At 65.2% G+C, this 57,671-nt stretch carries 48 protein-coding genes, 1 tRNA gene and 1 pseudogene (2 of these 50 running past the window's edge); 34 read left to right on the top strand and 16 right to left on the bottom strand.

Features of this window, described 5'->3' with window-relative positions; translation table 11 throughout:
- From urtB to G572_RS0116060, 4 genes are all read right to left on the bottom strand, one after another.
- Window positions 1-1,513: the 5' portion of an urea ABC transporter permease subunit UrtB gene (gene urtB, locus G572_RS0116075; protein ID WP_037546979.1), read on the bottom strand. 140 nt of this gene lie to the left of the window's left edge; only the first 1,513 of its 1,653 coding nucleotides appear in the window; the start codon lies at window positions 1,511-1,513; the stop codon falls past the left edge of the window.
- Between the two features lie 127 nt (window positions 1,514-1,640).
- Window positions 1,641-2,939 carry an urea ABC transporter substrate-binding protein gene (gene urtA / locus G572_RS0116070; protein WP_029059350.1) on the bottom strand — a complete coding sequence of 433 codons (1,299 nt, stop codon included), beginning with the start codon at window positions 2,937-2,939 and terminating at the stop codon, window positions 1,641-1,643.
- A gap of 224 nt (window positions 2,940-3,163) precedes the next feature.
- The gene (locus G572_RS0116065; protein WP_037546977.1) at window positions 3,164-4,393 is read right to left on the bottom strand and encodes a CaiB/BaiF CoA transferase family protein; all 1,230 of its coding nucleotides are present in this window, start codon (window positions 4,391-4,393) and stop codon (window positions 3,164-3,166) included.
- A 121-nt stretch (window positions 4,394-4,514) separates the two neighbouring features.
- Window positions 4,515-5,237, bottom strand: coding sequence for a FadR/GntR family transcriptional regulator (locus G572_RS0116060; protein WP_051242649.1), 723 nt, complete (start codon window positions 5,235-5,237; stop codon window positions 4,515-4,517).
- Between the two features lie 263 nt (window positions 5,238-5,500).
- Between G572_RS0116060 and G572_RS0116055 the strand changes: the two genes are divergently transcribed.
- From G572_RS0116055 to G572_RS25595, 12 genes are all read left to right on the top strand, one after another.
- On the top strand, window positions 5,501-6,325 hold the full coding sequence (locus G572_RS0116055; protein WP_029059347.1) for a DUF2182 domain-containing protein: 825 nt from the start codon (window positions 5,501-5,503) through the stop codon (window positions 6,323-6,325).
- 22 nt (window positions 6,326-6,347) lie between these two features.
- Window positions 6,348-6,926 carry a DUF1326 domain-containing protein gene (locus G572_RS0116050; RefSeq protein ID WP_029059346.1) on the top strand — a complete coding sequence of 193 codons (579 nt, stop codon included), beginning with the start codon at window positions 6,348-6,350 and terminating at the stop codon, window positions 6,924-6,926.
- Between the two features lie 70 nt (window positions 6,927-6,996).
- A complete protein-coding gene (gene acuI / locus G572_RS0116045) occupies window positions 6,997-7,989 on the top strand; it encodes an acryloyl-CoA reductase (protein WP_029059345.1) in 993 nt (330 codons plus the stop codon).
- 251 nt (window positions 7,990-8,240) lie between these two features.
- Entirely contained in the window at window positions 8,241-9,047 is an 807-nt protein-coding gene (locus tag G572_RS0116040; protein ID WP_156884663.1) for a phytanoyl-CoA dioxygenase family protein, read from the top strand.
- 89 nt (window positions 9,048-9,136) lie between these two features.
- Complete coding sequence (aepX, locus tag G572_RS24305) at window positions 9,137-10,780, top strand: phosphoenolpyruvate mutase (RefSeq protein ID WP_037546976.1); 1,644 nt, start codon at window positions 9,137-9,139, stop codon at window positions 10,778-10,780.
- A 7-nt stretch (window positions 10,781-10,787) separates the two neighbouring features.
- The gene (gene aepY, locus G572_RS0116030; RefSeq protein ID WP_029059343.1) at window positions 10,788-11,933 is read left to right on the top strand and encodes a phosphonopyruvate decarboxylase; all 1,146 of its coding nucleotides are present in this window, start codon (window positions 10,788-10,790) and stop codon (window positions 11,931-11,933) included.
- Entirely contained in the window at window positions 11,930-13,090 is a 1,161-nt protein-coding gene (locus tag G572_RS0116025) for a 2-aminoethylphosphonate--pyruvate transaminase (protein WP_051242522.1), read from the top strand. The genes aepY and G572_RS0116025 overlap by 4 nt, the downstream gene beginning before the upstream one ends.
- Window positions 13,091-13,664: 574 nt before the next feature.
- Complete coding sequence (locus tag G572_RS24300; protein WP_051242520.1) at window positions 13,665-14,903, top strand: aminotransferase class I/II-fold pyridoxal phosphate-dependent enzyme; 1,239 nt, start codon at window positions 13,665-13,667, stop codon at window positions 14,901-14,903.
- A 26-nt stretch (window positions 14,904-14,929) separates the two neighbouring features.
- Entirely contained in the window at window positions 14,930-15,613 is a 684-nt protein-coding gene (locus tag G572_RS0116015) for a DUF4833 domain-containing protein (RefSeq protein ID WP_084650203.1), read from the top strand.
- Window positions 15,614-15,750: 137 nt separating this feature from the next.
- Window positions 15,751-16,863 carry an inositol-3-phosphate synthase gene (locus G572_RS0116010; RefSeq protein ID WP_037546973.1) on the top strand — a complete coding sequence of 371 codons (1,113 nt, stop codon included), beginning with the start codon at window positions 15,751-15,753 and terminating at the stop codon, window positions 16,861-16,863.
- 4 nt (window positions 16,864-16,867) lie between these two features.
- Window positions 16,868-17,695: an SDR family oxidoreductase gene (locus G572_RS0116005; RefSeq protein ID WP_037546971.1), complete on the top strand. Its 828-nt coding sequence runs from the start codon at window positions 16,868-16,870 to the stop codon at window positions 17,693-17,695.
- Between the two features lies 1 nt (window position 17,696).
- Complete coding sequence (locus G572_RS25595) at window positions 17,697-18,647, top strand: phosphatidate cytidylyltransferase (protein WP_051242518.1); 951 nt, start codon at window positions 17,697-17,699, stop codon at window positions 18,645-18,647.
- Between the two features lie 2 nt (window positions 18,648-18,649).
- On the opposite strand, the gene G572_RS0115995 is transcribed toward G572_RS25595, so the two are convergent.
- Complete coding sequence (locus G572_RS0115995) at window positions 18,650-19,108, bottom strand: phosphatidylglycerophosphatase A family protein (protein WP_029059338.1); 459 nt, start codon at window positions 19,106-19,108, stop codon at window positions 18,650-18,652.
- Between the two features lie 200 nt (window positions 19,109-19,308).
- On the opposite strand from G572_RS0115995, the gene G572_RS0115990 reads away from it, so the two are divergent.
- On the top strand, window positions 19,309-20,532 hold the full coding sequence (locus tag G572_RS0115990; protein ID WP_029059337.1) for an LptF/LptG family permease: 1,224 nt from the start codon (window positions 19,309-19,311) through the stop codon (window positions 20,530-20,532).
- 38 nt (window positions 20,533-20,570) lie between these two features.
- A complete protein-coding gene (locus G572_RS0115985; RefSeq protein ID WP_169391330.1) occupies window positions 20,571-21,758 on the top strand; it encodes an LptF/LptG family permease in 1,188 nt (395 codons plus the stop codon).
- Here the strand turns inward: G572_RS0115985 and G572_RS24290 are convergent.
- Window positions 21,744-22,514 carry a phosphocholine cytidylyltransferase family protein gene (locus tag G572_RS24290; RefSeq protein WP_051242516.1) on the bottom strand — a complete coding sequence of 257 codons (771 nt, stop codon included), beginning with the start codon at window positions 22,512-22,514 and terminating at the stop codon, window positions 21,744-21,746. The two genes, G572_RS0115985 and G572_RS24290, sit on opposite strands and share 15 nt — an antisense overlap.
- Window positions 22,515-22,583: 69 nt before the next feature.
- Between G572_RS24290 and G572_RS25590 the strand changes: the two genes are divergently transcribed.
- Window positions 22,584-23,309 carry a CDP-alcohol phosphatidyltransferase family protein gene (locus tag G572_RS25590; RefSeq protein ID WP_029059335.1) on the top strand — a complete coding sequence of 242 codons (726 nt, stop codon included), beginning with the start codon at window positions 22,584-22,586 and terminating at the stop codon, window positions 23,307-23,309.
- A gap of 10 nt (window positions 23,310-23,319) precedes the next feature.
- A complete protein-coding gene (locus G572_RS25585) occupies window positions 23,320-24,447 on the top strand; it encodes a glycosyltransferase family 4 protein (protein ID WP_029059334.1) in 1,128 nt (375 codons plus the stop codon).
- On the opposite strand, the gene G572_RS26315 is transcribed toward G572_RS25585, so the two are convergent.
- On the bottom strand, window positions 24,448-25,536 hold the full coding sequence (locus G572_RS26315; protein WP_156884661.1) for a stealth conserved region 3 domain-containing protein: 1,089 nt from the start codon (window positions 25,534-25,536) through the stop codon (window positions 24,448-24,450).
- A 76-nt stretch (window positions 25,537-25,612) separates the two neighbouring features.
- Here G572_RS26315 and G572_RS0115960 point away from each other — a divergent pair, with 76 nt between their 5' ends.
- Window positions 25,613-27,172 carry a xylulokinase gene (locus G572_RS0115960; RefSeq protein ID WP_169391329.1) on the top strand — a complete coding sequence of 520 codons (1,560 nt, stop codon included), beginning with the start codon at window positions 25,613-25,615 and terminating at the stop codon, window positions 27,170-27,172.
- 66 nt (window positions 27,173-27,238) lie between these two features.
- The gene (locus G572_RS0115955) at window positions 27,239-27,889 is read left to right on the top strand and encodes a CDP-alcohol phosphatidyltransferase family protein (protein ID WP_029059331.1); all 651 of its coding nucleotides are present in this window, start codon (window positions 27,239-27,241) and stop codon (window positions 27,887-27,889) included.
- A 64-nt stretch (window positions 27,890-27,953) separates the two neighbouring features.
- Here G572_RS0115955 and G572_RS0115950 read toward each other — a convergent pair whose 3' ends face one another.
- On the bottom strand, window positions 27,954-28,340 hold the full coding sequence (locus G572_RS0115950) for an FKBP-type peptidyl-prolyl cis-trans isomerase (RefSeq protein WP_051242514.1): 387 nt from the start codon (window positions 28,338-28,340) through the stop codon (window positions 27,954-27,956).
- A 248-nt stretch (window positions 28,341-28,588) separates the two neighbouring features.
- On the opposite strand from G572_RS0115950, the gene G572_RS24270 reads away from it, so the two are divergent.
- The 4 genes from G572_RS24270 (at window position 28,589) to G572_RS0115930 (ending at window position 34,164) form a co-directional block, all read left to right on the top strand.
- Window positions 28,589-29,419, top strand: a complete 831-nt coding sequence (locus G572_RS24270; RefSeq protein ID WP_084650196.1) for a 2-keto-4-pentenoate hydratase — start codon at window positions 28,589-28,591, stop codon at window positions 29,417-29,419.
- A 114-nt stretch (window positions 29,420-29,533) separates the two neighbouring features.
- Window positions 29,534-31,633, top strand: coding sequence for a 3-hydroxyacyl-CoA dehydrogenase NAD-binding domain-containing protein (locus tag G572_RS0115940; protein WP_029059329.1), 2,100 nt, complete (start codon window positions 29,534-29,536; stop codon window positions 31,631-31,633).
- Between the two features lie 136 nt (window positions 31,634-31,769).
- Window positions 31,770-32,837: a metal-dependent hydrolase gene (locus G572_RS0115935; RefSeq protein WP_029059328.1), complete on the top strand. Its 1,068-nt coding sequence runs from the start codon at window positions 31,770-31,772 to the stop codon at window positions 32,835-32,837.
- 88 nt (window positions 32,838-32,925) lie between these two features.
- Window positions 32,926-34,164: an MFS transporter gene (locus tag G572_RS0115930; RefSeq protein WP_029059327.1), complete on the top strand. Its 1,239-nt coding sequence runs from the start codon at window positions 32,926-32,928 to the stop codon at window positions 34,162-34,164.
- Between the two features lie 24 nt (window positions 34,165-34,188).
- On the opposite strand, the gene G572_RS0115925 is transcribed toward G572_RS0115930, so the two are convergent.
- From G572_RS0115925 to G572_RS25575, 3 genes are read right to left on the bottom strand one after another with little or no spacing between them, the layout of a single operon-like run.
- On the bottom strand, window positions 34,189-34,968 hold the full coding sequence (locus G572_RS0115925; RefSeq protein WP_156884659.1) for a hypothetical protein: 780 nt from the start codon (window positions 34,966-34,968) through the stop codon (window positions 34,189-34,191).
- A 33-nt stretch (window positions 34,969-35,001) separates the two neighbouring features.
- Entirely contained in the window at window positions 35,002-36,924 is a 1,923-nt protein-coding gene (locus tag G572_RS25580) for an adenylate/guanylate cyclase domain-containing protein (RefSeq protein WP_051242511.1), read from the bottom strand.
- Between the two features lie 15 nt (window positions 36,925-36,939).
- Window positions 36,940-39,156, bottom strand: coding sequence for a caspase family protein (locus tag G572_RS25575; protein ID WP_084650193.1), 2,217 nt, complete (start codon window positions 39,154-39,156; stop codon window positions 36,940-36,942).
- Window positions 39,157-39,363: 207 nt separating this feature from the next.
- Between G572_RS25575 and G572_RS0115910 the strand changes: the two genes are divergently transcribed.
- A complete protein-coding gene (locus G572_RS0115910) occupies window positions 39,364-40,131 on the top strand; it encodes a glycerophosphodiester phosphodiesterase family protein (RefSeq protein ID WP_029059325.1) in 768 nt (255 codons plus the stop codon).
- A 115-nt stretch (window positions 40,132-40,246) separates the two neighbouring features.
- A complete protein-coding gene (gene htpG, locus G572_RS0115905) occupies window positions 40,247-42,247 on the top strand; it encodes a molecular chaperone HtpG (protein WP_029059324.1) in 2,001 nt (666 codons plus the stop codon).
- Between the two features lie 40 nt (window positions 42,248-42,287).
- Here htpG and G572_RS0115900 read toward each other — a convergent pair whose 3' ends face one another.
- A complete protein-coding gene (locus tag G572_RS0115900) occupies window positions 42,288-42,899 on the bottom strand; it encodes a LysE family translocator (protein ID WP_029059323.1) in 612 nt (203 codons plus the stop codon).
- A gap of 308 nt (window positions 42,900-43,207) precedes the next feature.
- On the opposite strand from G572_RS0115900, the gene G572_RS0115890 reads away from it, so the two are divergent.
- From G572_RS0115890 to G572_RS24255, 7 genes are all read left to right on the top strand, one after another.
- Window positions 43,208-44,113: a LysR family transcriptional regulator gene (locus tag G572_RS0115890; RefSeq protein WP_029059322.1), complete on the top strand. Its 906-nt coding sequence runs from the start codon at window positions 43,208-43,210 to the stop codon at window positions 44,111-44,113.
- Window positions 44,114-44,189: 76 nt separating this feature from the next.
- Window positions 44,190-45,047 (top strand): putative hydro-lyase, encoded by an 858-nt coding sequence (locus tag G572_RS0115885; protein WP_425423444.1) that lies wholly within the window; start codon window positions 44,190-44,192, stop codon window positions 45,045-45,047.
- Window positions 45,048-45,066: 19 nt separating this feature from the next.
- Window positions 45,067-46,116: a TRAP transporter substrate-binding protein gene (locus G572_RS0115880; RefSeq protein WP_029059320.1), complete on the top strand. Its 1,050-nt coding sequence runs from the start codon at window positions 45,067-45,069 to the stop codon at window positions 46,114-46,116.
- Window positions 46,117-46,144: 28 nt separating this feature from the next.
- Window positions 46,145-46,693, top strand: coding sequence for a TRAP transporter small permease subunit (locus G572_RS0115875; protein WP_029059319.1), 549 nt, complete (start codon window positions 46,145-46,147; stop codon window positions 46,691-46,693).
- A complete protein-coding gene (locus G572_RS0115870) occupies window positions 46,690-47,970 on the top strand; it encodes a TRAP transporter large permease (RefSeq protein WP_029059318.1) in 1,281 nt (426 codons plus the stop codon). Before G572_RS0115875 ends, G572_RS0115870 begins: the two co-directional genes overlap by 4 nt.
- A 40-nt stretch (window positions 47,971-48,010) precedes the next feature.
- Window positions 48,011-48,655, top strand: coding sequence for a DUF2848 domain-containing protein (locus G572_RS0115865; protein WP_156884657.1), 645 nt, complete (start codon window positions 48,011-48,013; stop codon window positions 48,653-48,655).
- A 48-nt stretch (window positions 48,656-48,703) separates the two neighbouring features.
- On the top strand, window positions 48,704-49,984 hold the full coding sequence (locus G572_RS24255) for an amidase family protein (RefSeq protein WP_037546968.1): 1,281 nt from the start codon (window positions 48,704-48,706) through the stop codon (window positions 49,982-49,984).
- 24 nt (window positions 49,985-50,008) lie between these two features.
- Here the strand turns inward: G572_RS24255 and G572_RS24250 are convergent, their stop codons facing one another.
- From G572_RS24250 to G572_RS25570, 3 genes are all read right to left on the bottom strand, one after another.
- A complete protein-coding gene (locus G572_RS24250; RefSeq protein ID WP_037546966.1) occupies window positions 50,009-51,235 on the bottom strand; it encodes a mandelate racemase/muconate lactonizing enzyme family protein in 1,227 nt (408 codons plus the stop codon).
- 48 nt (window positions 51,236-51,283) lie between these two features.
- Entirely contained in the window at window positions 51,284-52,570 is a 1,287-nt protein-coding gene (locus G572_RS0115850) for a UDP-N-acetylglucosamine 1-carboxyvinyltransferase (RefSeq protein WP_029059316.1), read from the bottom strand.
- 179 nt (window positions 52,571-52,749) lie between these two features.
- Window positions 52,750-54,447: a cyclic peptide export ABC transporter gene (locus tag G572_RS25570; protein ID WP_156884655.1), complete on the bottom strand. Its 1,698-nt coding sequence runs from the start codon at window positions 54,445-54,447 to the stop codon at window positions 52,750-52,752.
- Between the two features lie 585 nt (window positions 54,448-55,032).
- Between G572_RS25570 and G572_RS0115840 the strand changes: the two genes are divergently transcribed.
- From G572_RS0115840 to G572_RS26840, 3 genes and pseudogenes are all read left to right on the top strand, one after another.
- Window positions 55,033-55,109, top strand: a tRNA-Met gene (locus G572_RS0115840).
- Window positions 55,110-55,525: 416 nt separating this feature from the next.
- Window positions 55,526-56,224, top strand: coding sequence for a hypothetical protein (locus tag G572_RS26310; protein WP_156884653.1), 699 nt, complete (start codon window positions 55,526-55,528; stop codon window positions 56,222-56,224).
- Between the two features lie 616 nt (window positions 56,225-56,840).
- Window positions 56,841-56,954 (top strand): annotated as a pseudogene (locus G572_RS26840) (IS481 family transposase); the annotation flags it as partial.
- 78 nt (window positions 56,955-57,032) lie between these two features.
- Here G572_RS26840 and G572_RS26770 read toward each other — a convergent pair.
- On the bottom strand, window positions 57,033-57,671 hold the final stretch of the coding sequence (locus G572_RS26770) for an autotransporter domain-containing protein (protein ID WP_084650281.1). Its footprint extends 3,729 nt past the window's final position; the window shows 639 of its 4,368 coding nt (coding positions 3,730-4,368); the start codon falls outside the window, past its right edge; the stop codon is at window positions 57,033-57,035.

Here is a 57,671-nt window from a genome sequence, read left to right as displayed (position 1 = left end):
GCGTGAAGGCGCCGAGCAGCGTGCCCCAGAGGTTTCCGACGCCGCCGAACACGACGACCATGAAACTGTCGATGATGTAGGACTGCCCAAGGTTCGGCGAGACATTGTCGATCTGGGAAAGCGCGACGCCGGCAATGCCGGCGATCCCCGAGCCGAGGCCGAAGGTGAGCGCGTCGACCAGCGGCGTGCGAATGCCCATGGAGGCGGACATGCGCCGGTTCTGCGTCACGGCGCGGACATAAAGACCGAAACGGGTTGCCTTCATTGCCACGAGCAGGGCGGTGAAGACGACAAGCGCGAAGACGACGATCCACAGCCGGTTGTAGGTGATGGTGAGCTGTCCGATCTCCATGGCGCCGGACATGAAGGACGGGTTTCCGACCTCCCGGTTGGTCGGTCCGAAGATCGTGCGTACTGTCTGCTGAAGGATCAGCGATACGCCCCACGTCGCAAGCAGCGTTTCCAGCGGGCGGTCGTGCAGGAAACGGATGATGCCGCGCTCGATGGCGATGCCCACAAGTCCCGCGACGAGGAACGCCGCCGGGAGCGCGACGATCAGCGAATAGTCGAAATACTCGGGCGCGGCGGTGCGAAACAGGCTCTGGACGACGAAGGTCGTATAGGCGCCGAGCATGACCATTTCGCCGTGCGCCATGTTGATCACGCCCATCACGCCGAAGGTGATCGCCAGGCCGATGGCGGCAAGCAGCAGCACGGAACCGAGCGACAGGCCGAACCAGATGTTGCGCGCCGTGTCCCACAGGCCCTGCACCCGCTCCACCTTGGCAATCGCCGCATTGGCCGCCTCATGCAGCGCAGTGTCGGGACCGTTGGATATGCCGGTGAGCAGCGAGCGGGCATCCCGGTCGCCGCGCGCGGCAACGGTGGCGATTGCCTCAAGCTTGTCCGGTGTCGGAAGATCGGAGGCAAGCACCGCCGCAGCACGCGCCTCGCGCATGTGGCGGGCTACATCCGTGTTGGTCTCTGCGGCCAATGCGGCCTCGAGCGGCTCGATGCTGTCGACATCCTGCGCCTTGAAGATCGCGTCGGCGGCCTCGATGCGTGCGGCCGGGTCGGGCGCGCGCAGTGTCAGCGTGCCGAGGGCTGTACGGATAACCCGGCGCAAGCGGTTGTTGACGCGGATCTTCTTGACCTCGCGGCGCCCGGCGGTGCCGGCGTCTTCCAGCGTTAGCGGATCGCGCAACGCATAGTCGGAGCCGTCCTTGCGCGTGATGAAGACGGCGTTGTCCGCGCGGCGGAAGTAAAGATCGCCGTCGGCGAGAGCTTCGAGCGCCGGGGCGGCGCGCGGATCGCCGGCCTCCGCGATCGCATTTATCTGCCGCTGGGTGTCGTCGAAATCGCCCGCGGCCAGCGCATTCAGCTGCGTGCGCAGCGCCGCGTCGTCGGACTGGGCCGCGGCGGTGCCGGCAAAGGTGACGGTCGCAACCGCGAGCACCAGGAAAACGGCAAGCGCTCCGAGAGCGGAAGAACGGCGTCGCGTGCGGGTGAGCATGGTCGACAAGGCCCCGGTCGGATGATCAAGGGACGGGCGGGCTGGGCGCGCCCGCCTGGACGGCGAAGGGATGGGGGAGGCGGATACATTGCCCGCCTCCCTCCCCTCTGGATGCGAGGGCCGGGGCTTAGCTGCCCGAACCGCCGCATTTTCCGGTGGCGGTGTTGAAGTTTCCGCAGGACATCGGTGCGCGCCAGTCGGCGATCAGGTCCTTGGAGCCTTCGAGGTAATCGGACCAGGCATCGCCGACGACGAGGCCGGAGGTTTCCCACACGGTCTCGAACTGGCCGTCGTCCTGGATCTCGCCGATCAGCACGGGCTTGGTGATGTGGTGGTTCGGCATCATCGCGGAATATCCGCCGGTGAGATTTGGCACCGTCACGCCGACGATGGAATCGATCACGGCATCGGGATCGGTGGTGCCGGCCTTCTCGACCGCCTCGACCCACATGTTGAAGCCGATGAAATGCGCTTCCATCGGGTCGTTGGTCACGCGCGTGTCGTCGCCGGTGTAGGCGTGCCAGGCGTCGATGAAGTCGAAGTTCACCTCGGTGTCGACGGACTGGAAGTAGTTCCAGGCGGCGAGGTGGCCGACCAGCGGACCGGTATCGAGACCGGCAAGCTCCTCTTCGCCGACCGAGAAGGCAACGACGGGAATGTCTTCCGCCTTGATGCCGGCGTTTCCGAGCTCCTTGTAGAAGGGCACGTTGGCGTCGCCGTTGATCGTCGAGACAACGGCCGTCTTCTTGCCGGCGGAGCCGAAGGTCTTGATGTCGGACACGATCGTCTGCCAGTCGGAATGTCCGAACGGCGTGTAGTTGATCATGATGTCTTCGGCTGCAACGCCCTTGGCCTTGAGGTAGGCCTCGAGGATCTTGTTGGTCGTGCGCGGATAGACGTAGTCGGTGCCGGCGAGCACCCAGCGCTCGACGCCTTCCTCGTTCATCAGATAGTCGACGGCGGGAATGGCCTGCTGGTTCGGGGCCGCACCGGTGTAGAAGACGTTGCGCTGGCTTTCCTCGCCCTCGTATTGGACCGGGTAGAACAGCAGGCTGTTCAGCTCCTCGAAGACCGGGAGAACGGACTTGCGCGACACGGACGTCCAGCAGCCGAAGACGGCCGAGACGCCGTTGACCTCGATCAGCTCGCGCGCCTTTTCGGCGAAGAGCGGCCAGTCGGAGGCCGGGTCGACGACGACGGCCTCGAGCTTCTTGCCGAGAAGGCCGCCCTTCTTGTTCTGCTCCTCGATGAGCATCAGCATGGCGTCCTTGAGCGTCGTCTCGGAGATCGCCATTGTGCCGGACAGCGAATGCAGGATGCCGACCTTGATGGTCTCTTCCTGCGCCTGCACGCCCGTGAAGGCGGTGGATGCGAGCATCGCGGCGAGCGCGTAGCCGGCCAAGGACTTCGTATGTTTGACGGTCATTGTTTTTCCCCTCTGTCGCGTCTCCCTGGGAGGAAGAGACGATCCGGAGAGGATCAAGAACCATGCCACTCGCTCGACGCAGCGTGGTTCCGAACTCAATTCATTGTTTTTATGGCGAAAAATATGGCAGGGCGCCGCGCGCGAATGAATCGCGGCGGCGTTGCAAAATTAAGCGGCATCGCCTGGAGTTGCATAAATTTTTTGCAATGCAACATGGCGTCCTGTCAGAGTCCGTCGACGGCACCGCTTGTCAGGAGAGCCGCGATCTCGTCTTCGTCGAGGCCCAGGACGTCGGCGAGGACCTCGCGGGTGTGTTGACCGAGCACGGGCGGCGCGACGGTGTCGTTGACCGGGGTCTTGGAGAACCGCAAGGGGCTTGCAACGCCCGGCACCGTGCCGCCGCTGGCGTGGGGCAGGGCGGGGTTCAGCAATCCACGGGCCTTGGCTTGCGGCTCCTCGAAGACCTCCGCGATGGTGTTGATGGGGCCGCAGGGCACGGCGGCCGCCTCCAGAACCTCGATCCACGCGCGGGTGGTGCGGGCCTTGATGATGTCGGCGATGACCGGGACAAGGATCTCCCGGTTCCTCACCCGGTCGCGGTTGAGCGTGAACCGCGGGTCGGCGGGAAGGTCGGACCGGCCCGCCACCTCGCAGAAACGCACGAACTGGCCGTCGTTGCCCACGGCGAGGATGATGTGACCGTCCGCGGTTTCGAAAGCCTGATAGGGCACGATGGCCGTGTGGGCGTTGCCCATGCGCGCGGGCGCGGTGCCGGACACGAGATAGCTGAGCGCCTGGTTTGCGAGCGAGGCGACCTGAACGTCGAAAAGCGCGATGTCGAGGTGCTGGCCTTCGCCGCTGCGTTCGCGGTGCGCCACCGCGCCGAGAATGGCGATGGTGGCGTTGAGGCCGGTGAGGACGTCGGCAAGCGCAACGCCTGCCTTTTGCGGGCCGCCGCCCGGCAGCGCGTCGCGCTCGCCGGTGACCGACATGAGGCCGCCCATGCCCTGGATCATGAAGTCGTAGCCGGCGCGCTGGGCGTAGGGGCCGGTCTGGCCGAAGCCGGTGATCGAACAGTAGATAAGCGACGGGTTGATCTCGGCGAGGCTCGCATAGTCGAGGCCATATTTCTTCAGCCCCCCGACCTTGTAGTTCTCGACGAGAATGTCGGACTTCCTGGCCAGTTCGATCACGAGCGCCCGCCCGCCGTCGCTGGCGATGTCGACGGCGACCGACTTCTTGCCCCGGTTGGCCGCCATGAAATAGGCGCTCTCGCCGGTGGCGGGTCCGTCCTCAACGAAGGGCGGTCCCCAGCCGCGCGTGTCGTCGCCCGTTCCGGGCCGCTCGATCTTGATCACCTCCGCGCCCATGTCGGCGAGCGTCTGCGTCGACCAGGGGCCGGCGAGAACGCGGGACAGATCGAGGACGCGCAGGTGCGACAGAGGGCCGGTCATGAAGTCTCTCACCATTTGGAATGAACGAGTGTGCCCGTGGTCTTAGACCGGGGAGCCGACCGCGTCCAATGACTTGCGGTGGCGACGTCATTCCTCGGCGTCCTGCAGTTTGCGCCGGGCGTTATCCTTCGCGCCGGGCGCGGGCGAGGTCCAGAGTGTAGTCGCCAAGCTCCTTGAGGGCGGCGAGCGCGGATTGCGTGACGCGCGCCTGAAGCGCATCGGCGAGGCTGGCGTGCAGACGGGCGATCCTCGTGCGGTCGCGCATGCGGTAGGTCAGCATGTTCATCAAGGGCTGCATGGCCTCGATCACGCCGGCCATCTGGAAGGACAGCACCGGGTTGTCGGCCGCATCCACCAGCACCCGGTGAAAGCGCAGGTCGGAGGCGCAAAACCCCTCGTCCGTCATGCTGCCGCGCTGTTGCTGTTCGATCTCCCGGCGCAGGGTCTCCAGCTGGGCCTCCGTGCGCCGTTCGACGGCAAAGGGCAGACAGGCGGCTTCCAGCGCGAAGCGCGCCTCGATCGCCTCCTCGAAGGGAATGTCGTTCATGCCGATCAAAAGCGTGGCGGTGGTGACCAGCGCGTCATGCGCCTCCGACCAGGTCAGCCGGTTGACGAAGGCGCCGCCGGTCGGGCCGCGCTGCGTGCGAATGAGGTTCTGTGCGGCCAGGCGCTTCAAGGCCTCGCGAACGGTCGGGCGCGACACGCCGAAGCGTTCGGCAAGCTCTGTTTCGCTCGGAAGCCGTTCGTCGACCATCAGCCGACCGTCGATGATGGCGGTTCGGATTGCGTCGGCGATCTGCTTCGACAGGCCCTCGCGCGTGATTCCCGTGTACTCGATCGACATGAACATCCTCTTTGACGCCGCGACCATAAGGGGGGGCCGGACGACGGTCAAATGTCTATCCAATAAATGTCAGACAAAATAATGTTTGACAATTGAAGGCGTGTTTTCGAAGTTGGCTGCAACACGCTGCCATCCACGGTCGGGGCGGTCTTCGAAGCGTCGGGTCGCGGAGAGGAGCCCTGTCTGAGAGCGGGACAGGCGGTGGGAAAACGGACGGATCGCCGGCTTCTGCCGAAGCGCATCCGCCTCGGGAGGCAATGCCAATGACTGCTTACCCCTTGTCCGGGCAACGCTCCGTCGCGCATCGCTCGCGGTTCGCAGGCGGTGGCCGGGCGGCGCTCTGGCTTGCGTTTTTCGCCCTGGTGCTCGGTTCCTGGGCCATCCTGATGTGGATAGCGGCAGCCGCGCAGGTGCCGCCGGGCAGCGAGGCCTTTGGGGCCGACTACTGGCGGTCGATCTGTGCCGTGTCGCCCGGCATCGCCGGCTTTCCGGCCGTCTTCGGGATGTGGGCGATCATGAGCGCCGCGATGATGGCGCCGACCGCCATGCCGGCCTTCAACACCTACCTCGATCTCGGTCATGCCGGTGCGGGCAATGCCGCCGGCTTCTGGGCGCTGGTCGGCGGGTACCTCGCGGCCTGGCTGGCGTTTTCGCTTGGCGCCGCCGGCCTCCAGCTCGGCCTTGCCTCGGCCGGCTGGCTGCGCCCCGACGGCGTAGTCCTGGTTCCGGGAGCGCCCGCGGCGCTGCTGCTCGTCGCCGGGCTTTATCAGCTCTCGCCCGCCAAGGCCGCGTGTCTGAGCAAATGCCGCGCGCCGCTCTCCTTCTTTCTTGCGAACTGGCGCGAGGGGCCCTCGGGCGCTGCTGCGATGGGCCTGCGCCTCGGGCTTGTATGCGTCGGCTGTTGCTGGGCGCTGATGTTGCTCGCCTTTGTCGGCGGCACGATGAACCTCGCGTTCATGGGGCTGGCGACGCTGGTCATGGTCTTCGAGAAATTGCCGGAGGTGGGGCGTTGGCTCACCCGGCCGCTGGCGGCGGTTCTTGTCGTCGCCGGACTGGTGGACGCGCTGCGTCTTGTGAACGTCATCTGATCGGGGGACTGAAAATGGCGGATTGGGCCATCAAGGGGAGCTGATCCTCAACTGCAACTGCACGGTGTTTTGTCCGTGCGTCGTATCGCTCGGCAAGCATCCGCCAACGGAAGGCTATTGCCAGGCCTGGGCGGGCGTTCGCATCGACAGCGGTCACCATGAAGGCGAGGATCTCTCGGGGCTGAACGTTGGCCTGTTGCTTGACATTCCAGGCAACATGGCGCGCGGCAACTGGAAATGCGCCGCCTATATCGACGAACGGGCCTCGGAGGCCGCCTATGACGCACTGATCGAGATCTTCTCGGGCCGGGCGCGGGGAACCACCGGGCTGTTCAAGATGCTGGTCTCGGAGTTCTTGGGCGCGGAGCGCGCGCCCGTGGACTTCCAGACCGAGGGCAAGACCCGTCGGTTGACGGTCGGAAAGGCGATCCAGGGCGAAGTGACGCCGATTGCCGGCCCCGACCCTGACCCGGACGTGATGGTCACCAACACCGGCTACTGGATGGGGCTCGACATCACCATTGCAACTCCCAGCAAGGGACGGGTCAGGGCACACGGTCGGGTCTGGGACTTCGACGGTCGCAGTGCCGAGATTTGCTAAATCGAGTGGGGCGGGCAAGGCTGAGCGCCGGCACGCACTCCAACGCGAACAGACAGGGAAGGACGAAGGCATGAGCTTCAACGCTGTGATCGTTGAAAAGGCCGAGGACGGATCGACGTCCGCCGGCATTCAGTCCATCGATGAAAGTCGCCTGCCGGAGGGAGATGTCACGGTCGCGGTGGATTACTCGACCGTGAACTACAAGGACGGCCTGTGCCTCGGGTCCGGCGGCGGACTGGTGCGCACCTACCCGCATGTGCCGGGGATCGATTTCGCCGGCACGGTCGAGGCCTCCGACGACGCGCGCTACAAGCCGGGCGACAAGGTCGTTTTGACCGGCTGGCGTGTCGGCGAGGCCTGGTGGGGCGGTTATGCGCAGAAAGCCCGCGTCAAGGCCGACTGGCTCGTGCCGCTGCCAGAGGGCCTGTCGACCCGCGATGCGATGGCCGTGGGCACGGCGGGTTTTACAGCGATGCTGGCGGTGATGGCGCTTGAGGATCACGGCCTGACGCCAGGCCGCGGCCCGGTTCTCGTCACGGGTGCTGCCGGCGGTGTCGGCTCGGTGGCGACCGCCATTCTGGCAAAGCTCGGCCACGAGGTCGCCGCTGTTACCGGACGTCCGGAAACAGCCGACTACCTCAAGGGCCTCGGTGCGACGAGCATCGTCGCCCGGGCCGATCTCAATGAGACGGTGAAGCGCCCGCTGGAAGCGGAAACCTGGGCGGGCTGTGTCGATGCCGTCGGCGGGGCAATGCTCGCGCGCGTGCTTGGCCAGATGAAATACGGCGCAAGCGTTGCCGCCGTCGGTCTCGCCGGCGGGGCGGGTCTTCCCGCGACCGTCATTCCGTTCCTGTTGCGCGGGGTCAATCTTCTCGGGATCGATTCCGTCATGCGCCCCTATGAGGACCGGGTGCGGGCCTGGTCGCGCATTGCGCAGGATCTGCCGATGAACAAGCTCGGCGACATGATCCAGCCGGCGACGCTTGCCGACCTGCCGGACCTGGGCCGCGCCATTCTCAAGGGCGAAGTGCGCGGCCGCGTCGTCGTCGACGTCAACGCCTGACGCAGATCGTCCGCTCGCCCGTCCCCGCATGTGTCGGCAGCGATGGGCGAGCGACCTGCCGGTTTGCGTTCGCGACGGCCCGGCATGGCCGGATTTGCAACAATCGTCTCGCTTTCTTCCCTTCGGCATGAGAGTTCGCTAGGAATAGCGCTCAGTCGGATTAGGTTGGAAAACGGGCGCGCTCCGTCGGTGGCGAAGGGGCTTGTGGTTGCATTCGGCACTGCCGTTTGAAGGCTGGAGGAGGCGTGAACATGACTCACTCAGGCATTGATGCGAAGGCGGCTCCACAAGCCGGGCCCGAATTCGCCCTTCGGGCCATGACCGTCGATGACGGCCGCCGCTATGGCGAGGACGGTTTTCTCCTTCTCAAACAGGTTCTTTCGCTGCCGGCGCTCCAGTTGATCGAACAGGAAGTGCAACGGCTGGAATCGATGCCGGAACAGCCCGGCCAGCACTGGGTCTACGGCGAGACGGTCTGCGACCCCGAAGAGCGGCGGGTCATCAGCCGGATGGAGTATCTCGAACGTCATTCTCCCGTGTTTTCAGCCCTCGGCCGCGCGCTGGGGGAGTATGCGGCGGTGGCGCTCGGGGAGCCCGCCGTGCTCTTCAAGGAAAAGCTTAATTTCAAGCGCCCCGGGGGCGCCGGCTTCACACCGCATCAGGACCAGCAGGCCGGCTGGTGGAACTACGCCAGCCGGTTCGTGTCGATCATGGTGTCGATCGACGCCGCGACGGAAGAAAACGGGTGCGTCGAATTCGCAGCCGGCCACCATCGACATGGCATGTTCCGCGCGTGGGAGCCGCTGAGCGACGATGACATGAAGAGCATGACGTTCGTGCCGGTGGAAACCGAGCCGGGCGATGTCGTTCTCATCGACAGCTATTGTCCGCACCGCTCTTGCGTCAATCGCTCTCGCGAGCAGCGCCGGCTCTATTTCGCGACCTACAATCGCGCGTCCGAAGGCGATCACTTGGCAGCCTATTACGCCGACAAGCACGCGGCCTACCCGCCCGATGTGGAGCGCGACCCCTCCGGCGACTATACATTCCGCGTCTGACGTTTCATCTCTTGGCGCCGGAACCGGCGGTCCTTTCACCGGGCCCGCGTTTTCGCCGATGACCGTGCCAATCCAGAAAGGGCAGTCTCTTGCATTTCGATGGTTCCCCCGACCGACAGCCGGCCCAGGCGTCGAAGTTCACCCGCCTGCGGCAGATGCTGACCCGCCCCGACCTCGCCTTCCTGATGGAAGCGCACAACGGGCTTTCGGCGCGCATCGTCGAGGAGGCGGGGTTCGAGGGGATCTGGGCATCCGGACTGTCGATGTCGGCGACGCTGGGCGTCAGGGACAACAACGAACTGTCGTGGACCCAGGTTCTCGACATGCTGGAGTACATGTCCGACGCTTCGTCCCTGCCGATCCTGGTCGACGGCGATACCGGCTACGGAAATTTCAACAATTTCCGGCGTTTCGTGCAAAAGCTCTGCGAGCGCGGCATCGCCGGCGTGTGCATCGAGGACAAGATCTTTCCCAAGACGAATTCCTTCCTGGGCGAGAACCAGCCGCTGGCCGACGTCGACGAGTTCTGCGGAAAGATCAAGGCCGGCAAGGACACGCAGACCCACCCGGATTTTTCCGTGGTTGCACGGGTCGAGGCGCTGATCGCGGGCCGGGGCGTGGATGAGGCGCTGACCCGGGCCCATGCCTATGTGGATGCGGGCGCGGATGCGATCGTCATCCACTCAAAGAAGAGCACCGCAGACGAGATCTTCGATTTCTGCCGGCAATGGGAGAACCGCGCGCCGGTGGTGCTCATTCCGACCAAATACTACCGCACGCCGACCGACCGGTTCCGCGACGCCAATGCGGCGATGGTGATCTGGGCCAATCACAATCTCAGAAGCTCGATCCAGGCGATGCGCGACACTTGCGCCAGGCTGAAGGCGCAGGAAACGCTGCTGGAGGTCGAGGATACGGTCGCTCCGCTCGGCGATGTCTTTGCGCTCGCCGGCGCGCAGGAGCTGGAACAGGCGGAAAAGCGGTATCTGTCGACACGCGATCCCGCGCGTGCCGTCATTCTTGCGGCGACACGGGGCAAGGGGCTGGGCGATCTGACAGCGGAGCGTCCCAAGTGCATGGTGCCCGTTCGCGGACAGTCGCTTCTCGGCCGCCAGGTCGAGGCACTGGGCCGGCACGGCGTCTCCGACATTTCCGTCGTAGTGGGCTACCGGGAGGATGCGGTGGCCGTGCCGGGCATTCGCAAGGTGGAAAACCCGGCCCATGACAGCACCGGCGAGGCCCGGTCGCTGGCGCTTGCGCTGACACAGGGCGAAGGCGACACGATCGTTTCCTACGGCGATATCCTGTACCGGCCGTTTTTCCTGTCGCTTCTGGAGGAGGCGCAGGCCGATATCGTCGTTCTCGTCGATCCCAGGGCGGAAACGCGGGCCGACGGTCAGCCTCTTCGGGATGCGGTCGCCTGTTCGCAGCCCCATGATGCCGATCTCGAGGCGACCGGCGAAGCGGTTTCCCTGACGCGGTTCGTTGCCGACGGAGCCGAAGCCAACGGCGCGTTCATCGGATTGATGCGCGCCAATGCCGATGGGGTAAGCAGGATCCGCGAGACACTGGCTGCGATGGAGGGAGAGGGGACCCTCGATACCGCCGATCTCGGTGCGGTCCTGACCCGGTTGGCCGGCGAGGGCGAGCGGATCGGGGTCGTGTACGTGCGCGGTTACTGGGGCAATGTGAACGACCTCATGGACCTGGCCCAGGCTCGGGACGCGGTGTGATGGCAAGATGATCGAAGCCGGACAGTTTCTCGATGCCGCCAAGCGGCAGGGCATCGATTTTTTCACGGGGGTTCCCTGCAGTTTCCTGACGCCCTTGATGAATGCGGCGATCTCGGATGCGCAGACCCGCTATGTCGGTGCGACCAGCGAGGGCGAGGCCGTCGCGATTGCCGCCGGTGCATGGCTTGCCGGGCGCGAGACCGCGGTCATGTGCCAGAATTCGGGCCTTGGCAACGCGGTCAATCCGATCACCTCGCTCAATCATCCCTTCGCCATCCCGACGCTGATGATCGTGACCTGGCGCGGCGCGCCGGGGCTGACGGACGAGCCGCAGCATGAATTGATGGGGCGGATCACCCAACCGCTGCTCGACCTGATCGGCGCGCGGCGGGTCGATTTTCCGGAAAACGAGGCCGATGTGGAGAGCAGCCTTGCGCGGGCCGCGCGCCTGATGCGGGAAACCGGTCTGCCTGTGGCGCTGGTTCAGCCCAAGGGCGCGGTGGCTGCGGGGCCGCTCGATGAAACGGACCTTCAGAAGCGCGCGCCGTCGCAGGTTGCCGATTTCGATGCGGCAGCGGCCGCAAGGCGGCGGATCGACACGCTCGAGGCACTGTTGCCGTGCCTTCCGGCGGGCGCGGGCGTGATCGCCACCACCGGGCACACGGGCCGTGAGCTCTTTACGCTCGGCGATGAGGCGCGCAATCTTTATTGCGTCGGTTCGATGGGCGGCGCCAGCGCGATCGGTCTGGGCACTGCCTTGAATTCAAGCCGCGAGATCGTCGTTTTGGATGGCGACGGCGCGGCTCTCATGAAACTCGGCAACATGGCCACCATCGGCGCGCAGGCGCCGGAAAACCTGACCCATATTGTCCTGGACAACGGCTGTCACCTGTCGACCGGCGGGCAGGCGACGGTCTCGCCGAACGTCGATTTCGCGCAGGTCGCGGCTTCCTGCGGTTATCGCTTCGCGGCACGGGCCGCGGGTCTCGACGGCGCGGTCGCGGCGTTTCAGGCCGCCCTTGCGATGCCGGGTCCCCGGTTGCTTCATGTCAGGGTCTCGACGGATCCGGTGGACGGACTTGGCCGGCCGACGGTCGCGCCGCGCGATGTGGCGCGCCGCTTTCGGGCCTATCTTGCGGAGCTGGGATCATGAGCAGTGCGCCACAAGCGAAGACCCCCGCCACCCGTTCGATTGAGGGCAAGGAGACGCCGGTGCTCCTGACGCCCGGACCGCTGACAACCAGCGCCCGTGTGAAAGAAGCCATGCTCCGCGACTGGGGATCGCGGGATCCTGCCTTCGTCGCCCTGTCGCAAGGCGTGTTCGACCGCATTCGCGCACTGTCGGGCGGAACGGCAGAGGATCATGTCTGCGTGCCCCTGCAGGGCAGCGGCACCTTTGCCGTCGAGGCCATGCTGACGACGTTCGTCGGGGCGGGAGAGCGGGTTCTGCTTCTGGTCAACGGTGCCTATGGTCATCGCATGGCCGATATCTGTCGCAAGAGCGGTCGCGCGGTGGAGATCTACGAGGTCGCGGAAACCGAGGTGCATGACCCTGCCGAAGTCTCGCGGCGGCTGCGGCTCGATCCGGCCATTGCTTTCGTTGCGATGGTCCATTGCGAGACGACCTCGGGCTTGCTCAACCCCCTGGAGGACATCGCAAGCTGTGTGCGCGCCGAAGGGCGCTGGCTTCTGGTCGACAGCATGAGCGGTTTCGGCGCCCTGTCCGTCGACATGAGCGGCCTGGAGCTTGCTGCGATGGCCGCATCGTCCAACAAGTGCCTGCAGGGCGTTCCGGGACTTGGCTTCGTGGTGTGCCGCAAGGAGCTGCTTGAGGCTGCGCGGGGACGCGCGCCGTCCGTCGTTCTCGATCTCCAGGCCCAGGCGGCAGCGCTTGCCAATGGCGGGCAGTGGCGGTTTACCCCGCCGACGCATGTGATTGCGGCGCTGGATGCGGCGCTTGCCGAACTGGAGGAGGAGGGCGGCCCGCCCGCGCGGCTCGAGCGCTATTCGCAGAACCTCGCCACCCTTCTTTCGGGCATGGACCGTCTCGGGTTCCAGCCGGCCCTCGATCCGGCGCGACAAGCGCCCGTGATAGCCTCCTTCGTCGAGCCGGCGGACGACTGGTTTTCCTTCGAGACGTTTTATGAGGCGCTTCGGGCACGCGGTTTTGCGATCTATGCCGGAAAGATGACCGGGCGCGGCACCTTCCGGGTGGGGGTGATCGGCGCAATCGATTCCCTCACCATCGAGGCGTTCCTGACGGCGACGAAGGCGGTTGTGTCAGAGATGAAACAGAAAGTGATCTCTTGACCTTTGTGTGCGCAGCGTCATTCCGCTGCCGTGCAGCCGGAGCGGGCATGTGCTCACGTGACATGCGTCGCCTTTCGGGCAGGAATGCCGTTGCGGCAGCGAGCCGACCGGCGTTCGGAGGCCGTCGACCAAGGAAAACCCTCGTGATTACTCCCTATGTCCCGCAGGTTAAGACGCGGGACACTCCTCCGGTGCCTTGCGGCGCGTGGCATATGTGCCGGACCGTCTCGTTGTGCGGAACGGAAGAGCGCAGACGTGCACGGGGGAGGGCGACCGCCGGCAAGGCGCGGTGTGCCACCGACCCTTGGTCGGCTTACTCGACACATCGGGTCCTTTCGGTTATTTAGCGAAATCCGCATTATCAAGACCAACAAGAAGGCTCGGCGGTCGGCCTCAAATTCGAACCCTGGCGTTCCGGCAGGTGCCGAACAAGCGTTTGCTGAGCGGGACCGTCATGCCATCGGGCGGTTTCGGCCGACAGGATTGCGCATCCCGCTGCGGTGATTTGCGGGACAGAAATTTGACAAGGCCCGGCTTTTTTCGGCAGTTGATCGGGTGTTGGGGGTAGACGAGAATGAAGCCTGATCGGCCAAGCTTTTCCGTGGTTGCCGAGCGCCGTTTCCGCTTGGCCGGAAAGGCGATCATCGAGCGCCACAATCCATATTTCCTGCCCGTCGACCGGCAGCGGGAAATCTGCGAACGCAACGGCATCCCCTTCATCAGCTTCGCGCATTACGACTACCTCGGTCTGAGTCAGCACCCCGATGTCGTCGAGACATCGAGCGCCGAGTTGCACCGGCTCGGAAGCGGCGTCGGCGCCTCGCGGCTCGTTGGCGGCGAGCGCAGCGGACATCGCGCCTTTGAATCGGAACTGGCGGAGTTTCTGGGCGTCGGCGATGTCATGACGCTGGTCAGCGGTTATCTGGTCAATGTCTCGCTCATCAATTTCCTGATGGGACCGCGTGACCTGGTGCTCATCGACGAGCTCGCCCACAACTCGATTTTCGTCGGCGCGAAAAACGGCCGCTACGAATATCGTACCTTCGATCACAACAATCTGGACGACCTCGAAAGCCAGCTCGCGGAATGTCGCGGCGACTACCGCAACGTGCTCGTCGTCGTCGAAGGGCTTTACTCGATGGACGGGGACATCCCCGACCTGCCCCGGCTGGTCGAGATGAAGGAAAGGCACGACGCCTGGCTTCTGGTCGACGAAGCCCACTCCTATGGCGTGCTGGGCAAGACCGGCCGCGGATTGTGCGAGCATTTCGACATCGACCCCCGGTGCATAGAACTCGGCGTCGGAACGCTGTCGAAGTCCTTCGTGTCGTCGGGAGGTTTCGTCTGTGCGGAAAAGAGCGTTATCGACTGGCTTCGCTTCTGTCTTCCGGGGTTTGTCTACAGTGTCGGTCTCTCGCCGGCGACGCTTGGCGCGGCCCAGGGCGCGCTGACGCATCTCAAGGCCCATCCGGAGCGGGTGGAGCGGCTTCACGAAAATTCGGTGTTCTTCCGTGACCACGCGCGCGACTGCGGGCTGAACACCGGAGATGCGATCGGCTGTGGCGTCGTACCGATTCTCTTTGCCACGCCCGAGCAGACGATGATCGTCTCGCAAACCCTTCTGGACGCCGGGATTTATGCCCCTCCGATCGTTCAGGTCGGCGTTCCCAAGGACTTGCCCCGTATCCGCTTCTTCATTTCCGCCGAACACACCCGGGCCGAAATGGAAAAGACCATTGGCCTCATCGCGGAAATCGTCGCGGGTTTCGGCGACACCGACGCGGAGCCGCGCCCAGCAATAGCGGGCGCGTAAGCGCCGGTTCAGCGGTGCAAGTGAAGATGCCGACAGATACCGACGGGAAAACGCAAGCGATGCCGGCGGCCTGGGGGCGCGGACGGCGCATGGGTGCAAGGCTCGGCGGTCTTGCGCTTGCGATCAGCCTCGTTGTCGCCGGATCGCCCGCCTCGGCCCAGGAAGGCACCCGAGTTCGCCCGGGCAGTGAACAAAGCGTGCGGGGGTCAAGCGTTGAACTTCTCGACGAACTGCCGGTCGTGCGCCCCGAGTTCCCGGTGCCCGACGAGCCCGGCATGCTGTTTTACCTGCAGCGTTCGACCAATTCCAACACCGTTGTCTATGCCGCGAACTTCCGCGACGACGGGACGCTGGATCCGGATGAGCCGGTGATCGCTTACTGGCGGCGGTTCAACACCACGGGCGAGCGCAAGGCGCTGAAGATGGTGGAGGATAATTTCGCTTTCGGCATTCGCGCCCAGGCAACCGGCGATCCGAATGTCTTCAAGCTCTATGTGGTGTCCTATCCCGAGCGGATGGCGACGCTGAAGCTGGTGGAGCCGGGGCGGGTGAACGTCACCGCGACCGCGGGCGAGCGGGTGTTCCGGCCGCTCTACGCCTATGTCGATGTCAATGAAGACGGGTTCATGCCGAGCGTGCGCGAGGTGCGCGTGATCGGGCGCGATATCGCCACCGGCAAGGCGCTGGTCGAACGCATCCAGATAGAGTAACGCTGCACCGGCCGAGGGAGCTCGGTTCAAAACAATTCGGCTGGTCGCGCGAGGGAACGGCGCGCCAGAACACAAGACCTGCCGGTGCCGGCGCCCGTCGCCGCACCGGACGACGCGCAGGGGCAAAGAAAAAGATCATGACAGGTACTACCGCCAAGCAGATCCGCACGGCGATCGTTGGAGCCGGCAATTGCGCCAGTTCGCTCGTTCAGGGCGTTGCCTATTGCCGCGCCCTGGGCGACGAGGCCATCGGTGTGCCGTTTCCAAGCCTTGGCGGCTACCGTCCCGAGGACGTGGAGATCGTCGCGGCTTTCGATGTCGATGCGCGCAAGGTCGGACGGACTGTCGGCGAGGCAGCCGTTGCCTTGCCCAATTGCACAGAGATTTTCCACAAGGACCTGGCGCAGATGCGTGCGCCGGTGATGCGCGGGCCGGATCTCGATGGCGTCTCCGCCTTCATGCGCAACCAGGCTCCGGACCGCAGTTTCGTGGTGTCGCAGGAGCCCGCGCTCGACAAGGCCGGCGTGGTTGCGGCCCTGCGCCAGGCACGCGCCGAGGTAATGATCAATTTCCTCCCGGTCGGGTCCATCGAGGCGACCGAATTTTATGCGGAATGTGCGCTGGAGGCCGGCTGCGCCTTCGTCAACGGCATTCCGGTCTTTATCGCCTCCGATCCCGCGTGGGCGGCACGCTTTCGCAAGGCGGGCCTTCCGATCGTCGGCGACGACTTCAAGGCCCAGTTCGGCGCCACGATCACCCACCGCGCACTGGCGCGGCTTGCCGACATGCGCGGCGTGAAGGTCGACAAGACCTACCAGCTGAACGTCGGCGGCAACACCGACTTCCTGAACATGATGGACATGGACCGCCTCACCATGAAGCGGGAATCCAAGACCGAGGCGGTACAGACGGCGATGAATTCGCGGCTGTCGGACAATGAGATCCGCATTGGCCCGTCGGATTACGTGCCGTGGCTTGATGACCGCAAGGTCGCCTATGTCCGGCTGGAAGGGCGACTGTTCGGCGGCGTGCGCACCCATGTGGAGATGCGCCTTGAGGTCGAGGATTCGCCGAATGCCGCGGCCATGGCGCTGATCGCCATCCGTTGCGCGGCAATCGCCCGCGACAAGGGGCTTTCCGGTCCGGTGGACGACGCCAGCGCCTTCCTGTTCAAGCATCCGCCGGTGCAGCTCGAAGATGCGGAAGGCTATGCCCGTCTTCTTGCGTTCGCGGGTGAAACGGAGGCTTGAACCCATGCGCGCCGGGCGGACGGACCAATCGCCGCAAAGGCCCGTCGCGCTGATCACCGGCGGAAGCAGCGGAATCGGGCGGGCCCTCGCGGTCAGGCTTGCGCGTGACGGTTTCGACCTGGCGCTGATGGCCCGTGGCATTGGCCGTCTGGAGGAGACCCGGCGGATCGTTCTGGAGAGGGCGCCGGATGCTCGGGTGAACGTCTATCCCGCCGACGTCGGCGACCGGGCATCGGCGACCAGCGCGGTGGAGGCGCTGGTCCGGGAGATGGGCCCGCCGCGCTGGGCTGTCTTGAATGCCGGCATCGCGCGGCCGGGACGGTTTCTGGAACAGCCGCTCGACGACCATCTCGATCAGATGCAAACCAATTATCTCGGGGCCCTGCATGTCGCGCATGCGGTCGCACCCGCTATGGCCGAAACCGGAAACGGTCACCTGGTCTTCATTTCCTCGGGAGCTGCGTTTTTCGGCATCTACGGTTATGGCGCCTATGCACCGTCGAAGTTCGCCATGCGCGGACTGGCGGAAGTGCTCAGGGTGGAGCTTGCGCCGAAAGGCATCCATGTGACGCTCGCCTATCCACCCGATACCGATACGCCGCAACTCGTGGAGGAGCGCCGCTCCAAACCGGAGGCAACAAAGGCGATTACCGCCGGTGGCGGCCTGTGGTCGGCGGACAGGATCGCGGGACAGATTGTCACCGCTGCGCGCCGTCGCCGGTTCCTGGTCGCACCGGGGGCACAGATGCGCGTTCTCGCTCACGGCCACAGCGTCCTGTCGCCGCTGCTTCGCTTCTATCAGGCGCGAATCGCGAGAAAGCACGACCGCTAGAATGTCCGCGCCGCTGATCGTTCTTCCGTCCGTTTCGCTGATGCCGGTCGCACTGACGGTGGCCGCAGGCCTTGCGCTGGGCGGTATCGCCCTGGCACTTGCAAGCGCGTTGCCCGCGACCTCGCACAAGGCGCGGCCGATCTGGCCGGTGTTTGCGACCGAAGTCGTGATCGTCGCGGTGGCGGTTCTGCCGTTCGTCGCGGGCGGGATCTTGCTCGACCTGGCGCTTGCCGCCCTTTCGGTCAGGATCGGTTTCGAGGCGGTGCGCGTCGCGTTGCTGCGCCTTGAGGCGCCCGATGCGGGAAAACGCGATCTCTTCCGGAAATGGGTGTTTCCCGTCGTCAGCGGCGTGGCGCTAGCGCTGTCGGGGTTCGTTGCGGCGGCGGTGCCCTTTACAGGCCTTGCCGCAGGCGGCGCTCTTCTGGCGGGGATGGCCGTGATGCTGAGACGCAGGCTTGGCGCTGCCGACCGACCCTTGGCAATTTTTCTGGAGGTGCTGGTCTTTCCGGCGGTTCCGCTTGTGCTTTTCGTGGCCCTGGCGCAAGAGGGCGGCAACGCCGGCTTGTTGTTGCTCGCCTTCCTGCTGGTGGAGACCTACGACAGCTATGCGCTTTTCGGCGGCAAGCTGATCGGCCGGCATCCGGCTTTTCCGGTGCTGAGTCCGAAGAAAACCGTCGAGGGGCTGGCCGTGGGTGGCGCGATGCTGGCAGCGACGGCCGGTCTCGTCGGCCCTCTGATCTTCGGTTGGAGCCTCGTCGCTTCCTTGCTCGCGGCGGGGGGTATTGCAGTGGCGGCCGTTGGCGGCGATCTCGCCGGATCACGGTTGAAGCGGGCATCCGGGGTGAAGGACTATCCCTGCGTGCTGCCCGGCCAGGGTGGGGTGCTCGATATTGCCGATGCCTGGCTGATTGCCGGACCCGCGCTGGTGATCCTGGCGCGCCTCGCCGGTTGACGTCACAGCGGTGGGACGAGAAAGACGACCGGCAGAAGCACGATCAGCGCGAAGAGCGCCGCAGCCGCATCGTCGAGCATGATGCCGGTGCCGCCCGGTACGGTGTCCTGGACCCAGTTTACCGGCCAGGGCTTCAAAATGTCGAAGGCTCGAAAGGCAATGAAGCCCACGATCCACCACAGCACGTCCGCGGGAAGCGCGAGCACCACGGCGGCGGCGCCGAACGTCTCGTCGATCACGACGATCTGCGGATCGTCCTCGCCGGTGTCGGCAGCCACGATCGCCGAAGCCCAGATGCCGACGACGAGAAGGGCGGCAAGCAGGACAACCTGGAGGGTGGGGGCAAGGGGAAGCAGCGCGGCGGCGAAAACGAGGCCGACGGCCGCCCCCGCCGTACCCGGCCAGACCGGCGAGAGACCGGCGCCGAACGAAAGTGCGAGGATATGGGCAAGACGTCGCATGGGCTGCGGCCTATGATGGCGCGAGGGAATCACGGTCTGCGCGCTGTTGGAACAGATCCGGAAGGGACCGGTTTTCGGCCGGGGCCGGTTCGGTCGGTGATCTAGCACGAAACGGAATTGGGAGCGATGGCGCGACGCATTCACGATCAACGCCCTCGCGGTCGCGGTCTTGCGGCGCGCCCGTCATCCGGTGTTGCGAGATGATCGGCTGGTCGCTGTCCAATCGCTCGCTGACGATGCGGGTGGTGGTCAAGGTCGTCATCGTTCTGGCGACCATCGAGGTTGTCTTTCTGGCGGAGAAACTTACCGGGATCCTCGAACAGGTACTCGGCAGCGGCGGAGACGTCGTCGCGGCCCTGTCGATCCTTGTGTTGACCGCGCCGGAGATCTTTGATTTCGCGCTTGCGCTTGCCTGCGTCATCGGCGGATATTTCGCCTTCGTCGCAGCGCGCGAGGAGCGCGAGATGGTCGCCCTGTCAGCCGCGGGCGTTTCGCCGGCGCTGCCGCTCAGGGTCGCTCTCGTCCTTGGAGTTTGCGCCTTCGGCGCAAGCCTCGGCGTGTCCGGGTTCATCGATCCGCTTGCAAAGAACCTGACCCGCTCCGTGGTCTTCACCTTGAAGAGCGACCTTCTTTTTCGCCGCATCACCGAACCCAGTGAAGGGACGCTGATCGAGACCATCCGCGGCAAGACCTTCGCCGCGCTCAGCGACACCTCGATGTCTCCGCCGCATGAGAGCCTGTTCGTGCACCAGCCGGGCGAGGACGGCTCCTGGCGTGTGACGCAGGCGGGCAAGTGGCGGCTCGACGGGCCGGATGCCGAGGGCAATTACAGTCTCGGTCTCGGGCGGGTGATCGCTTATGACTTTGTCCGGGTTTCGCCTGAAGATCGCGTCGGCGGGATCCTGCGTGGCGGGCGGGGCGCCAATCTGTTCTCGCTTGGCGATCCGCAGTTGAAGGACGTGCCGGTGCTTCCGCGCGTGAAGGTGGAAAACGTCTCGGTTCCGGTCAGCCTGACAAACATCCTGCATCATGCGGCACGCACGACGGTGGCGCGGGAATGGACGTTCCTGGAGGCGCTGGATCCCGCATCCGCCCGGACCCAGGCGGGGCAGGATGCCCGCGAGATCGCCGGCGAGCGGTTCGCCCGGGCGATCGCGGCCTTTCTCGCGCCGCTTCTCGCCTTGCTGGCCTGCGCCTTTGCCTCCGGCGGGCTGGCCGGCTATTTCGCCATGCCGCTCGCCTGCGCCGGGCTTCTTGCGCTCGATGTCGGCCTGCGGGCGCTGCTTGGCGGTATCGCCGGTGCGCAGCCCCTCGCCATGGCCGCAATGGGTGTCGCGATCGGCCTTGCACTGGCGCTCGCTCTGACGTTGGCGATCGGCTTGCGCTCTGCAGCCTTGCTGCGTCCCGTGAGCGAACGGGCATGACCATGCAGGCGGCACAAGCACGCGGCGCGGACGGGTGGATGGCGGGTATCGCACCCCACATGGCGATCTTCGGCATCGCCGGACGTCGGGCGCTTGCGCTCTATCTGAAGGTGACGGGCCTCGTGATGCTGATGTTCCTGATCATCGCCTGGGCGATCGATCTGGCGCAGAACCTCGATGGCGTTCTGGCGCGGGCAGACGAACTCGGTCGCTCGGGCGGCGGCGTTCTGGCGCTTTATCTTGGCTTTCGCACGGTCGATATCGTTACCCGACTGTTTCCCGTCGCCTGCTTCATCGGACTGTTTGCCGCAGAACTCTATCGACTGTTCAACCGGGAGACGACGATCCTGGCTGCGGCCGGCTGGTCGCCCCGCCAGACGCTTGCGGTGGTTGCCGTCTTCGCCGGCCTGAGCGGCGCGCTTCAGGGAACCCTGGAACGCTGGGGCCGGCCGGCCGCCGTCTTTGCCCAGGCAGAGCTTCAGCTCGGCGCCTATGGCGCGCGGTTCGCAAGGGGCGCGATGTCGGGCACGCACTGGCTGGTGGTCAACGGCAATGCGCTGCGCGCCCGGGTCGTGCGCAGCGATTCGCCGGAGCTTCGGGACGTGGAGCTTTATCGCGGTGTGGTGTCGGGCGACCTGCGCGATGTGCTCGTCGCGCGCAAGGCCCAGCCGACCGGCAGGCCCGGGTTTTGGCGGCTTTACGATGTCGACCTGTGGGCAAGCCTGCCGGCTGCCGAGACCGGCAGCGACGAAAGGGACGCGCCGCGACCGGATGCCTATGCGGAACATCCGCTCTATCTGATTTCGCGCTACGAGACGCTCGACGTGCGGCTCGACGTGCTTGCCGACACGCTGACCTATTTCGGCATTCCGGCTTTTTATCTTCCGCAACAGCCGCTTGAGCGTCTGGCGGGAGACGGCAACCCGTTGAAGGGTGCGGATGTCGATGCGGCCCTGTGGCGGCGGATCGCGGCGTTCTTCCTGCCGGGCGCCTATGCGCTGCTCGGGGCCAGCCTGGCGCCGATCGCCGGCTCCGGCCGTGTCGTCTCGCCGGGTCGGATCGTCGGGCTGGCGCTGTGCGGTTACTTCGCGCTCGTGGCGACGAAGGTGTCCTGGGCGATGGGCGAGATCGGCGCGTTGTCCGGCTTTACCAGCAGCTGGATCGCCGTCGTGTTCGCGCTTGTCGGAACGCTTGTCGCACAGATCGTTCTGTCACGCCCGCATTAGCGGGTGCGCGCGGCGGGCTGCGTCGATGCGTGGATAAACCTGGGCGGCTGCCCGCGCGAACATCTCTTCATTGTCGACTTCCGCCCATGCGAGATCCTCGATCTTCGGGCAGGCGACGTGCTCGCCGCGGGCGAGCGCAACGATGCCGCTTTCGTAATCCGTCATCGCATCCTGCGCGACCATTTCGGGGCCGATCGTGTTGAGATGCGCCACGGCCCTGGCGGTAAGATACGTCAGGCCGACAAGTTCGCCGTGATGGGGATCCGGCCAGCGCGCCGCGTCCTTCGACATGTCCCGCAGGCAATCCTGGCCGTCTTTCTTGTCGGCCCAGACATAGACCTCGTCGCCTGCGCCCGTTGCGCCGGAAACGAGCAGGGCGGCCTGCGCCGGATCGGCAATCGCGGTCGCCACGGCACGCGGTTCGAAAATCAGGTCGGATTCCAGCAGAAGACACGGACCCGTCTGTCCACTTAAGCCAACGAGCAGGCTGTGAAGCGACCCCTTGTCGGCGAAGTCGGGGTTGTGACGCAGCTCGGCGTCGGGCAGACGGGCTGCGGCAAGCGTCTCGTATTGATCCGCGAGATGGCCGGTAACGATGCGCGGCGACGAAATCCCGTGCGCGCGCAAGGTGGCGACCGCTTCCTCGACGAAGGTCGTCTCACCGATCGACAGCAAACCCTTGGGGGTCATGCGTCCGCGTTCGCCCATGCGCACGCCGCGCCCGGCGGCCAGAAAAACTGCAGTGATGTCAACCATGGACCCGCCGGAATATGATAAGTCGAACCAGTCATATGCGAGGCCCGGCAGCGGGGCAAGAGAGGGCAGGTGAGCAACAACGAAACGAACGGCGGTCCCACCTTTGCCAGGGTGGTTCAGAACTATGACATGGACAAGCGCAGGGGAGAGCTGCGCGGCGACTGGGCCGTGATGGTCTTGTATCGGATCTGGAGCTTTCCGCTTATCTGGCTGCTGGCACGCACGCCTGTCTCGCCGACCGCGGTTACCGTCGCATCCCTGCCGTTGGTGCTTTCCATGCCCGTTCTGGCATTGATGCTGCCGGTGGACCGGGCCGCTCTCGGGGTCGGGCTGGTCGCGATGGCGTTTCAGGTTCTCGATTGCGTCGATGGAGGTCTCGCCCGCTGCACCGGGCGCACGTCCCGACTCGGCGCAACGCTGGATTTCCTGATCGACATGGCGCAATGGGGGTTACTCTATTCCAGCATCGGGCTTTTGGCGGACCGGGTGCTCGACAGCGGTGCCGTCTGGACGGCCGTCGGTTGCGCGGCCGCCTGGGTCCGGCTCTACGCCAGGGTCGTGCGCGATGCCGGCGCGGGCGGTGCCGAGGCTTCCGCTCCTGCGGGAGAGCGGGCGTCCGGTCCGGTGGATGTTGTCTTCTGGTTCTTTGCAGGACTGAGCGGAGCGATCGCCCCTGCGGTGCTGCTTGCCTGGTGGAGCGGCACCCTGCCCTGGCTGGTCGTATTCCTGCTCGTCTATGCGCTTGCCGATGTCGCCGAGGGCATGATCGCGACCCTTGCCCGGCATGAAAGATGATGCGCCAGCGATGAAGATCGTCCAGATCTGTCCCTATGACCTTGCCCGTCCGGGCGGCGTGCAGGCGCATGTTCGCGATCTCTCCGCGTGGCTCGTGCGGGCCGGTCACGATGTGCGCGTCGTCGCACCTCATCCTCTTCGGAACGCGCCTCTTGCGGGCATCGATCACTGCGGGCGCGCCATCAAGGCGCAGTTGTTCGGCACCGGCTTTGAGATCAGTTACGCCCGATCGCGCGACCGTGGTCCGCTGATTGGCGCGCTGCGCGACTGGGGCGCGGAGCTCGTCCATCTGCATACGCCCTGGACGCCTTTCATGGCCTGGCAGGTCTGGCGGGATCTCGACCTTCCAACCGTCACCACCTTTCACGCGACATTGCCGGAAGAAAAGACGGGCGGGCTTGCCGCGCGCGCCCTGCGCCGGGCGGCGCGTCATTTCCTGACGCATTCGCGTGCCGCCATCGTTCCATCCGCGACACCGCTGGCGCATCTGCGTCCGCAGGATGCCGGCATCGCGGCGCATGTTCTGCCACCGGCCATCGATCTCGCGCCTTGGCAGGCTGTCGGCGCTCAGGTGCGGAGGGCGGACGACACCACGGACACAGAGATCGTTTTTCTCGGCCGTTTCGAGGCGCGCAAGGGGCTTGGCGTGTTGCTCGCGGCCTGGCCCGAGGTCGCTGCCCGTTTTCCCCGCGTGCGGCTGACCGTCGCCGGCGGCGGGCCGCAGGAGGGGCTGGTTCGCGAGGCGATGACAGGCGCGGGCGGTGAGCGCATTCGTTTTGTCCCCTCGCCGGATGCCGACAGCGCGCGGCGGCTTGTCGCGAAGGCCGATCTGCTGGTGGCGCCATCACTTTACGGCGAGAGCTTCGGTCTCATCCTGATCGAGGCGATGGCGGCGGGGACCCTGCCGGTGGCTGCCGCCAACGAGGGCTATCGCACGGTGCTGACCGGGCCGGGCGAACAGCTGCTGGTGCGGCCGGGCGATGCATCGGCGCTTGCGGTGAAACTGATCGACTTGTGCGCCGATGCACCGGCTCGCCGGGCGCTGGGCGCATGGGCCCTGCCGCATGCGCTTTCCTTTGGGGTCGAGGCCACCGGACCGGCCTTCGTGGAGATCTATCGCGACGCATTGCGGTCCTGATCAGGCAGGTGGACGGTCCGGGTGCTCGAAGCGAGACGGCTCGGGAAACCATTGCTTCAGGCGGTTGCGAACGTGGGCCACGACGCGCGGGTTCGGCCGGTTGTTGAAATTGTCGTTGAGGGTTGCCGTCACCGGCCGGAGGCGGTCGAGCCGGGCGAGTTGAAGCCAGGTCCAGGGCAGGAAGTTGTCGATGGAGGCATAGCCGGCCATCCGGCGGGTTTCGGCGTCCGATGCAAGGACGCCCGCGCCTTTTTCAAGCAGGTATTGCGGATAGAGATACTCCGGCGGGACATTGTCGCCACCGCGAAAACGCGATGCCCGCGTCGCCGCGATCTCCTCGGGAAAGCGGTCGCACATCTCCTCGAACGACTGGCGTTCGATCAGCCGCGGTCCATGGGCGAGAAACCGCCGGGGATGCGGCGTGAACGCGCGGTCGAGAGCGGCATTGGCATTCGCAAGCGACAGGTTCCACGGGCTGTCGTCCGGTTTGGTCCGGGCATGAACCGGGGCATCCCTGTTCTTGGCGAAAACTCGCGTGTGACCGTCATCCCGCAGGAAATCCGGCAGCCGCGCCCGCGACAGGAACAGCGTGTCGTCCTCGCAATAGAGAAAGCGCTCGCTCACGCCGGCCATCTTGCCCAGATGGCTGATGATGGCGAAGGAGTTGAAGGTCGGCAGGACCGACGGCGCCATGATCTCGTCGTGATGCACGACCGAGATATCGGGGTGTTCAGCGTTCAACCAGTCCGGCACCTGCGGGCGGCAGGTCAGCAGGTGCACGCGGCGCACGAATGGCGCGTGACGCTCGAGCGACCGCAGCGAATAGCGCAGCATCTCGAGATTGTCGCGCGTCCGGTTGGGGTTGGCATCGTGGCGGGTCGTCGCGAATTCCCGGAGCGTTTCGGCATAGCCGGGAAACGTGTCGTCGACCCATGTGTAAACGACGTCGATCTTTGTCGGTGAAACGGTTGGTGTCTCGCCTTCGGCCATGGAACTGCGGCTTTCTCCGGTCTGCCGTCCGGTCGGGGGCCATGCGCGGGTGCCGCCGACCGGGCATCTTGCGCTGCCGGTATGCGTTGGGGAGTTCATTTTTGTCGCCGACCTCTATAAACCCGGTCCCGGCGCATGGGCAAACGCATGGTCGGCGGACCCCGGGGGACAGGTGGTGACAAGGGACAAGCAGGACAGCCGCGATCTGGTGATCGCGGCCGACTTCGGGACATCGGGCGTGAAGCTTGCCGCGCTCGACCGCTCGCTGGCGATCAAGGCGACGGCGGCCGAATCCTACCCGCTTTCCTTTCCCGGCCCGGGCATGGCCGAACAACAGCCGGACGACTGGTGGCAGGCGCTGCGCCGGGGCGTAGCCTCATTGCAGGACGAGATCCCGGATCTGAAGGAGCGCACGGTTGCGCTCGTCCCTTGCGCGCAGATGTGCGGATTGGTGTGCGTCGACCGTGAAGGGGCGGTGCTGCGCCCGGCGTTGATCTCGCTCGACAAGCGCGCCGGCGCCTTGTCGCGCAAGATGAACGGCGGATTTCCATCGGTCGCGGGCTACCGGGCCGACAAGCTGTTCACCTGGACAAGGATCGCCAACGGCGCGCCGTCGCACAACGGCATGGACCCGCCGGCGAAGATGCTGTGGATCAAGGCTCATGAGCCGGACGTATGGGCGGCGTCGCACAAGCTTCTCGACGTCAAGGACTGGCTGATCTTCCGCGCCACAGGCGCTCTCACCACGACCGCCGACAGCGCGAACCTGACCTGGATGATGGACACGCGCCCGGGCCGGGAGGGCTGGTCGTCCTACCTTGCCGGACGGCTCGGCATCCCCCTCGACAAGTTGCCGGAGATCGTCGACGGCGCCTCCGTTGCAGGGCGTCTCACCCAGCAGGCCGCGGCTGGGCTTGGACTTGGCGCGGGGCTTCCCGTCGTCGCCGGCGCCGGCGATGTCGGGGCGACGGCGATCGGCTCTGGGGCGATGGAGGATGGCCAGCTTCACGCCTATGCCGGCACGAGTTCCTGGCTCAGCGGGTTTTTCCCGTCCCGCCGGCTCGATGTCTTCCATTCCTATGCGACCATTGCCAGCAGCATCGGGTTCCGACCGCTTCTGATCGCGACGCAGGAGAGTGCCGGCACGGCTTTCGCCTGGGCAGCCCGTCTTGTCGGGGACTCCGCTGGCGACAGCGACAGCGCGCTGGATACACTCTATGACGGCATTGGCGACATGCAGGACGATGACCCGCTGTTCGTGCCCTGGCTTGCCGGCGAGCGTGTGCCGGTGGACGATGATCGCCTGCGCGGCGTGTTTTACGGTCTGAGCATGCGCCATGACCGAAAGGCGGTGTTGCGGGCGACCCTGGAGGGGGTTGCGCTCAACATGCGCTGGGCGATGTCGAAAGTGGCGCGCCAGAAGGGCGTGCGCCACGATCTGCCGTTGCCGCTGGTCGGCGGCGCCGCCGTGAACCCCCGGTTTGCCCAATTGCTCGCCGATGCGCTGGACCGCAGGGTCGAGGTACGCGCACCGCGCCATGCGGGGGTGCGCGGGGCCGCCGCCATTGCCGGCGCGGCTCTTGGCTGGTTCGACAGCGTGAGGGCGGCAGCCCCCGTCCTGTCGTCCGGACCGGTCGAAATCTATGATCCCGAGCCGGCGGGCGTGGCGCGTTGCGCGGCCCGGGCCGCCCGTCTCGACCGTCACCGCAAGGGGCTGTTGTCGCTTTACCGCTGAGGCCGCCCGCATGTCTCCACCCCGCACCGCCCGCCCGGCGCGGCGCCTTCAAGGGATCTCGCACCCATGATCGACGGATTGTTCAAGCGCCACATCGACCCGCTGTGGGAAAGCCTCTCAACGCCGCTGGTGCGTGCGCGCATGACGCCCAATCAGGTGACGGCAACGGGTCTCGTGCTGATCTGTCTCGCGTCGCTCGCCTATCTGTGGCACGGCAACGCCGCGCTCTTCGGGGGGACGCTGGCGGTGTCCTTTGCCTTCGATGCGCTCGATGGCGCGGTCGCACGCCGGCGCGACATGTGCACGCGGTCGGGCGGGTATTTCGATGCGATGGTCGACCGGTATCAGGAGCTTGTGGTGCTTGCCGCCCTCGCGGCCGCGCAAGACATGTGGGGTCTGGCGCTCTTCGCCTTCTCCGGCGGGGTGCTGACCAGCTACGCCAAGGCGCGCACCGCCATCGAGATCCCGATCAGCAATGAAGCCTGGCCGGATTTTTTCGAGCGGCTGGAACGGATCATCTTTCTCTGCGCGATGTTGCTTGTGGCCGGCGCCGCGCCGTTCGCCGGTGTATCGGGCGCGACGGTGATCGCCGGCGGCCTTGGGGTTTACGGCGTACTGTCGCATTTCACCGCCGTGCAGCGCATGCGCCGCGCCGTGGGGCTTCTTCGCGCGGCCGACAGCGCGAAAGAGCCGCAACAGGCGGACGCGCCGGAGTAACCCCCTGGTCCTCCGGCACGTCGTGTTTGTTTTTCAAAGGTGGCGTTTGCCTCCCTTGCGGCGCCTATTTGGAGACGTCGAGCAGTTCCACATCGAACTTCAGCGTGGCGTTCGGCGGGATCACGCCGCCGGCGCCGCGCGCGCCATAGCCCATCTCCGGCGGAATAACGAGTTCGCGCCGTCCACCGACCTTCATTCCGGCAACGCCTTCGTCCCATCCGCGGATCACGCGGCCGGCGCCAAGCGGAAAGGAGAAGGGCTCGCCGCGGTCGCGGCTGGAATCGAATTTCGTGCCATCCATCAGCCAGCCGGTGTAATGCACCTTGACCGTCGAGCCGGCAACGGCCTCCGCGCCGCTGCCGACGGTTACGTCGGTGACTTGCAGATCGGCCGCGCTGGCCGGGGCAAAGGTGAGAAAAAGCGCGCTCAGCGCGGTCAACAAACGTTTCATGGGTCCTCGCAAGGGCTTGAATATCTTTGATAGCCCGGGTGAGGGGGCGTATCGCCTGTCACCCGGACGCCGGCCGCACAGTAGCCCGCGCAGCAAGCGGTGCAAGCAGGTGCGGCGGTCGCCCTGTTTTCTTTCGCAACCTTGACCGAAGCATGACTTGCCATTCGAAGTTCGTCTCGGCATCGTTGCGCGCGAAACAAAAGGCCGGGCGCGCAAGCCACGCGGATCACCGGATCGGGAGAGACACCATGGACGGGAGAGATGCCACCCACACGGGCACGGCAACGTCGCTGCTTAGGATCGCTGCTCGAACCGGAACCTGCGCACCACTGACCGATGCGGATCGTGGGTTCGATCTTGCCGCCGCCTATTGCGTGTCGCACGAGGTGCGTGCGCAGCGCATCGCACGCGGCGAGGTCCCCTGCGGCTGGAAAATCGGCTTCACCAACCGTACGATCTGGGACGAATACGACGTGCATGCGCCGATCTGGGGGCCGGTCTACGACAGCACCGTTCAGGGGGTGGAGGGCGATACGCCCGCGCCCTGCGGTGTGTCGGGCCTCATGGAGCCGCGCATCGAGCCGGAGATCGTGTTTCGGATCTCCGCGTCGCTGGCGCCGGGCATGAGCGAGGCCGATCTGCTCGCCCGCATCGACGGTGTGGCGCTCGGGTTCGAGCTGGTGCAGTCGCCCTTTCCGGGCTGGCGGTTTCGCGCGCCCGACACGGTCGCCGCCTTCGCGCTGCACGGATTGCTGCGGCATCGTCCCTTTGCGACCGTGACGGATGAAAACCGTGACACCTGGTTCGCGGCGTTGTCGTCCTTCACGCTGACCTTGTTGAAGGACGGCGAGGTGATAGATCGGGGCGCTTCGGAAAATGTCCTCGGCGGCCCCTTGAGCGCATTGAAGGCGATGGTCGACGGGTTGCCCGAAACGGCGCTTGCCGAACCCGTCGGTCCCGGCGCAATCGTGACGACCGGAACGCTGACGCGCGCCATGCCCGTGGCACCGGGCGAGACCTGGGCGACGCGGGTGGACGGGGTGCCGCTCTCCGAGATCGCGCTGAGGCTCGTTGCATGACGCGGGACATGCGCTGGTCGGACGCGATATTTTAAGTTTCAAACATCTTGATCGCCGCCTAGACTGCGCGGCGCGTGACACCGCCTTCAGAAACTCGTCAGGGAGACTTGGTTCGTGACAGACCCCGTTCGCTACTCCGTTGAAAATGGCATCGCCCGGATTGCGGTGGACAATCCGCCGGTAAATGCCCTGTCGCAGGCCGTGCGGGCCGGGCTCGACGACGCGGTCGCCCGGTTCGCGCAGGATGGGAGCGCCCGCATCGCGGTGCTCTACGGCGTGGGGCGGACCTTCATTGCCGGTGCGGATATCAAGGAATTCGGCAAGCCGATGGCCGAGCCGTTTCTTCCCGACGTGATCAATCGGATCGAAGCCTGCGACAAGCCGGTCGTCGCCGCGTTGCACGGCACCGCGCTGGGCGGCGGGCTTGAGGTTGCACTCGGCTGTCATGCCCGGGTGGCGCTGGAGACAGCGCGCGTCGGTCTGCCGGAAGTCACGCTTGGGATTCTTCCCGGTGCCGGCGGGACCCAGCGCTTGCCGCGCCTCACGGGCGCAAAGGCGGCGCTCGATCTGATCACATCCGGTCGACAGGTTGGCGCGGGCGAGGCGGAAACGCTCGGGATCGTCGATGCGGTGTCGCGCGACGATGATGCGCTCAACGCGGGGCTGGCGTTTGCGCGCGCCTATCTGGACAAGGCACCGGACCTGCGCCGCACGGGCGAGATCGATGCAGGCCGGAAGGACGCGGCGCTGTTTGCAGAGGTGCGCAAGGCGACGCAAAAACGTGCGCGTGGCCAGCTTTCCCCGATGGTCGCCATCGACGCTGTGGAGGCGGCCTACGACCTGCCCTTCGCCGAGGGGCTGGCGCGCGAGCGCGTGCTGTTTTCCGGGCTGATGGCCTCCGACCAGCGCGCCGGCCTGATCCATGCGTTTTTCGCGGAGCGTGCGGTGGCGAAGATCCCGGAAGCCGGGCAGGCGACGGCGCGCCCGCTCCATGCCATCGGCATCATTGGCGGCGGCACCATGGGCAGCGGTATCGCGGTTGCCGCGCTCGGCAGCGGCCTCGACGTGACGCTGGTGGAGCGCGACGACGCCGGTGCAGAGCGCGCCCATGCAATGGTCACCCGCCTGCTCGACGACGGCGTTCGGCGCGGCAAGATGGCCGCCTCGAAGCGCGACGGCATTCTGGCCGGCGCCTTCCGGGTCGCGACGGATTATTCCGCCCTGAAGGACGCCGATCTCGTTATCGAGGCAGTTTTCGAGGACATGGAGGTCAAGAAAGAGGTCTTCCGCAAGCTCGATGCGGTGTGCAAGGACCGCGCGATCCTGGCGACCAACACCTCCTATCTCGACGTCAACGAGATCGCGGCGGCGACAAAGCGCCCGCAGGACGTCATCGGCTTTCATTTCTTCTCACCCGCCCATGTGATGCGGCTGCTGGAGGTCGTGGTCGCCGACAAGACCGCCGCCGATGTGGTCGTCACCGGGTTCGCGCTCGCCAAGCGGATGAAGAAGGTCGCGGTGCGCGCCGGCGTATGCGACGGCTTCATCGGCAACCGCTTGCTGAACACCTACCGCAAGGCCGCCGACTACATGGTCGAGGACGGCGCAAGTCCCTATCGGATCGATGCCGCGCTGGTGGACTTCGGTTTCGCCATGGGGCCGTTCGCCGTGGGCGACCTTGCCGGTCTCGACATCGCCTGGGCCGGTCGCAAGCGCCGCGCGGCGACACGCGATCCGCGCGAGCGCGTCGTCGGCTTCGCCGACCGGCTGTGCGAACGCGAATGGTTCGGACAGAAGACGGGCCGCGGTTTCTATCGCTATGAGGACGGCGCGCGCCGCGGCACGCCCGACCCGGAGGTGGAGGCGATTATCGCGGCCGAGCGAGATGCCAAGGGGATCGTGCCGCGCGATTTCAGCGACGCGGAAATCATTCGCCGCTATATGGCGGCGATGATCAACGAGGCGGCGAAGACGGTCGAGGAGGGGATCGCCCTGCGCCCGCTCGATGTCGATGTGACGATGCTCTTCGGTTACGGTTTCCCGCGCTGGCGTGGCGGGCCGATGCACTATGCGGATGCGCAGGGGCTGGACAGGATCCTCGCCGACATTCGCGAATTCGCGGAGGAAGATGCCTTCTTCTGGGAGCCGTCGCCGCTGTTGGTGCGTCTGGTGGAAGAAGAAAAGACCTTCGCCTCGCTGAACGACGAGGGGTAAGGTGCGGCGAACCGGGTGCCTTGCGGGCTGGTCGCGCCGGCGCGATGCCCTATGTTCGGCGCATCGTGCCGAGTTGCCCGTCGTGTGGCGGCTCGGCGGTCAACCCGCCGCCCGTCCCTGATCCGAAAAGACTCGCATGGATTCCCTTACGCAATTTCTTCTCGGTGCGGCGGTCTCCACCGCCTGCCTCGGCAAGACGCTCGGCCCGCGCAAGGCCGCGCTCGTTGGCGGAGTGCTCGGCACCTTGCCCGACCTCGACGTGTTCATTCCCTTCGATGATCCGGTCGACAGTTTTGTCCTGCATCGCGGCGCGACCCATTCGCTCATCATCCAGGCCTTCGCGGCGCCGGTAATCGGCGAGGCGCTCTTGCGGATCTTTCGCGTGCTGCGCGACAAACGCTGGCTGGTCTGGCTCACCGTCTATCTGTGTCTGTCCACCCACGCGGTCATCGATGCGATGACGGTTTATGGCACACGGCTGTTCTGGCCGCTTTATCCCGACCCGGTGGGTGTCGGGTCGGTCTTTATCATCGACCCGCTCTACACGCTGCCGCTTCTCGTCGTGACCGTTTGGGCGCTGTTCAGGCGCGACTGGGGACGCACCTTTGCGCGCGGACTGACGACGGCACTCATCGTCAGCACGGCCTATCTCGGCCTTTCGGTCGTGCTTCAGGCCCATATGGAGGCGCGGGCGAAGGAGGTTTTCGCCCGCGCAGGGCTTGAGCCCGACCGGATCTTCGCCATCGCCGCGCCGTTAACAACTGTGGTGTGGAAGGTCATCGGTCTTGAAGACGACCGCTATCACAACGTCTATCTGTCGCTGCTCGATCCCGACGGCGCCGAGATGCCGATCTACACGCATGCGCGTCGCCCCGATCTCGTCGCCTGCCTGTCGGGGTCCGATGCCTTTGAAAAACTGGTGTGGTTCAGCCGGGGGTATTTCCGCGCCGAGGCGGCGGACGGCAAGGTGGTGGTTTCGGACCTGCGCATGGGGCTGACACCGGGTTACGCCTTCCGCTTCGCCATCGGCGAACGGACGTCCGAGGGGATCGTCCCGATCCCGCCCGAGAGGGACATGTCGTATCGCCGATCCGGCGACGGCGATGGCGCCTGGCTGATGAAGCGGCTGGCCGGCGAGCCGGCGCCGCGCGCGGCGGAACACTCCATGGAGGTTGCGGCAGACACCCTCGAAACGGCTTGCTAGGAAATCCGTCCTCCCGGGATTGCCAGAACGTGCAAGCGGTTGTACCCCGGAAAGACCACGCCTGAAGTCACCCGAGGAAATCCCGCGCATGTCGACTGTGGACACTCCGACGCCCGGCGGCGTCGATAGCGCCTATGCCTGGTTGCGTCTTGGCCTTTCGATGCTGCTTGCCACCATCGGCGGCGTTGGCATGTGGTCGGTGATCGTCGTGCTTCCGTCGGTGGAAGTCGAGTTCGGTGTGGACCGCGCAGACGCCTCGCTTCCCTATACCGCGACGATGGTGGGCTTTGCGCTCGGCAATCTTCTGATCGGACGTTTCGTCGACCGATATGGTGTCACCGCGCCGCTCGCCATTGCCTCGGCCGCGCTTGGCTCGGGGTTCCTGCTCGCGTCGCAGGCGCAGTCCTTGCTGGTTTTCGCGATCCTGCAGGGCGCGTTGATCGGCTTTGGCTCGGCGGCGACCTTCGGGCCGCTTCTGGCAGACGTCTCGCACTGGTTCGCGAAGCGGCGAGGTCTTGCCATGGCCGCCACCGCATCGGGCAATTATTTCGCCGGCGCGCTTTGGCCGCTGGTTCTTCAGGCGGTGATGCAGGATCATGGCTGGCGCGGTGCCTATCTCTTCGTTGGCATCGTGTGTCTCTGCGTTCTGATCCCGGTTGCCTTTTTGCTGCGTCGTCCACCGCCGCACATGGCGTCGCGCGGTCTGGCGCAGCCTGTTCCCGAGGCCCCGCCCGCCCGGCAGATCGCCATGTCGCCGCGCGCCCTGCAGGGCCTCTTGATCATCGCCGGCCTGGGCTGCTGTGTCGCCATGTCGATGCCTCAGGTGCATATCGTCGCCTATTGCGTCGACCTCGGCTACGGTGTGGCGCGCGGTGCGGAAATGCTGTCGTTGATGCTTGCCGGCGGGATCGCAAGCCGGCTGATTTCGGGCGTTCTGGCCGACAGGATCGGCGGCGTTCCGACCCTTTTGATCGGGGCCGTGCTGCAATGCCTGGCGCTTCTTTTGTACATTCCCTACGACGGTCTGGCCTCGCTTTACATGGTGTCGCTGATCTTCGGCCTGTCGCAGGGCGGGATCGTGTCGAGCTATGCCATCGTGGTGCGTGAGTACATGCCCGCGCGCGAAGCGGGTCGGCGCGTCGGCATGGTGATCACCGCGACGATTGTCGGCATGGCGCTTGGCGGGTGGATGTCCGGCTGGATCTACGACCTGACGGCGTCCTATCAGGCGGCGTTCCTCAATGGCATTGCCTGGAACCTGCTCAATATCGCGGTGATCTGTCTGGTGATGTGGCGCACGAAAACACCGCGTCCCGCCCTCGCCTGAGGTCGGTGGAGCGGAACGCGTTCGTCAGCGCGGTTCCCGGCCGGCGTGCACCTGCCCGATCAGCGTAAGGGCCTGTCGCTTGCAGTCGTTGTCCAGCATCCAGACGAGGATCTCGCCGGGAGAGGCACCGGCAAGCGTGTCCGGTCGATGGGAAAGCGCAAGATCGCGCAACTCGCCGTCGAGCGAGACGAGCAACCGGTCGTCGCTGTCGGCCACGGCATCGTCAACCGTCAGCACATGCGCACCCTGTGCGAAGGTGAGACCCTCACGCCTGCCGGACGCGCTGCGCAGGGTGACGGAACTGCCCTGGCCGGCATCGCGCCGCCAAAGCTGTAGCGGTCCCGGTTGCACGCAGCGCGGCCCGGAACTGTCGACGCTGACGTGCCAGATACCGGGGGGCGGAGGAATGTCGCCGGCGCCCGCGCGGGCGGCGCCCAGCACGGCGGAGCGCGCGTCGCCTCCCTGCAAAAGCCTCGAGAGTTTCTGCAAGGCTGCGTCGCTGCCTTTCGCCGTGGTTCCGGCATCCGATTGCGGGTCGAGCGGGCCGGAATAGGCGCCCTTGAGTGTCAGCATGCGCCCGTCTCTGGACATCAGCGTGACCCTGGCACCATCCGGCAAGGCGACCGTGGCGTCGTCGGCAAGGCGTTTTCCTGCCTGTAGATCGCCGGAGGGTCCGCTTGCGGCCAGAACGACGAAATCCGCGCGGACCATGCCGGCTGACAGGGGCAGTGCCAAAAGCGCAGCCGTGGCGTGGATGGCCGTCCGTGCGGCAAACCGCCGGCACATGCCAGAAAGCCGTTTCATTTCCGTCTCCTGCGTTCTTCCGGCCCCGGTTGCCTATTTCCCGCCAAGTGTCACTGTCGCGCCTTCCTCGCCCGTTCGCAACCGCTCCAGATGCAGCTGCGTGAGCGGGTCGTCCGGCTTTAGCGCAAGCACCGCCTCGAAGGCGGCGCGCGCACCATTGCTGTTTGCGTCGAGAAGGGCAAAGGCGGAGATGTAGGCCGCCAGCCATTTTGCGTTCGCCTCCTCCGCGCGGCGCGGTTCGAAACAGGCGAGCGCGCTGGCGCGGCCCTTGAGAACCAGTGTCGCCGCCGGGCGCAGAACACAGCCTGCCTGGCAGGCCCGCGCGACGGTTTCGCTGACCAGGATCCGCGTGCCGAGGTATTTGTTCGCGCCTTCCAGACGCGCGGCGGTGTTCACCGTGTCGCCGACGCCGGTGTAGTCGAAAAAGCGGCGTCCCCCGAAGTTGCCGATGACGGCCTCGCCGCGATGCACGCCGATGCGGGTGACACCGAGCGCGATGCCTTTTTCCTCCAGGAGCCGCGCGCGATGGGCTTCGGCAAAGGCATCGAGCGCGAGCGCGAGCCCGAGCGCATGGTCCGCTTGGTCCGGGTCGTCATCGGGCGCGCCGAAGAAACAGACGACGGCATCGCCGATAATCTTGTCGATGGTCGCGCCATGCGCGGTCATCAGGTCGCATATGCGGTCGAGATAGGCATTGAGCAGCTCGGCGACATCCTGCGGCGGCAGGCGTTCCGACAGGCTGGTAAAGCCCTCCAGGTCGGTGAAGAGATAGGTGACCTCGCGTTTCTCGCCGCCGAGCGCCAGGTGCAGGCGTCCGCTTGCAATTCGCTCCACCACGGCCGGGCTGACATAGCGGGCGAAGGCATGGCGCAAGAAAGCCCGGTCGGCGTGGTCGGCGCGCCAGCGCGTCAGTACGATCAGGCCGCCGGCGACGAGTGCCGCGAGCGGCGGGGTGATCAGCGGTGGCAGAACCCCTGCACGGGCAATCAACACGCCGCTCGCGGCGAAATAGGCGACAAGCGCCAGCGCAAGGCCGATGAACAGACGCCGGGGCGCGGCGCGGGTGGAAAAGGCCGCAGCGGCGAGGACAGCGGCTGCAAGAACCGCGATGCTGCTTTCCAGCGCGGACAGCGGACGCAGGCTTTGACCGGCGAGCGTTTGCGCCAGGATATGCGCGTGAATGACGACCCCGGGCAGGGTTCCCGCCGCAACCCCTTCGCGCGTCGTCAGCGGTGTCGGGTGCCGGTCGATGGTTGGCAGATCTGTGCCGATCAGCACGATCTTGCCGGCAAACCAGTCGTCGGGAAGCTGGCCGACCAGATGCGCCGGGTAGACGGGAAAAGGGGCGGCCCCGTCGAGGGAACGCGAATAGAGGATCCGGCCCGAGATCGGCTTTGCTGCATCGCCCGCCAGGGATTGTGCGAAGGTCTGGTTGCCGGGGCGGGTGTCCGGCAGGTGCCGCAACACACCGTCGACCTCGTCGCGGGCAAGGGCAATCAGCCCGGTTGTGCGGGGCGCGACGGTGCGTGCGATATAGTCGGCCTGTCGGTCCGTCAGTCCGTCGACGCGGGTTGCAAGCGCCAGCACGACCGGCATGTCGGATGCATCGAGGGACTGAAAGAACCGCGTATCCTTTTGCGGATCGCTCGGCTGGTCGATCAGGACATCGAGACCGACGGCACGTGCCCCGGCGGCGTCCAGCCGCGCGATCAGGGTGGCGAGGAACGCCCGGTCGATGGGGGAGCGATAGGGAAAGCCGGCAAGCGTCTCTTCGGTGATTGCGACCACAGCGACTTGATCCGCGACCGCAGCCTCGGGCGATGGAGCAAGGGCCATCGCCAGATCGCCGGCGCGCGGCTCCAGCCAGGGGGAGGCAGCGAGGGCGGTCAAGGCCGCGATCATGACAGCGGCGAGCGCCTGCAGGCGCCAGCGGCGGCGCGCGGGTGCGGGCATCATCTGGTGATTTGACACTTACTGCGGCGCGTCGAAGCGCTTGACCTCGGAGCGGGTCCCGTCGCGATAGGTGAGCTGGACGCTCACATAGTCGGTCGCCTTCGGAACGATGATGTGGATCTTCGACCCGGGGCCGCTTTCGGGCACGGCATGGGGATTGTCCGGATCGCAAGGGCCGGTCTCGAACGGCGTGTCGGGCGTGTCGCCGTCGACCGCATACAACACGCTGTCAATGGCACAGCGGTAGCTGATCAGATGCGAGAAATAGACATACATCTTGCCGTCCCAGTCGCGGTAGCTGAGCCACCCGCTCGACAGGCGTTCCAGAATGTCCTTTTGCCCGGAAACAAGAGCTGCGGCCGGCGTGAAGCTGACGGTGAAGGGGCCTTGCATCTCGTCGCGGATGTCGCGGTAGCGCACATTGATCGCCGTATCGCCGGCATTTCCCGGCAGTTCGAACGCCGGATAGGGGATCTTCTGGCCGGTGGTCGGATCGAGTGCACCATTGACGAAGCCGGTCGACTTGAATTCCTCACCCGGAAGCTGGACGAAGATCTCCCGCGCCCGGTCGGCGATGGCCAGCGTCAGCATCCAGCCCTGATTGCTGCGCATGGCGTTGAGCTTCACCGGATTGGCGAGCGCGGCGGTGTTGAGGAAGGACAAGGCCGCAAGCCGTGTCTTTGCGTCCTCGATCTGCTCCGCGGCCATTTGCTGATCCAGATAGAATCGCAGGAACCGCCCGTCCTCCACGCCCTCCATGAAGCGGGTCAGGAGGTCGTGTTCGCGCGTCTTGTCGGTCGTCGACTGCTGGCCCAGCCGGGCCTGGCTGAAGTCCTGCGACAGGGCGTAATGCGCCGGGGTGAATTCCGGGTTGGCCGTGAGAAACGCCGTCAGCCGACGTACACGCTCCTCGCGTTCGGCGAGCAGGATCTCCGCAAAGAGGGTTGTCGGGTCCTGTCGGCCCTGCGATAGCGCCCGGTAGACTTCCCGGGCCCCCTCGCGGCCCTCCTGGACTTTCAGAACGGCCTGGAACCGCAGGTGCGGATCGACCTGGGGCATGCCGAAGGCGAAATACTTCAGATAATCCTGGCGGGCCTTGGGATAATCGCCGCGGATCTCGCGCAGGCGCGCGTTGCTGTAGAACTCATGCGGCCGGGTCGGGTTGTCGACGATGAGCGAGCGGCTGGCGAGCTGCGCGAAGAGCTTCTCGACCTCGCCCGTTCCACCTTGTCGTGCCGTTTCCAGCCGGGTCTTGGCAAGTGCTGCAAAGGCGCCTTGCGGGAAACGGTCGAGATAGGCCTGCAGTTGCTCCGGCGCGTTGCTGTCCTTCACGTCGTTCCACAGTTGCAGTTCGACCTGCATGTCGGAGACGGCAGCTCCCCCGGGCGCAGTCGCGCCCGCGACAGCGGAGGCATCCGGCAGGAACACCACGTCGGCCGTCAGCGAGGAGTGGTCCCAGGGAACCTGTTCACCGCCGGTCGTTTCCACGACGCGGCGACGCACGGCCTTGAACACCGCTTCCACCGTGCGACCGGGCACGAGCATTTCCGTCGCGATGGCCGAAGTGTAGGGGCTGTTCAGTCCCGTGCCGTCGGCGGCCGTGCTGCCAGGAGCCGTGGCGAAGGAGATGAAGCTGCCGCGCGGCGTGCTTTGCAACAGCGCAAGCCCTTCGCTGCTTGTGCCGATGGAGCGGCTGAGCGCCGTGTTGCGGCAGGCATCCAGAATGACGATGTTTGCGCCGTCATGTGCAGCTTCGACCCGCGAGAGCACCCAGTCGACCGAAAGCGCCTCGAATTCGGCGTCGACCTCGTCGCGCAGATCCGCACCGAGCGGAGCGAGATAATTGCGGCCGCCGGCCTGGAAGCCGTGGCCGGAGTAATAGACCGCGGCGAGCGCACCCGGTGCGGCCGCTCCGAGCGCGTCGGTAAAATCGCGCACCGCGCGTTTCATGTCACGCAGGTCGGCGTCCAGCACCAGCGTCACCTTGAAGCCGGCCTTTTTCAGTGTGTCGGCGATCAGCGCGGCATCGTTTGCCGGGTTTTTCAGCGCTCCGAGCGTTTCGCCCCGGTAATCGGCATTGCCAATGACGAGCGCATTGCGTTCGGCGGCACGCACGGGGGTGCAGAGTACCAGCACGATAGCCACAGAGACGGCCAGGGCCATTGCGAGAAAACGGCCGACAGGCGGGGCATGTCCGGCGTGAAGCAAGACCGTTCCGTCCGAAGATTTTCGCATGTTCCCAAGCTCCAGTGACGCCCGACCGCATATCCTGCCCTTATCGCAATTGCAGCCGATCCGGGGGAGAGCGTCAATCCTTTGTGCACAACGGGCTTCCTTTCGGCGTCGGGCAGAGCCGACTTGCTCGCCGAGACCACATGGCGGAGGATCGCCCGGTTTCTATCTGTCAAGCCAATGTGCTTCGAACTGCGGGATCCGCTTGCCATGAATGTCGAGTTCACACCCGATCATCCTTATCTCGCCGGCGAGGGCTTTGCAGCCCTTGCCCATCGCGGCGGCGGGCTGGAGCAACCCGAAAACAGCCGCGCGGCTTTTGCCGCCGTGGCAGCGATGGGCTATCGCTTCATCGAGATCGACGTGCAGGCGAGTTCCGACGAAACCGTCGTCGTGTTTCACGATGACCGGCTCGAACGCACCACCGACGGGCGCGGTGTGGTCTCCGCGCAGCCCATGCAGGATCTGCAAGGCGTGCGGATTGAGGGCGGGGAACCACTCATGACCCTGGCCGAGGCGCTGGAGACCCATCCGTCGATGCGCTTCAACATCGACATCAAGACCGACCACGCCCTTGCACCCACGCTGGACCTGCTGGATCGGATGAACTGTCTGGACCGGATTTGCGTCGCGTCGTTTTCGGATGCCCGGCTGCGGGCCGCGCGCGCCCGGTTCGGCGAACGGGTCTGCCTCAGTTCCGGCCCGCGCAGTGTCGCGGCGCTGAGGTTCGGGGCCTGGCGCGCGCCGGTCGGCGTTCCCGATGTCGCCTGCGCGCAGATACCGCTGTCGCAATACGGCGTGCCGCTGGCGACCGGAGCGTTTCTGCGTCACAGCAACCGCCACGGCATCGCGGTTCACGTCTGGACCATCGACGACGAGGCGGAGATGCGCCGGCTCATTCGCCTCGGCGTCAACGGCATCGTCACCGACCGGCCGTCGGTGCTCAAGCGCGTTGCGCAGGAAGAAGGCGTGTGGTGATTGCGCGCGGCGCTTGAAACGCCACTCCGCTTCACCGATATCTGAGCCGCCGGAGCGGCCCGCGTGCCGCCCACCCAGATCGACCGAGACGTATCCAACAGGAGCCGCGAGCCCGATGACGACCGAAACCAAGACCAAGACGGACGGTGCCGCCCCCAAGGCACATGCCTTCCAGGCCGAGGTGGCCCGTCTTCTGCACCTCATGGTGCATTCCGTTTATTCCAACAAGGATATTTTCCTCCGTGAGCTGATCTCCAATGCGGCCGACGCCTGCGAGCGGCTGCGGCACAGCGCGCTCACCGCACCCGAGCTGATCAAGGACGATCCCGAGTTCTCGATCCGCCTTGAAGTGGATGAGGCGGCAAAGCGTCTCGTCGTTGCCGACAACGGCATCGGCATGACGCAGGACGAAATGATCGCCAACCTCGGCACCATCGCCCGTTCGGGCACCCGTGCCTTCATGGACAAGCTCGGCGAGGCCAAGGACGGGTCCGCGCTGATCGGCCAGTTCGGCGTCGGTTTCTATTCCGCCTTCATGGTTGCGGATCAGGTGGAGGTCGTGAGCCGCGCCGCCGGCAGCGACGAGGCGTGGCGCTGGAGCTCCGACGGCATGGGCGAGTTCACCGTGGAGCCGGTGGATCTTGCCGAGGCGCCCGCCCGCGGATCGCGCGTCGTGCTGCACCTGAAGGACGATGCGCTGTCCTATGCGCAGGCGGGAGAGGTCGAGCGGGTCGTACGGTCCTATTCCGCCCATGTCCCGGTGCCGATCCTGCTCGTCGACCTTCAGGCCAAGGCGGCTGAAGACGCCGCGCCGGACGAGGCGACGGAGGAAGAGGAAAACGAACAGCTGGCAAAGGCGCCGGCCGAACGCCAGCTCGCCGACGGAACGGCGCTCTGGACGAAGCCCAAATCCGAGGTGTCGGAGGAGGAATACAAGGAATTCTACGGCCATGTGTCCGGCCAGTACGACGATCCGGCGCTGACGCTGCACTATCGCGCGGAAGGCCGGCACGAGTATTCCGTGCTGATCTTCCTGCCCTCGATGAAACCCTTTGACCTGTTCGATCCCGACCGCAAGGGCCGGGTGAAGCTCTACGTGCGGCGGGTGTTCATCGCCGATGACGTCGATCTTCTGCCGGCATGGCTCAGGTTCGCGCGCGGCGTGATCGACAGCGCCGACCTGCCGCTCAACCTGTCGCGCGAGATGCTGCAGCACAATCCGGTGCTGGAATCGATCCGCAAGGGCGTGACCAACCGCATCCTGAGCGAGTTGCAGAAACTGTCCGACAAGGACCCGGACACCTTCCTCACGATCTGGGAAAATTTCGGCCCGGTCCTGAAGGAAGGCATCTACGAGGACTTCGAGCGCAAGGACAAGCTGCTGGCGCTGGCCCGGTTCCGCTCCAGCCGGGACAAGGGCGAGGGCTGGCGCAGGCTGGCCGATTACGTCGCCGACATGAAGGAAAACCAGACGCAGATCTTCTACGCGACCGGATCGAGCGTCGAGGCGATTGCCTCCAGCCCGCATCTGGAAGGTTTTCGTGCGCGCGGGGTCGAGGTGCTCTATCTCGCCGATCCGGTCGACGCCTTCTGGGTGCAGATGGCGCAGGGCTTCGAGGGCAAGCCGTTCCAGTCGGTTACGCAAGGCGCCGCCGCGCTCGATGCAATTCCGGTCGAAGGCGACGAGGCCAAGGCGGATGACGCGAAGGACGACACGGACGCCACGGAAAAGGCCGATATCGGGCTGGTCATCGCCTTTCTGAAGGAGACCCTCGGGGAAAGCGTCTCCGACGTGCGCTCATCCTCAAGGCTCTCGGAAAGCCCGGTGTGTCTGGTTGCGCCCGAGCATGGTCCCGACCGGCAACTGGAAAAGCTGATGGCCCGGCAGACCGGGGCGGCGTCCGGCGCCTTTGCGCCGGTGCTGGAGTTCAACCCGTCCCATGCGCTGGTGGAGGGGATGTCCAGGCGTCTGTCCGCCGATGGCGACAAGGCGGAGCTTGCCGATATGGCCTGGCTGTTGTTCGATCAGGCAAGGATCCTCGATGGCGATGCCCCGAGCGATACGGCCGCTTTCGCACGCCGTCTCGGCGAGGTCATGCGCAAGGGGCTCGTCTGACCCCGCAGACAGGCAAAGGGTGGCTGGCGCGATGTTTGCGTCAGCCGCCGAAAATGACCAGCAGCATCGAGATCACCAGCAGCAGCGCCATCGCCACGTTGAACAGGCGGGCGTGAAGCGGGTCGCGCAGGAAGCGTTTGACCAGCGCGCCGAAGGCAAGCCAGGGCAGACAACCGAACGCCCCGGCCAGGATGAATACGGCGGCAAGGGTCGTGGCCTGGGCGAGAACCGGCAGGTCGGGCTGCAGGAACGAGGTGATTGCTCCCGCCGCCACGATCCAGGCTTTCGGGTTGACCCATTGAAACAGCGCCGCGCCGAGGAAACTGCCGCGCCGACCAAGGTCCGGCGCGGGTTCGTCGGCCTGGGCGACCGGTGCGGTCGCGATCTTCCAGGCAAGCCAGGCGAGGACCGCGAGGCCGCCGTATCGGATGGTGTCGAGCACGGCGTCCATGGTGAAGACTGTCCGTCCGAGTCCGAAGGCCAGCAGGAACACCATCGTGGCAAAGCCGAGGACGATCCCCAGGAGCACGGGCAGGCCCGCGCGAATGCCTCCGGCGCCGCCGACGGCGGTCAACAGGATGTTGTTGGGGCCGGGTGTCGCCGAAGCCACATAGGCGAAAGCGGCGAAACCAAAGAGCTGTTCGAAGGACATGGCGCGGTTCGTTTCGTTTTCAGCCGATGCGGGCGGGAAAGTCGGCGTTCGGCAATCTGGCGACCGGCTGCAGGTCAGGAGGGCGATGCGTGCCATCGTCGGGGAGGCGATGGCATCGGGCATGAGGACCCACAGATAAGCCGATCCGGCGCGGGACAATCAAGACTTGAAAATCGACGGCGCCGAACATCCCGACGATTGGTACCTCCCTGGACCGGACGCGCCCTGTCTGCGTGACAGAAGGCGTCAATTGACTAAGGTGCTTCGACCATCACCAGGGGCGGTGCGCGCGCGAGAGGAGGCGGTTGGTGTTTGAGCTGAAAGATATCGAGATCCTGCAGGATATCGTGCGCGCCGGCGGGTTCCGGGCAGCGGCGCAGAAATACGGACTGTCGCAGTCGGCGATCTCCAACCGGGTGCTGGCGCTGGAAAAGCGCCTCGGGATCCAGATCTTCGACCGGGCCCGGCGGCAGGTGCGGCTGACCCCCGTCGGACGGCGCTTTGTGGAGGAGGCGCACCGGCTTGTGGCGGCGCGCGACCGGCTGGTGCAGGAGATCACCCGGCCCGGGGGGTTGAGCGGCACTGTGCGCATCGGCGTCGCGGAGACAATCGTTCACACGCTTCTGTCCGACCTTCTGGCGCAGCTGAAGAATGCGCATCCGCGCGTTCGGTTCGAACTGTCGGTCGATACCTCCGGTCAGTTGAGCGCCGCGCTTGCCGACGATGAACTGGATGTCGCGATCCTGCTGCGCGAGAGCGTTCCGCGCGGGGCGGCCTCCGTTGCCCTTACGCCGCTGAAGCTCGGATGGTACGCGGCTCTCGACATGCCGTTGACCGCGCAGCCGTTTTCGCTCACGGAGCTTGCGAACCACACGATCGTCACCTTTCCCAAGGCGACGCCACCGTTTCGAGAGCTGGAGGCTTTGCTCTCGGCGCCGGACCTGCCGGCGATCGAGCTGCACGGATCGGCGTCGCTCTCGACCGTCATTCACCTGGTGGCGGACGGATTTGGCATCGGGGTCCTGCCCGAACGCATGGCGGAGGCCGAACCCTTCGGCAAAAGCATAAAACCGCTGCCGGTGGTCGATGGTGCGAAGCTCGCCAATCTGCGCTTCATGGTTGCCTATATGCCGGAACGAAATGCCGAGCTGGGGGCGGCGGTTGCCTCCATCGCCTTGGCCTGCGATCAATATGATCACGAAAAAAGATCATAAAAAACTTCTGACGATAACTTGACAAGATCAAATCAGGCCGCAATCCTCCACTTGTCATACAAGGGAGGGCAAGCGGATCGTGACGGCTACAGCCAAAACACACCCGCAGACGGCAAGCGGCCCGCGCCGGCTGTCTCCGGCCGATTTGCGTCGCGCCATACGCGCAGGCCACTTTCGCGGCCCCACCTCCGGCTGTGCCGACGGGCACCTGCAAGGCAACCTTGCCATTCTGCCAGGCGCGCTTGCGGGTGACTTCCTGCGCTACTGCCAGCGCAACCCCAAGCCGTGTCCAGTGATCGGCATCTCCGAGCCGGGCGACCCGACCATTCCCGCACTCGGTCGCGATCTCGACATCCGCACCGACATTGGCGCCTACCGGGTGTTCGAGGCGGGCACTCAGGGACACGCCACCGTTTCCGATCTGGGATCGGTCTGGCGGGATGATCTCGTCTCCTTCGTGCTCGGCTGTTCCTTTTCCTTCGAGGCCGCCATTCTTCGCGCCGGGATCGGGCTTCCGCATATCGCCGAGGAGCGGAATGTCGCGATGTATGTGACCTCGATCCCGACACAGCCGGCCGGCCCGTTTTCCGGCCCGATGGTCGTATCGATGCGCGCCTTCCGCGCCGCCGACGCGATCCAGGCGGTGCTTTTGTCCGATCGCTACCGTCTCGCCCATGGTGCGCCGGTGCACATTGGCGATCCGGCTGAAATCGGCATTGCCGATCTGTCGAAACCGGACTTCGGCGATGTGCCAGCCCTCCGGTCCGGCGACATTCCGGTGTTCTGGGCCTGCGGCGTGACCCCGCAAATGGCGATCCGCACCGCCCGTCCCCAACTCGCGATCACCCATGAGCCGGGCCACATGCTCGTCACAGATCTATCCGCGGATGCAGCCGAGTTTTCTCTCGGCGGTGCCCGTCAAACGTCGACCTGATAACCAGAGGAGAGTTGACATGAAACGTGCTCTTACCCGTATCGCGGCCGCCTCGGCGGTCTCCCTGCTGGCGCTTGCGCCAGTGGCTGCCGAGGAGATTTCCGTTGTCGGCAGCTGGAGCGGCCTGCCGCTGCACAAGCAGTTCGAGGCACCGTTCTGGACCGAAACGCTTCCCGAGGCGTCCGGCGGCGACATCACCGTCCAGCTGACCACGCACGACCAGATGGGCATCAAGGGCGGCGACGTCTTCCGCATGCTCGGCGACGGCGTGTTCGACGTTGGCATGACCGTTGCCGACTATGCCGTGGGCGACGCGCCTGAGCTCGAAGGCCTCGACGTTCCGCTGCTCGCGACCACCGCCGCACAAGCCAAGGCGATGGTGGAAGCCGCCCGCCCGATGGTGGAGGAGATCTTCGCCAACCGCTTCAACGCCAAGCTTCTCGCCATTGCGCCCTATCCGCCGCAGGTCGTCTTCTGCAAGGGCGAAATGTCCTCGCTCGCCGATCTTGAAGGCAAGAAGATCCGCGGCTCGGGTCGCATGACGACCAAGTTCCTCGAAGCGCTTGGCGCCGAGGGTGTGAACGTCGGCTTCTCGGAAGTGCCGGGCGCGCTGGAGCGCGGCGTGATCGATTGCGCGGTGACCGGTTCCGGTTCGGGCTATTCAGCTGGCTGGTGGGAAGTCACCGACACGTTGATGACACTGCCGCTCGGCGGCTGGGACGCCGTCGTGACTGCGATGAACATGGACCGCTGGAACAGCCTGTCGGACGAGACCAAGGCCCTGATTCAGGAGCAGGTCACCACGAAGTTCGAGGCTCCGGCCTGGGATGTGGCGGCAGGTTCGCTTGAGGGCGACATCGCCTGTCTGACCGGCAACGGCGAATGCACCGCCGGCGATCCGGCATCGCTGAAACTGGTCGAGCCGAGCGAGGCGGATATCGCCGCAGCCCGCACGATCCTGACCGAGACGGTGCTGCCGGAGTGGGCCGAGCGTGCCGGCGACGACTGGGCCAAGCGCTGGAACGACAGCGTCGGCGAAGTCGTCGGCGTTTCGATCCCGCTGAACTGATGCAAGAGAACCCGGCGGAGACCGAGACATGATCGATACAATTGCCACGGCCCTGCGCCGTCTCAATAAGATGATCGCATTGGTCCTTGGGATGGTGCTTCTCGTCACCGCCGGGTTCATCATCGTCGACATCACGATGCGCCAGTTCGCCCGCTCTCTTGGCGGGTCCGACGAGATCTCCGGCTATGTCATGGCCGGGGTGGCGAGTTGGGGCCTCTCCTATGCGCTCACCGAGCTTGCCCATGTGCGCATCGACCTGATCCGCTACAAGCTTCGCGCCGGCGGCAAGGCGCTGATGGATCTCTTCGCGATCACCGTCCTGGCCGCGACCGTCAGCATCATCGCCTTCCAGGCCTGGCCGGTTCTGGAAAAATCGATCACCCGCTCGTCGCGCGCGAACACGCCGCTGGAAACGCCCTTGTGGATCCCGCAGGTCGTGTGGTTTTCGGGATGGGTCTGGTTTGCCGTCTCGGCCTGCGTGCTCGTTGCGCTGACCTGCGCGCTTCTCGTGCGTCGCGACTTTGCCAAGGTGGAAGCCCTCGTCGGGCCGGGTTCTGAAGGGGAGACCGAGCAATGATCTGGAGCGTCGCGGTCGCGCTGCTGGGGCTCTTGTCCCTCTCCATTCCCGTCGGCATCGTGCTGTTTTTGCTCGGGTTCGGCATTGACCAGTTTTTCTCTGCCTTTCCGCTCATGCGGGGCCTGGGGCAGGTGGTCTGGTCGGCCTCCAATCACGCCACGCTGATTGCCATTCCCTTCTTCGTGTTGCTTGGCGAAATCCTGGTGCGCGGCGGCGTGGCGGAAAAGACCTATGCCTCGCTCGACAAGTGGTTCTCCTGGCTGCCGGGCGGGTTGATCCACGCCAACATCGGCACGGCGACAATGTTCTCCGCCACCTCCGGCTCGTCGGTGGCAACGGCCGCGACGGTCGCGACTGTCGCCATGCCGCAGGCGGAGCGGCTCGGCTACGACCCGCGTCTGTTTTCCGGGGCGATTGCCGCGGGTGGAACGCTGGGCATTCTGATCCCGCCGTCGATCAACCTGATCGTCTATGGTTTCCTGACGCAAACCTCGATCCCGCGCCTCTTTCTTGCCGGTCTTTTGCCCGGGCTGATGATGGCGCTGGCCTTCGTCGTTATCACGGCCATCCTGTGCAAGATCAGGCCTTCGCTCGGCGGGGAAAGCCGCAGCTTCGGCTGGAGCGAGCGCTTCGCCAGCCTGCTGCAACTTATTCCGATCCTCATTCTCTTTTCCGTGGTGATCGGCACGATCTACGCCGGCTGGGCGACGCCGACGGAATCGGCTGCCGTCGGTGTGGCGATTGCGCTCGCCATCGCCGCCGCGCATGGCGGGGTGTCGATGCGCATGATGCGCGACAGCCTGCTCGGGACCATCGGCATCACCGCCATGATCATGCTGGTGATCACCGGCGCCTATTTTCTCAATTTCACGTTGGCCTCCGCGGGGCTCGGTCGCGAGTTGCAGGCGATGCTCACCGGCCTGGACCTGCCGCCTGTCGGGACGCTGCTCGTGGTGATCCTGCTCTACATCGTGCTCGGCTTCTTCATCGAGACGCTGTCGCTGATGGTGGCGACCATCCCCATCGTCGTCCCCGTGGTCATCGGCCTCGGCTATGATCCGGTGTGGTTCGGCATCCTAATGATCGTGCTGGTGGAAATGGCGCTGATCACGCCGCCGGTGGGGCTGAACCTCTATGTCGTGCAGGGCGCGCGCAAGTCCGGGACCCTGTCTGAGGTGATGGTCGGAACCATCCCTTATGTGCTCGTCATGCTGGCGATGGTGGCGCTGCTGGTGCTGGTGCCGGATGTCGCCCTCTTCCTTCCGAACAGTCTTTAAAAAAGGGCCTGAAATGGAATTCTTTCTCGACGATGGTGTCATGTCCATCGACGTCCGCGATCTCACCGTCGCCGGCTGGACCGGCCGGGACCCGGAGGCGATCCGTCATCACATCGACGAGCTTGCCGCGCTTGGCGTGGCGCCCCCCTCCGCCGTGCCGCTCTACTATCGTTGCGCGGCCGACCAGTTGACCCAGGCGGCCGAAATCGAGGTCGTCGGGGAGGGAACATCGGGCGAGGTCGAACCCTTTATCGTTTCCCATGCGGGCGAATTCTATCTCGGGCTTGCGTCCGACCACACCGACCGCGAGCTGGAAGCGCATTCGGTGGCGTTGTCCAAGCAGATCTGCGCCAAGCCTGTGGCGCGCGACCTGTGGCGCCTGTCCGAGGTTGCCAACCGGCTGGAAAGCCTGGAGCTGCGGTCCTGGATCCAGGAAAAGCCGGAGGCGGAGTGGACGCTGTATCAGGAGGGAACGATTGCCTCGATCCGTCCGCTGCAGCAACTGATCGACGGCGCCGGCCTGACGTCCTCCGCCCGCAACGCTGCGGCCGTTCTGTGCGGGACCTTTGGCGCCATCGGCGGAGTGCGCCCCGCGGCAGCCTTCCGGATGGAATTGCGCGATCCCGAACTTGATCGCACCATCGCGCACCGCTACCAGATCAGGACACTGCCGATCGTCTCGTGATCGGCGTTTCGTTTGACGAGGGTGCGCGGGCATCCGACCGGAGGGGATATGGGAGAGACAGTCAAGAAGGCCGAAGCCGCGATTGCGCGGGTGGAGGCCATGGGCGAGACCGCGGGCAAGCTGTTCACGCAGTTCGACCCGGCGCGTATCCGCAAGGATGCAGAGGCTGCCGAGGCCCGCATTGCGGCGGCCGACCGGCCGCTGCCGCTCTCCGGCCTTCTGGTCAGTGTCAAGGATCTCTACGACGAGGCGGGTCAGCGCACCACCGCCGCCTCACGGTTGCTTCGCGACCGGGACCCTGCTTCTGCGGATTGCCCGGTCATCCAGCGTATCAAGGCGGCAGGCGCCGTTCCCTTCGGCCGCACGACAATGAGCGAGCTGGCCTATTCCGGCGTCGGACTGAACCCGCACTACGGCACGCCGGCCAATGTGTTCGACGCGGACGGAATCCCTGGCGGCTCCACCTCCGGCGGGGCTGTCTCCGTCGGTCTTGACCTTGCCGACGTCGCGCTTGGTACGGACACGGGCGGATCGGTGCGCATCCCGGCCGCCATCAACGGTCTTTACGGTCACAAGCCGAGCCAGGACGCGGTGCCGCTTCAGGGCGTACACCCGCTTGCAAGCTCCTTCGATTCCTGCGGGCCCCTGGCACGCGATTTCGCAACGATGCTCTCCGCCTTCGCCGTCATGAGCGATACGCCGGCCGAAGCGGTCGAGGCACCAGCCGAGCCCTTGCGGCTCGCGGTTCCCGTCGGGGCCTTCACCAACGATCTCGACGACTGGTCGGCCGGGCATTTCGAGGCGGCAAAGACGCGGCTTGTCGCGTGCGGTCATACGCTCATGGAGCTGGACCTGAGCTTTCTTCACGAAGCGCTCGGTCTCAATCGGCTGCTTGTTTCGGCGGAAGCGCATGAGGTCTATGCCGACGACCTGGCGCAACTGGCCATGATCGGCGATCCGCGCGTGCTCGCGCGCATCCGTATCAGCGAATCCGCGTCCGCGGACGAGATCGCGGAGGCCTATGCGCAGCGGCGCGCCGTGATCGCGCGCCTGGCCGAGGCACTCTCGGGCTTCGACGCGCTGATCGCGCCGACGCTCCAGATCCTGCCGCCGTCGATCCGCGAGGCCGAAGCCGACTTCGACCGGATCAATGCGGCGATGTTGCGCAACACCTCGTTGCTCAATCTCGCCGATGCCTGCGCCATGACCATGCCGACGCGCACGACGGGGACGGGACGTCCCGGAGCGCTGATGATCGGCGGGGCGAAGGGCCAGGATGCCCGCGTGCTCAGTGTCGGTGCGCGCCTTGATCGCGACCTGAACGGCTGATGCCGCCCGGCGCGTGCCGCGCCTTCAAGGCTGCGGCACGCCGAAGCGGGCGTCACGGGCGGGATCGACCGGAATTTGCGTCATGTCGAGGTGCAGCCCTTGGCCCTCATACGGATGGGCGCGGGCGACTGCCTCATCAAGCTCCACGCCCAGCCCCGGCGCCGTCGGCGTCACCACGTAGCCGTTTTCCCAGACAATAGGCGTCTTGAGCAGCCGGGCGTGAAAGCCGTCGAATTTTCCGATGCTTTCCAGGATCAGGAAGTTGGGCGAGCAGGCGGCCAGCTGGATATTGGCGGCCGCCACAATCGGCCCGCAATAAAGGTGCGGCGCGATCTGGGCGTGAAAGGCTTCCGCCATGCCGGAAATTTTCTTCGCCTCCAACAGCCCTCCGACCCGGCCGAGGTTCATCTGCAGGATCGAGGCGGCCCCGCTTGTCAGCACCCGGGCGAACTCCCATTTGGTGCAAAGCCGTTCGCCGGTCGCAACCGGAATGGCGGTGCCGCGCGCGACCTTTGCCATTTCCTCCGGCATATCCGGTGGCACGGGTTCCTCGAACCAAAGCGGATCATAGGCCTCAAGCCGGCGCGCCAGGCGCAGCGCGCCGGAGGCGGTGAACTGGCCGTGCGTTCCAAACAGCAGGTCGGCCTTTGTTCCGACAGCCTCGCGCAGCTTGCGGCAGAACTCCTGCGAGCGATAAAGCGTCTCCAGATCCGGCTGGTGGCCGCCATGCACGGAATAGGGGCCGGCGGGATCGAATTTTACCGCCGTGAAACCCTGTGCGACATAGCGCTCTGCCGTTTCCGCCGCCCGGTCCGCATCTAGGTAGAAGATCGCCGGATCCTCTCCCTGTGCGGGGTAGAGATATGTGTAACTGCGCAAGCGCTCATGCACAGTGCCGCCAAGCAATGCATGAACGGGTTTGTCGACCGCCTTGCCGACAATGTCCCACATCGCCATCTCAAGCCCGGAGACAACGCCCGCCATCGACGGATCGGGGCGCTGCGAAAAGCCCGAACCATAGGCGCGGCGAAAGAAAGCCTCGCAACGGAAGGGGTCGGTGCCGTCGAGATAGCGGACGAAAACGTCTCGCGCCATCTGTTCCACGACGAATGGCGAGAAGGCTGCCGCATAGATCTCGCCGTAGCCGACGATCCCGCAGGCGGTCGTCAGTTTTACGAAGACGAAGTAGCGCCCGCCGAAGCCCGGTGGAGGGTTGCCGACGACGAAGGTCTCGAGATCCGCGAGCTTCATCCTGTCTCCCTTCCGCGTGTCGAGGCGTTCAACCGGGTTGCCGCAGCCTCAGGTCCAGCGCACCTTCGCGCCCAGCTCCGTCAGCTTTTCCACGAAACGCGGATGCGCCCGGCGGATGGGATCGGCGTTCTTGATCAGCGACTGGCCTTCGACCTGGATCGCGGCCAGGAACAGGCCAAGCACCACGCGAATGATATAGGGCGCTTCCACGACCGCCGGACGCAAGGAGTTTCCGCCAAAGACGATCAGCCGGTGCGGGTCCGACAAATGCACACGTGCGCCGAATTTGGCGAGTTCCGAACTCCAGCCGAGCGCGCCCTCGTAGATCTTGTTCCAGAACATGATCTCCGACGTGCAGCCGACCGCCACGCCAATGGCCTGGGGCAGGAGGTCGGCGGGAAAATACGGCCAGGGCGCGGCCTCGATCTTGGGCAGCATTTCGCGGGTGTAGGGGCGCTGGACCTCGCGCGTCCAACCAACGACCGTGATCGCACCTTCTTCGACCTCGAACTGCAGGCCGAGCTTGGCGAGCTGGCGCAGGATCAGCGTCATGTGCTCTGTCACGTCGGTCTTGACCGTCAGCCGGCCGCCGGTGACGCCACCGATCGCCAGGAAGGTCGCGACCTCGTGGTGATCGTCGGGAACGCGGGCGCGGGTGCCGGAGAGCTTCTCCACGCCGGTGATCGTCAGCCGCGAGGTGCCGAGGCCGTCGATGCGCGCGCCCATGTCGGTGAGCATCCGGCACAGCGCCTGAACATGCGGCTCGGAGGCCGCATTCATCAGGACGGAGGTGCCGCGCGCGGTCGCCGCCATCATGGCGAAGGTTTCGGTCGCGGTGACGGAGGCGTAATCGGCCCAGATCTCCTGCCCCTCGAGCGCGCCCTCGCGGCGGATATCATAGGGCTGTGTGTCGACGATCCGGCTGCCGAACTGCTCCAGGATCTCCAGGTGCGGGTCGATCTCGCGCATGCCGAGCGCGCAGCCCTTGGCGTCCGTGTCGAAGCGCAAGGTGCCGGTGCGCACCATCACCGGCGCCAGCAGCAAGACGGCGGAGCGGATGCCCAGCGGCAGTTCCGCCTCCGCGTCTCGAAAGGCCTTGAAGTCGTGGCGGATGGTCAGGGTCGCCCCATCGTCGGCGCGCGCAACCGTGGAGCCCATGCGCTCGAAATAGGCGAGAATTTTCTCCACATCGCTGATTTCGGGCACGTTTTCCAGCGTCACCGGCTCATCGGTAAGCAGAGTCGCGCATAGCATCGGCAATACGGCGTTCTTGTTTCCCGATGGAGTGACCGTTCCTGAAATCGGGTGTCCGCCGTCGACGAAAAGATCGGCCATGTGACGCATGTCTCCAGATGGTGCCGCTTGATGCCTTTCCCGGCGCGCAGGACGTTCGGGCAGGCTCCTGGCTGTTTCCTACTGGAGAATGCGGCTTGCGGCAAACGGCAGTTGTCGGGCCGTCGTGTGGCGACGGAGCGGCGGTGGCGATGCGGCGTGCAACCTCGCGGCGGCGGGCTTCATATCGCCTTGCGGGCGCCGCCGTTCATGCGCTCGTCGGAAATGATCTGTCCCGCTTCCATCCGGATCAGCCGGTCGCATTGCGTGAAGCGGTGCTCGTCATGGGTCACGGCCAGGACGAGATGACCGTCGCGCGCCATCTGCGGCACCAGCACGTCGTAGAAGAGCGCGCGGCGCACCGGGTCCTGATCGGCGGCAAACTCGTCCAGAACGATGATCGGGCGCTTTTCGGCAAGCGCCACGGAAAGCGCCAGTCGCCGCTTCTGCCCGGTGGACAGCGCGAGTGTGGAAAATTTTTCGTCCGTCACCGACACGCGGTGGGCAAGGTCGAGCTCCGCGAGATGGCCGGGGATCGCTGCCCGCTCGTCGTCGCTCAGGCCATAGAGCCGCGAGAACAGGTGGAATTCGCTGAACACCGCGCTGAACAGGCTGCGGTAGCGGATCAGGTTTGCGGTCCCCACGGCCTGACCGTTGAGCAGGATCTCGCCTGCGTCCGGCTGGCGCAGGCCCGTGAGCAGGGAAATCAGCGTCGATTTGCCGGCGCCATTTCCACCGCAGATGAAGACGACCTCGCCCGGCACCAGTGTGAGGTCGAGGGGCCCGACGGTGAAGCTCTCGTCGTCGCCGGCCGCGCTCGTGCTCGTCAGGATCGTCGTTGCGCCCTTGAGCTCGATTGCGCGGAACGCAGGCGGCGGGAGCGAACGGTCAACGAGGACGGCCGCGGTGTCTTCGGTTTCCTTGATAAGGTCGCGTTCCAACCCGTCGATCAGGCGCTTCGCCACGGTCGCGCGCGAAAACGAGGAGAGGTTTCCCATCACCGTCTCGATCGGGCCGTAGGTGAGCAGAACGACGGTGAGGATTTGCAGGACGGTTGCCGTTTCCGTTCCCGCCAACAACGGCAGGCCGACGACGATGGCGCACAACAGGCCCATCATCGCGCCCTGGGCGAAGACCTGACCCAGGCTGTAGTAGCGTTCCGCCACCAGTTTCAGTGCGCGTTCGCGCAGGGAGATAGCGACGATTTCGTCCTGCAGGTCCTCCTTGCGCGCCTCGCGCAGGCGCAGTTCCTTGTAGCCGCGCAGCACATCGTTGATCCGGTCGAAGAACTGCCACTCGATGCGCGATGCGGCTTCCGCGCTGGCCTGTGCGGGGCCCTGGGCAAGAAGGTAGCCGAGGCCGCCAATGACGACCGCGGCGAGCGTCGCAGCCCCGCTCGGCCACGACAGATAAAACAGATAGGGAATGCAAAAGGCGATCAGCAGGCAGGCTTCGAGCGATTCGATGAAGTTCGTCGAGGCGCTTGAGATCTGGTTCACCTCGTGGGTGACGATGGAATAGACCTTGCCCTGGTCGCGGCCGGCCAGATAGTCGGCGCGCGCATCGAGCAGTCGGCGGCTCAGCCGGGTGCGCATGCGCCTCTTGGTGGTTTCCACAAGCTTGAAGGAGTTGACCCGCGCCAGATGCGAGAATGTCAGCGTCGAGACCACGGTGACGGCGAGCAAGGCGACGTTGCCCGCCGCGATTGCCGCGCCACCGGCGATCAGATTGATGGCGTAGATCATGCCGGATCGGGTGAAGCTTGCCAGGATCGCAAAGGCGAGCACCGGGGAGCGCAGCAGGTTGCCGTCGCGGACCAGAAAGGAGAACAGCAGGAAAAGGCTGCCCACCGCCGAGTTCTTGTTCCTGGCACCGCTCACGCGCTGCTCCCTGTATCCTGCGTCCGCCCTTCCCGTGGCGGGCCGGGCAGACCGGTTCCGCGCCTTGCGCCGGCCGCCTGCAAGGCGATGGCCACGGCGCGGTTCTCTCGTACCCTTCCGTTCGCTCGCGGGCAAGCGCAAGCGCGGTTCGCGTTACCCCGGATCGTCAACGAGAGCGTCGTGCGACCGTCTCGGTGCGTTCGGATCATGCATTTCCGGCGCGATCTGTGTGCTGCCCTTCGTGCCAAGGCATGTGCTTGTTCGATGGGCCGCGACGCCGGCCATGCCGCGCTTTCGCGGCGGGGTGTGCAAGCATGACATCATGCCGGCGGCGGCTCCCTCGGGAAGGGGGATCTGGCGGGAAGAAGGTGCGTGCCTTTGGCGTGCGGGCGAAGCCGAGACCGTCGGGGAGGGGGACGGGTGTCTTGGCGTGCCGCGCGGCCGTTTTCCGAAGCGCTGACCGGCATGATTCGTCCGCCCCTGGGGAGAACGGCGTGAAAGCGGCAAGAGGTGGCTTGACAGTGCAGCGCGGCGCCGACTATATGCGGCTCACATCCGTGCGGAAGCCCTTTCCGCGACACGGACGGCGGAGTAGCTCAGCCGGTTAGAGCAGCGGAATCATAATCCGCGTGTCGGGGGTTCGAGTCCCTCCTCCGCTACCAAATTTTCAATTTAAAACAATAAATTGTAAAATCTTCTGTTCCACGGCAATTCCTGGGTCACATTTAGGATCACGACCACGAAAGTGGCTGCCGCTCTTCAGGGCGACCAGTGTTCGTTGGGGCGTCAGTTGAAAATGCGCTTGTCACAATGGCGGAGAAGAACGGAAACGCTTACAGGAAAGCTAGTGCTTAGATTTATCTGGGTTATTTCCCTTGATGTGGTCCATTCAGACTGTTGGTCGTTGCGTACCACAGCATTGCAATTGTTGGAATCATAGGCATCCTTCTCTTCTTGGCCGTACCCGGCCTGTCCGAGAATTCCCTTCGAAGACAATAAATATTTGGCTGTAAAAGGGGTCGGGCCACAACTTATTGTGTGTTGCAAGGGTGATCTCTTGGCTACATGGAGAGTTTCGTTGAGCTGGTATGCAGTTTACGGTTTTTTGAAAGACTGGCAAACCTTGATAGGTTCGTTGCTTGCACTCGGTGCGGCCATCGGAACCATTCGGATGATGAGCCGAAGTGCAGAAGATGACGCCAGGCGACACCAAGATCAAATTGATGAATTGCGGCGTCAAACAGATTTTGAAGATACACGACACAAGGAGCTTCTTGAGCGGAAAGCGTTGGCGGCGCGAGCCCATATGCCTGATGCGATTAGCGAAATCTGCGGGTATTTACGCTCGGTGGTTGCTTTCTTGACAAGCCAGAGCGAGGCACCACCAGAAGAGCCAATTGTCGCTTTAGCGACGTTAAAGCAAGCAATTGAACATATCGACACCGATGCTGCTTTACGCACCTTTGAGATGGTTTCTTGGTATCAAGTGCAAAAGGTTCGAAGAGAAGACATCTCAATGCCGCTTTGCAATCCATATTTCTCGGAACGTCTTTATGATGCGGTGCTTTTATTCGCCTATGCCAATAGCCTATTTGACTATGCACGGAATGAGGAACAGACTGTCTCTACGGACAGGCCCACGCGGCGAGAGATGGACACCGCATTCAAGAACGCCATCGATTTCCGGTTTCGTGTGGCCAATGAAGAGCGGTTCAGGCCGCTTTACGGACATTTCGAACGGCGTCACGAGAATGAGGCCGATCATGTTGAAAATTGAGCTGCCTTACTAAGGGCCACCCTCGACAAGGAGCACCGTCGCGTTCCGTTTGGCCGTGCCTTGTCCGTATTCCCTGTTTCCTCACCCTCAGCTCGGGCTTTCGTTCCAACGCAGGTTTTGCAGCAGTTGCGCGTGCTTGTCGGCTTTGCTGGTTGCCCTCTCCGTCGTCGTCGGAAGGCCCCCAGCACCAGTCACAGCGCGGACCTTGCCGAGGGTATGTAGCCTCAGTGCGTGGATTCTGCATATCCGATAGAACCATAGAGTTCATGCGTAGAGCTTACTTGAAACTGCTGAAAATGGATGAGGATTTAGCCGAAGCCAAACGACGAGGGGAAGAAGCTCGGCGGTCTTCGCGACCAGACGATGAAGCGAAATAAGGTCGTCAAGGTCGACGACGGGCGCCGTGCAGAGAAACTGACAGGCGTGATCCCGACGAGGCCCGTTGCTCCACCACCGGCCTGGGCCTGCGCTGGTTCAAGGTGCGCGGCGTCGGGGGCGAGCGCGTGATGACCGGACCGAAAACGAACCAAGCTACATTGCAAAGCTGTTTCGAAAAGCACTGGAAAGGCTCTCCATCCGCGATATGAGAACCATGCCCTAAACGCCTAAAACCGACGGCAAGGTCGAGCGCTTTGCCCAGACCATGCTCCGGAACTGGGCCTTTGCCATCCCGTTCGCGCCGTCTCCGACACGCGAAGCCGGCCTGCCGAGATGGCTTGACTGGCACAATCACAAACGGCCCATATGGGGATCAGCGGCAAAACATCCGCTCAGGCTCTCAACGGAACAACCTGTTCGCCAGCCACCGCTAGAAACGGACTTCCAGCCTCGCGTTTGCGCCTTGTTCAAGGGCGTTGCGCCCGAAGCGTCCCTGATAGGACACGCCGATTTTTGCAAATTCGCTGACGTTGAAGCGCACGCCTGCCTGCACGAGGGCTGTGTCCCGGTCGATGGGAACGCCCTGGATGGAGAAGCTGTCAATTCCCGCCAGGGCGAGGCGCTGATGGGCGGACAGGCTTCCGATGGCGTGCTGCCAGCCGAGGGTGCCGGTCAGTTCGGCGGTGGTGCCGTTTTGCGCGGACAGGGTCTTCGACAGGCGAACACCGAGGTTGCTTGACCCGAAGAGCTGGCTTGAGGCTTTGCCTGCCAGCGCAACGTCGGAGGAGCCACGCTCCTGAAAGGCGTTGCCTTCCTGATGAACCACCGCAAGACCGGCGTAGGGTTCAAGCCCGAGCCAGGGCGTCTCGAACCGGTAGGAGACGTCCGCGAAGGCCTGGGCCGTGCGCGATCCGTAGTCGGCGGTGACGGCCTCGTCGATGCCGCCGAAGGCGATGTGACGGCGGGTCGACACCTGATGCCAGCTGTTGGAGACGCCGGCCTCAAGACGGACCGCGCCGGAGCGAACCGCGCCATAGGCGCCGAGCGTGAAGCTGTCCGCGGTTGCGCT

The sequence above is a fragment of the Stappia stellulata DSM 5886 genome (genome assembly GCF_000423705.1).
In the GTDB taxonomy this organism is placed as follows: Bacteria; Pseudomonadota; Alphaproteobacteria; order Rhizobiales; family Stappiaceae; genus Stappia; species Stappia stellulata.
This window is presented reverse-complemented; position numbering and strand designations above follow the sequence as displayed.

Coding starts and splice junctions, on each gene's coding strand:
- aepY (WP_029059343.1), top strand. CDS start 10,788: ATGATCGAAGCCGGACAGTTTCTCGATGCCGCCAAGCGGCAGGGCATC.
- G572_RS0115875 (WP_029059319.1), top strand. CDS start 46,145: ATGATCGATACAATTGCCACGGCCCTGCGCCGTCTCAATAAGATGATC.
- G572_RS24270 (WP_084650196.1), top strand. CDS start 28,589: ATGGACGGGAGAGATGCCACCCACACGGGCACGGCAACGTCGCTGCTT.
- G572_RS25575 (WP_084650193.1), bottom strand. CDS start 39,156: ATGCGAAAATCTTCGGACGGAACGGTCTTGCTTCACGCCGGACATGCC.
- G572_RS0115935 (WP_029059328.1), top strand. CDS start 31,770: ATGGATTCCCTTACGCAATTTCTTCTCGGTGCGGCGGTCTCCACCGCC.
- G572_RS0115995 (WP_029059338.1), bottom strand. CDS start 19,108: ATGCGACGTCTTGCCCATATCCTCGCACTTTCGTTCGGCGCCGGTCTC.
- G572_RS0115925 (WP_156884659.1), bottom strand. CDS start 34,968: ATGAAACGGCTTTCTGGCATGTGCCGGCGGTTTGCCGCACGGACGGCC.
- G572_RS0115990 (WP_029059337.1), top strand. CDS start 19,309: ATGATCGGCTGGTCGCTGTCCAATCGCTCGCTGACGATGCGGGTGGTG.
- G572_RS0116005 (WP_037546971.1), top strand. CDS start 16,868: ATGCGCGCCGGGCGGACGGACCAATCGCCGCAAAGGCCCGTCGCGCTG.
- G572_RS0115950 (WP_051242514.1), bottom strand. CDS start 28,340: ATGAAACGTTTGTTGACCGCGCTGAGCGCGCTTTTTCTCACCTTTGCC.
- htpG (WP_029059324.1), top strand. CDS start 40,247: ATGACGACCGAAACCAAGACCAAGACGGACGGTGCCGCCCCCAAGGCA.
- G572_RS0115880 (WP_029059320.1), top strand. CDS start 45,067: ATGAAACGTGCTCTTACCCGTATCGCGGCCGCCTCGGCGGTCTCCCTG.
- G572_RS0115985 (WP_169391330.1), top strand. CDS start 20,571: ATGGCGGGTATCGCACCCCACATGGCGATCTTCGGCATCGCCGGACGT.
- urtA (WP_029059350.1), bottom strand. CDS start 2,939: ATGACCGTCAAACATACGAAGTCCTTGGCCGGCTACGCGCTCGCCGCG.
- G572_RS25580 (WP_051242511.1), bottom strand. CDS start 36,924: ATGATGCCCGCACCCGCGCGCCGCCGCTGGCGCCTGCAGGCGCTCGCC.
- G572_RS24255 (WP_037546968.1), top strand. CDS start 48,704: ATGGGAGAGACAGTCAAGAAGGCCGAAGCCGCGATTGCGCGGGTGGAG.
- G572_RS25585 (WP_029059334.1), top strand. CDS start 23,320: ATGAAGATCGTCCAGATCTGTCCCTATGACCTTGCCCGTCCGGGCGGC.
- G572_RS25595 (WP_051242518.1), top strand. CDS start 17,697: ATGTCCGCGCCGCTGATCGTTCTTCCGTCCGTTTCGCTGATGCCGGTC.
- G572_RS0116015 (WP_084650203.1), top strand. CDS start 14,930: ATGCCGACAGATACCGACGGGAAAACGCAAGCGATGCCGGCGGCCTGG.
- G572_RS24290 (WP_051242516.1), bottom strand. CDS start 22,514: ATGGTTGACATCACTGCAGTTTTTCTGGCCGCCGGGCGCGGCGTGCGC.
- G572_RS0116025 (WP_051242522.1), top strand. CDS start 11,930: ATGAGCAGTGCGCCACAAGCGAAGACCCCCGCCACCCGTTCGATTGAG.
- G572_RS0116010 (WP_037546973.1), top strand. CDS start 15,751: ATGACAGGTACTACCGCCAAGCAGATCCGCACGGCGATCGTTGGAGCC.
- G572_RS0115865 (WP_156884657.1), top strand. CDS start 48,011: ATGTCCATCGACGTCCGCGATCTCACCGTCGCCGGCTGGACCGGCCGG.
- G572_RS0115910 (WP_029059325.1), top strand. CDS start 39,364: ATGAATGTCGAGTTCACACCCGATCATCCTTATCTCGCCGGCGAGGGC.
- G572_RS0115930 (WP_029059327.1), top strand. CDS start 32,926: ATGTCGACTGTGGACACTCCGACGCCCGGCGGCGTCGATAGCGCCTAT.
- acuI (WP_029059345.1), top strand. CDS start 6,997: ATGAGCTTCAACGCTGTGATCGTTGAAAAGGCCGAGGACGGATCGACG.
- G572_RS0115900 (WP_029059323.1), bottom strand. CDS start 42,899: ATGTCCTTCGAACAGCTCTTTGGTTTCGCCGCTTTCGCCTATGTGGCT.
- G572_RS0116065 (WP_037546977.1), bottom strand. CDS start 4,393: ATGACCGGCCCTCTGTCGCACCTGCGCGTCCTCGATCTGTCCCGCGTT.
- G572_RS0115870 (WP_029059318.1), top strand. CDS start 46,690: ATGATCTGGAGCGTCGCGGTCGCGCTGCTGGGGCTCTTGTCCCTCTCC.
- G572_RS26315 (WP_156884661.1), bottom strand. CDS start 25,536: ATGAACTCCCCAACGCATACCGGCAGCGCAAGATGCCCGGTCGGCGGC.
- G572_RS24250 (WP_037546966.1), bottom strand. CDS start 51,235: ATGAAGCTCGCGGATCTCGAGACCTTCGTCGTCGGCAACCCTCCACCG.
- G572_RS0115850 (WP_029059316.1), bottom strand. CDS start 52,570: ATGGCCGATCTTTTCGTCGACGGCGGACACCCGATTTCAGGAACGGTC.
- G572_RS0116060 (WP_051242649.1), bottom strand. CDS start 5,237: ATGTCGATCGAGTACACGGGAATCACGCGCGAGGGCCTGTCGAAGCAG.
- G572_RS0116055 (WP_029059347.1), top strand. CDS start 5,501: ATGACTGCTTACCCCTTGTCCGGGCAACGCTCCGTCGCGCATCGCTCG.
- G572_RS24300 (WP_051242520.1), top strand. CDS start 13,665: ATGAAGCCTGATCGGCCAAGCTTTTCCGTGGTTGCCGAGCGCCGTTTC.
- G572_RS0116040 (WP_156884663.1), top strand. CDS start 8,241: ATGACTCACTCAGGCATTGATGCGAAGGCGGCTCCACAAGCCGGGCCC.
- G572_RS0115955 (WP_029059331.1), top strand. CDS start 27,239: ATGATCGACGGATTGTTCAAGCGCCACATCGACCCGCTGTGGGAAAGC.